Source organism: Paenibacillus periandrae, from assembly GCF_022458865.1.
GTDB lineage: Bacteria > Bacillota > Bacilli > Paenibacillales > NBRC-103111 > Paenibacillus_S > Paenibacillus_S periandrae.
Map to the genome: position 1 here is coordinate 1 of NZ_JAJNMU010000022.1, position 57377 is coordinate 57377.

The 57377-nt window shown below is 45.9% G+C and carries 59 protein-coding genes, 2 tRNA genes, 2 rRNA genes and 2 riboswitches (1 of these 65 running past the window's edge); of the genes, 49 read left to right on the plus strand and 14 right to left on the minus strand.

The window, feature by feature from the left end; genetic code table 11:
• From LRL21_RS31485 to LRL21_RS31530, 10 genes are all read left to right on the plus strand, one after another.
• Nucleotides 1-103: ribosomal RNA gene (locus tag LRL21_RS31485) — 23S ribosomal RNA — on the plus strand; the annotation flags it as partial.
• Between the two features lie 220 nt (nucleotides 104-323).
• A 5S ribosomal RNA gene (rrf, locus tag LRL21_RS31490) occupies nucleotides 324-440 on the plus strand.
• A gap of 249 nt (nucleotides 441-689) precedes the next feature.
• Complete coding sequence (gene guaB, locus LRL21_RS31495) at nucleotides 690-2144, plus strand: IMP dehydrogenase (protein WP_240419744.1); 1455 nt, start codon at nucleotides 690-692, stop codon at nucleotides 2142-2144.
• Between the two features lie 121 nt (nucleotides 2145-2265).
• Nucleotides 2266-3558: a D-alanyl-D-alanine carboxypeptidase family protein gene (locus LRL21_RS31500; protein WP_240419745.1), complete on the plus strand. Its 1293-nt coding sequence runs from the start codon at nucleotides 2266-2268 to the stop codon at nucleotides 3556-3558.
• Between the two features lie 109 nt (nucleotides 3559-3667).
• A complete protein-coding gene (gene pdxS / locus LRL21_RS31505; protein ID WP_240419746.1) occupies nucleotides 3668-4549 on the plus strand; it encodes a pyridoxal 5'-phosphate synthase lyase subunit PdxS in 882 nt (293 codons plus the stop codon).
• A gap of 23 nt (nucleotides 4550-4572) precedes the next feature.
• On the plus strand, nucleotides 4573-5163 hold the full coding sequence (pdxT, locus tag LRL21_RS31510; RefSeq protein ID WP_275901008.1) for a pyridoxal 5'-phosphate synthase glutaminase subunit PdxT: 591 nt from the start codon (nucleotides 4573-4575) through the stop codon (nucleotides 5161-5163).
• Nucleotides 5157-6440 (plus strand): serine--tRNA ligase, encoded by a 1284-nt coding sequence (gene serS, locus LRL21_RS31515; RefSeq protein WP_240419750.1) that lies wholly within the window; start codon nucleotides 5157-5159, stop codon nucleotides 6438-6440. The genes pdxT and serS overlap by 7 nt, the downstream gene beginning before the upstream one ends.
• A gap of 58 nt (nucleotides 6441-6498) precedes the next feature.
• Nucleotides 6499-6588, plus strand: a tRNA-Ser gene (locus LRL21_RS31520).
• Nucleotides 6589-6816: 228 nt separating this feature from the next.
• A complete protein-coding gene (locus tag LRL21_RS31525) occupies nucleotides 6817-7164 on the plus strand; it encodes a hypothetical protein (protein WP_076233596.1) in 348 nt (115 codons plus the stop codon).
• Nucleotides 7165-7179: 15 nt separating this feature from the next.
• Nucleotides 7180-7323 carry a small acid-soluble spore protein P gene (locus tag LRL21_RS31530; protein ID WP_240419751.1) on the plus strand — a complete coding sequence of 48 codons (144 nt, stop codon included), beginning with the start codon at nucleotides 7180-7182 and terminating at the stop codon, nucleotides 7321-7323.
• Between the two features lie 162 nt (nucleotides 7324-7485).
• Here the strand turns inward: LRL21_RS31530 and LRL21_RS31535 are convergent, their stop codons facing one another.
• The 3 genes from LRL21_RS31535 to LRL21_RS31545 form a co-directional block, all read right to left on the minus strand.
• Entirely contained in the window at nucleotides 7486-7671 is a 186-nt protein-coding gene (locus LRL21_RS31535) for a hypothetical protein (protein WP_240419752.1), read from the minus strand.
• A 96-nt stretch (nucleotides 7672-7767) separates the two neighbouring features.
• A complete protein-coding gene (locus LRL21_RS31540) occupies nucleotides 7768-8085 on the minus strand; it encodes an antibiotic biosynthesis monooxygenase family protein (RefSeq protein WP_240419753.1) in 318 nt (105 codons plus the stop codon).
• A 179-nt stretch (nucleotides 8086-8264) separates the two neighbouring features.
• Nucleotides 8265-9128 (minus strand): aldo/keto reductase, encoded by an 864-nt coding sequence (locus LRL21_RS31545; RefSeq protein WP_240419754.1) that lies wholly within the window; start codon nucleotides 9126-9128, stop codon nucleotides 8265-8267.
• A gap of 247 nt (nucleotides 9129-9375) precedes the next feature.
• Between LRL21_RS31545 and LRL21_RS31550 the strand changes: the two genes are divergently transcribed.
• From LRL21_RS31550 to LRL21_RS31565, 4 genes are all read left to right on the plus strand, one after another.
• Nucleotides 9376-9452 (plus strand) — tRNA-Arg (locus LRL21_RS31550).
• A gap of 247 nt (nucleotides 9453-9699) precedes the next feature.
• Complete coding sequence (locus LRL21_RS31555; protein WP_240419755.1) at nucleotides 9700-10269, plus strand: RNA polymerase sigma factor; 570 nt, start codon at nucleotides 9700-9702, stop codon at nucleotides 10267-10269.
• Nucleotides 10250-12490, plus strand: coding sequence for a DUF4179 domain-containing protein (locus LRL21_RS31560; RefSeq protein ID WP_240419756.1), 2241 nt, complete (start codon nucleotides 10250-10252; stop codon nucleotides 12488-12490). The genes LRL21_RS31555 and LRL21_RS31560 overlap by 20 nt, the downstream gene beginning before the upstream one ends.
• A 260-nt stretch (nucleotides 12491-12750) precedes the next feature.
• Complete coding sequence (locus tag LRL21_RS31565) at nucleotides 12751-13008, plus strand: YolD-like family protein (RefSeq protein ID WP_240419757.1); 258 nt, start codon at nucleotides 12751-12753, stop codon at nucleotides 13006-13008.
• Nucleotides 13009-13051: 43 nt separating this feature from the next.
• Here LRL21_RS31565 and LRL21_RS31570 read toward each other — a convergent pair whose 3' ends face one another.
• The 5 genes from LRL21_RS31570 to LRL21_RS31590 form a co-directional block, all read right to left on the minus strand.
• A complete protein-coding gene (locus tag LRL21_RS31570) occupies nucleotides 13052-13879 on the minus strand; it encodes a PRD domain-containing protein (protein ID WP_240419758.1) in 828 nt (275 codons plus the stop codon).
• Nucleotides 13872-15338, minus strand: a complete 1467-nt coding sequence (locus LRL21_RS31575; RefSeq protein ID WP_338044705.1) for a PTS transporter subunit EIIC — start codon at nucleotides 15336-15338, stop codon at nucleotides 13872-13874. The genes LRL21_RS31570 and LRL21_RS31575 overlap by 8 nt, the downstream gene beginning before the upstream one ends.
• Before the next feature lie 161 nt (nucleotides 15339-15499).
• Nucleotides 15500-16345, minus strand: a complete 846-nt coding sequence (locus tag LRL21_RS31580; protein ID WP_240419759.1) for a carbohydrate ABC transporter permease — start codon at nucleotides 16343-16345, stop codon at nucleotides 15500-15502.
• 27 nt (nucleotides 16346-16372) lie between these two features.
• Nucleotides 16373-17278, minus strand: coding sequence for a carbohydrate ABC transporter permease (locus LRL21_RS31585; RefSeq protein ID WP_240419760.1), 906 nt, complete (start codon nucleotides 17276-17278; stop codon nucleotides 16373-16375).
• Between the two features lie 85 nt (nucleotides 17279-17363).
• Nucleotides 17364-18704: an ABC transporter substrate-binding protein gene (locus LRL21_RS31590; protein WP_240419761.1), complete on the minus strand. Its 1341-nt coding sequence runs from the start codon at nucleotides 18702-18704 to the stop codon at nucleotides 17364-17366.
• Between the two features lie 439 nt (nucleotides 18705-19143).
• Between LRL21_RS31590 and LRL21_RS31595 the strand changes: the two genes are divergently transcribed.
• Nucleotides 19144-19812, plus strand: a complete 669-nt coding sequence (locus LRL21_RS31595) for an MgtC/SapB family protein (RefSeq protein ID WP_240419762.1) — start codon at nucleotides 19144-19146, stop codon at nucleotides 19810-19812.
• A gap of 71 nt (nucleotides 19813-19883) precedes the next feature.
• Here the strand turns inward: LRL21_RS31595 and LRL21_RS31600 are convergent, their stop codons facing one another.
• A complete protein-coding gene (locus LRL21_RS31600) occupies nucleotides 19884-20825 on the minus strand; it encodes an NHL repeat-containing protein (protein WP_240419763.1) in 942 nt (313 codons plus the stop codon).
• 38 nt (nucleotides 20826-20863) lie between these two features.
• Nucleotides 20864-21682 carry a phytanoyl-CoA dioxygenase family protein gene (locus LRL21_RS31605; RefSeq protein WP_240419764.1) on the minus strand — a complete coding sequence of 273 codons (819 nt, stop codon included), beginning with the start codon at nucleotides 21680-21682 and terminating at the stop codon, nucleotides 20864-20866.
• A 136-nt stretch (nucleotides 21683-21818) separates the two neighbouring features.
• Between LRL21_RS31605 and LRL21_RS31610 the strand changes: the two genes are divergently transcribed.
• From LRL21_RS31610 to LRL21_RS31655, 10 genes are all read left to right on the plus strand, one after another.
• Nucleotides 21819-22691 carry a helix-turn-helix transcriptional regulator gene (locus LRL21_RS31610; protein ID WP_240419765.1) on the plus strand — a complete coding sequence of 291 codons (873 nt, stop codon included), beginning with the start codon at nucleotides 21819-21821 and terminating at the stop codon, nucleotides 22689-22691.
• 589 nt (nucleotides 22692-23280) lie between these two features.
• The gene (gene gap, locus LRL21_RS31615; RefSeq protein WP_420832516.1) at nucleotides 23281-24291 is read left to right on the plus strand and encodes a type I glyceraldehyde-3-phosphate dehydrogenase; all 1011 of its coding nucleotides are present in this window, start codon (nucleotides 23281-23283) and stop codon (nucleotides 24289-24291) included.
• A 221-nt stretch (nucleotides 24292-24512) separates the two neighbouring features.
• A complete protein-coding gene (locus LRL21_RS31620) occupies nucleotides 24513-26288 on the plus strand; it encodes a sensor histidine kinase (protein WP_240419767.1) in 1776 nt (591 codons plus the stop codon).
• Nucleotides 26266-27780: a response regulator gene (locus LRL21_RS31625; protein ID WP_240419768.1), complete on the plus strand. Its 1515-nt coding sequence runs from the start codon at nucleotides 26266-26268 to the stop codon at nucleotides 27778-27780. Before LRL21_RS31620 ends, LRL21_RS31625 begins: the two co-directional genes overlap by 23 nt.
• Nucleotides 27781-27891: 111 nt before the next feature.
• A complete protein-coding gene (locus LRL21_RS31630) occupies nucleotides 27892-29181 on the plus strand; it encodes an ABC transporter substrate-binding protein (protein ID WP_240419769.1) in 1290 nt (429 codons plus the stop codon).
• 94 nt (nucleotides 29182-29275) lie between these two features.
• Nucleotides 29276-30199, plus strand: coding sequence for a carbohydrate ABC transporter permease (locus LRL21_RS31635; protein WP_240419770.1), 924 nt, complete (start codon nucleotides 29276-29278; stop codon nucleotides 30197-30199).
• Nucleotides 30196-31023 (plus strand): carbohydrate ABC transporter permease, encoded by an 828-nt coding sequence (locus LRL21_RS31640; RefSeq protein WP_240419771.1) that lies wholly within the window; start codon nucleotides 30196-30198, stop codon nucleotides 31021-31023. Before LRL21_RS31635 ends, LRL21_RS31640 begins: the two co-directional genes overlap by 4 nt.
• Nucleotides 31023-31775: a glycerophosphodiester phosphodiesterase gene (locus LRL21_RS31645; protein ID WP_240419772.1), complete on the plus strand. Its 753-nt coding sequence runs from the start codon at nucleotides 31023-31025 to the stop codon at nucleotides 31773-31775. Before LRL21_RS31640 ends, LRL21_RS31645 begins: the two co-directional genes overlap by 1 nt.
• 181 nt (nucleotides 31776-31956) lie before the next feature.
• Entirely contained in the window at nucleotides 31957-32247 is a 291-nt protein-coding gene (locus LRL21_RS31650) for a hypothetical protein (protein WP_076233573.1), read from the plus strand.
• Nucleotides 32248-32472: 225 nt separating this feature from the next.
• The gene (locus LRL21_RS31655; protein WP_240419773.1) at nucleotides 32473-33231 is read left to right on the plus strand and encodes a class I SAM-dependent methyltransferase; all 759 of its coding nucleotides are present in this window, start codon (nucleotides 32473-32475) and stop codon (nucleotides 33229-33231) included.
• Between the two features lie 15 nt (nucleotides 33232-33246).
• Here LRL21_RS31655 and LRL21_RS31660 read toward each other — a convergent pair whose 3' ends face one another.
• Together LRL21_RS31660 and LRL21_RS31665 are read right to left on the minus strand one after the other, a co-directional pair.
• Nucleotides 33247-33891, minus strand: a complete 645-nt coding sequence (locus LRL21_RS31660; RefSeq protein WP_240419774.1) for a response regulator transcription factor — start codon at nucleotides 33889-33891, stop codon at nucleotides 33247-33249.
• Between the two features lie 2 nt (nucleotides 33892-33893).
• Entirely contained in the window at nucleotides 33894-35402 is a 1509-nt protein-coding gene (locus LRL21_RS31665) for a sensor histidine kinase (protein WP_240419775.1), read from the minus strand.
• An 891-nt stretch (nucleotides 35403-36293) separates the two neighbouring features.
• Here LRL21_RS31665 and LRL21_RS31670 point away from each other — a divergent pair.
• The 5 genes from LRL21_RS31670 (at nucleotide 36294) to LRL21_RS31690 (ending at nucleotide 40967) form a co-directional block, all read left to right on the plus strand.
• A complete protein-coding gene (locus LRL21_RS31670; RefSeq protein WP_240419776.1) occupies nucleotides 36294-36506 on the plus strand; it encodes a hypothetical protein in 213 nt (70 codons plus the stop codon).
• 354 nt (nucleotides 36507-36860) lie between these two features.
• Nucleotides 36861-38600: a methyl-accepting chemotaxis protein gene (locus LRL21_RS31675; RefSeq protein WP_240419777.1), complete on the plus strand. Its 1740-nt coding sequence runs from the start codon at nucleotides 36861-36863 to the stop codon at nucleotides 38598-38600.
• A 101-nt stretch (nucleotides 38601-38701) separates the two neighbouring features.
• A complete protein-coding gene (locus LRL21_RS31680) occupies nucleotides 38702-39304 on the plus strand; it encodes an RNA polymerase sigma factor (protein WP_338044706.1) in 603 nt (200 codons plus the stop codon).
• Nucleotides 39301-39840 (plus strand): anti-sigma factor family protein, encoded by a 540-nt coding sequence (locus LRL21_RS31685; protein WP_240419778.1) that lies wholly within the window; start codon nucleotides 39301-39303, stop codon nucleotides 39838-39840. Before LRL21_RS31680 ends, LRL21_RS31685 begins: the two co-directional genes overlap by 4 nt.
• The gene (locus LRL21_RS31690; protein WP_240419779.1) at nucleotides 39840-40967 is read left to right on the plus strand and encodes a hypothetical protein; all 1128 of its coding nucleotides are present in this window, start codon (nucleotides 39840-39842) and stop codon (nucleotides 40965-40967) included. The genes LRL21_RS31685 and LRL21_RS31690 overlap by 1 nt, the downstream gene beginning before the upstream one ends.
• On the opposite strand, the gene tadA is transcribed toward LRL21_RS31690, so the two are convergent.
• On the minus strand, nucleotides 40964-41425 hold the full coding sequence (tadA, locus tag LRL21_RS31695) for a tRNA adenosine(34) deaminase TadA (protein WP_338044707.1): 462 nt from the start codon (nucleotides 41423-41425) through the stop codon (nucleotides 40964-40966). The genes LRL21_RS31690 and tadA overlap by 4 nt on opposite strands.
• A 145-nt stretch (nucleotides 41426-41570) precedes the next feature.
• The gene (locus LRL21_RS31700; RefSeq protein ID WP_240419780.1) at nucleotides 41571-42014 is read right to left on the minus strand and encodes a thiol-disulfide oxidoreductase DCC family protein; all 444 of its coding nucleotides are present in this window, start codon (nucleotides 42012-42014) and stop codon (nucleotides 41571-41573) included.
• 172 nt (nucleotides 42015-42186) lie between these two features.
• Nucleotides 42187-42281, plus strand: a riboswitch (cyclic di-GMP riboswitch).
• Between the two features lie 240 nt (nucleotides 42282-42521).
• Here LRL21_RS31700 and LRL21_RS31705 point away from each other — a divergent pair.
• From LRL21_RS31705 to LRL21_RS31795, 19 genes are all read left to right on the plus strand, one after another.
• Nucleotides 42522-43235, plus strand: coding sequence for a PilZ domain-containing protein (locus LRL21_RS31705; RefSeq protein ID WP_240419781.1), 714 nt, complete (start codon nucleotides 42522-42524; stop codon nucleotides 43233-43235).
• Nucleotides 43236-43368: 133 nt separating this feature from the next.
• Nucleotides 43369-44469, plus strand: coding sequence for a redox-regulated ATPase YchF (ychF, locus tag LRL21_RS31710; protein ID WP_240419782.1), 1101 nt, complete (start codon nucleotides 43369-43371; stop codon nucleotides 44467-44469).
• A 97-nt stretch (nucleotides 44470-44566) separates the two neighbouring features.
• Nucleotides 44567-45640, plus strand: a complete 1074-nt coding sequence (gene prfA, locus LRL21_RS31715; RefSeq protein ID WP_240419783.1) for a peptide chain release factor 1 — start codon at nucleotides 44567-44569, stop codon at nucleotides 45638-45640.
• A gap of 4 nt (nucleotides 45641-45644) precedes the next feature.
• Nucleotides 45645-46679, plus strand: a complete 1035-nt coding sequence (locus LRL21_RS31720; protein ID WP_240419785.1) for a N5-glutamine methyltransferase family protein — start codon at nucleotides 45645-45647, stop codon at nucleotides 46677-46679.
• A 162-nt stretch (nucleotides 46680-46841) separates the two neighbouring features.
• A complete protein-coding gene (gene spoIIR / locus LRL21_RS31725; RefSeq protein WP_240419787.1) occupies nucleotides 46842-47573 on the plus strand; it encodes a stage II sporulation protein R in 732 nt (243 codons plus the stop codon).
• Nucleotides 47574-47684: 111 nt separating this feature from the next.
• Nucleotides 47685-48761 (plus strand): L-threonylcarbamoyladenylate synthase, encoded by a 1077-nt coding sequence (locus tag LRL21_RS31730; RefSeq protein WP_420832513.1) that lies wholly within the window; start codon nucleotides 47685-47687, stop codon nucleotides 48759-48761.
• 83 nt (nucleotides 48762-48844) lie between these two features.
• Nucleotides 48845-49408, plus strand: a complete 564-nt coding sequence (locus LRL21_RS31735; protein WP_240419790.1) for a manganese efflux pump MntP — start codon at nucleotides 48845-48847, stop codon at nucleotides 49406-49408.
• 108 nt (nucleotides 49409-49516) lie between these two features.
• Nucleotides 49517-50095, plus strand: a complete 579-nt coding sequence (locus LRL21_RS31740; RefSeq protein WP_240419791.1) for a low molecular weight protein arginine phosphatase — start codon at nucleotides 49517-49519, stop codon at nucleotides 50093-50095.
• Between the two features lie 86 nt (nucleotides 50096-50181).
• A riboswitch (ZMP/ZTP riboswitch) is annotated at nucleotides 50182-50262 on the plus strand.
• A 161-nt stretch (nucleotides 50263-50423) separates the two neighbouring features.
• Nucleotides 50424-50882, plus strand: coding sequence for a ribose 5-phosphate isomerase B (gene rpiB, locus LRL21_RS31745; protein ID WP_240419792.1), 459 nt, complete (start codon nucleotides 50424-50426; stop codon nucleotides 50880-50882).
• Between the two features lie 35 nt (nucleotides 50883-50917).
• The gene (locus LRL21_RS31750) at nucleotides 50918-51487 is read left to right on the plus strand and encodes a TIGR01440 family protein (RefSeq protein WP_240419793.1); all 570 of its coding nucleotides are present in this window, start codon (nucleotides 50918-50920) and stop codon (nucleotides 51485-51487) included.
• Nucleotides 51488-51563: 76 nt separating this feature from the next.
• Nucleotides 51564-52811, plus strand: a complete 1248-nt coding sequence (gene glyA, locus LRL21_RS31755) for a serine hydroxymethyltransferase (protein WP_240419794.1) — start codon at nucleotides 51564-51566, stop codon at nucleotides 52809-52811.
• Nucleotides 52812-53158: 347 nt separating this feature from the next.
• Complete coding sequence (gene upp / locus LRL21_RS31760) at nucleotides 53159-53788, plus strand: uracil phosphoribosyltransferase (protein ID WP_240419795.1); 630 nt, start codon at nucleotides 53159-53161, stop codon at nucleotides 53786-53788.
• Nucleotides 53789-53844: 56 nt separating this feature from the next.
• Nucleotides 53845-54987, plus strand: coding sequence for a non-hydrolyzing UDP-N-acetylglucosamine 2-epimerase (gene wecB, locus LRL21_RS31765; protein ID WP_240419796.1), 1143 nt, complete (start codon nucleotides 53845-53847; stop codon nucleotides 54985-54987).
• A 174-nt stretch (nucleotides 54988-55161) separates the two neighbouring features.
• Entirely contained in the window at nucleotides 55162-55383 is a 222-nt protein-coding gene (locus LRL21_RS31770; RefSeq protein ID WP_240419797.1) for an AtpZ/AtpI family protein, read from the plus strand.
• Entirely contained in the window at nucleotides 55384-55779 is a 396-nt protein-coding gene (locus tag LRL21_RS31775) for an ATP synthase subunit I (RefSeq protein ID WP_240419798.1), read from the plus strand. It begins immediately after the preceding gene.
• Nucleotides 55780-55812: 33 nt separating this feature from the next.
• Entirely contained in the window at nucleotides 55813-56511 is a 699-nt protein-coding gene (gene atpB, locus LRL21_RS31780) for a F0F1 ATP synthase subunit A (protein WP_240419799.1), read from the plus strand.
• 74 nt (nucleotides 56512-56585) lie between these two features.
• Entirely contained in the window at nucleotides 56586-56810 is a 225-nt protein-coding gene (gene atpE / locus LRL21_RS31785; RefSeq protein ID WP_076233548.1) for a F0F1 ATP synthase subunit C, read from the plus strand.
• 78 nt (nucleotides 56811-56888) lie between these two features.
• Nucleotides 56889-57374: a F0F1 ATP synthase subunit B gene (gene atpF / locus LRL21_RS31790; protein ID WP_076233547.1), complete on the plus strand. Its 486-nt coding sequence runs from the start codon at nucleotides 56889-56891 to the stop codon at nucleotides 57372-57374.
• On the plus strand, nucleotides 57371-57377 hold the start of the coding sequence (locus tag LRL21_RS31795; protein WP_240419800.1) for a F0F1 ATP synthase subunit delta. It continues 545 nt past the right edge of the window; 7 of the gene's 552 nt are visible here — the first part of the coding sequence; its start codon is at nucleotides 57371-57373; its stop codon lies beyond the right edge, outside the window. The genes atpF and LRL21_RS31795 overlap by 4 nt, the downstream gene beginning before the upstream one ends.

Here is a 57377-nt window from a genome sequence, read left to right on the forward strand (position 1 = left end):
CAGTATGTAAGACCCCTTATAGACGATGAGGTAGATAGGTTCGGGGTGGAAGTGCCGCAAGGTATGGAGCTGACGAATACTAATCGGTCGAGGGCTTATCCAAGAAAGAGTCTTGCAAGCGAAAGCGAGTGAGACGCGCTGCTCAAGCGTGAAGTGAAGTTTCGGATCTAGTTTTCAGGGTGCAAACCTTGAATGGAAGTCTGTGAGTAAATTCATGTTGATTGAAGAGTATGGATGGATATTTTCTCGCAGCGATTTCGAAGAAGCAACGCTTCGAAAAAAGCTTAGGCTTACGAAGTCAGCTTTCTGACGAAAGCTCTTAGTTTGGTGATGATGGCGAAGGGGAACCACGCGTTCCCATCTCGAACACGACCGTTAAGCCCTTCAGCGCCAATGGTACTTGAACCGCAGGGTTCTGGGAGAGTAGGACGTCGCCAAGCACAATAAAGGAACCTTTTTGGATGAAAATCTGGAAAGGTTTTTTTATTTAATGATTTCTAAGCATGTTAGGCTATACTAATAAGAAGTTTTGATGACCTTTTCAAATGAGGTAAGTAATGAAGAAGCACTTTAGTGTTGATATTACTTATGGGGACTGTCATAATATATACTTGACATGAAAAAAGCCCATTGATAATATTGCAATCATATATTACGGCAGCTACGAAAATTGAAGGAGGATTATGGTTGTGTGGAATTCGAAATTTGAAAAAGAAGGTTTAACCTTTGATGATGTGTTGCTAGTACCGAGAAAGTCGGAGGTTTTTGGGAAAGAGATCGATATTTCTACAAAATTAACTGACAACATTAAACTGAACATTCCTCTTCTTAGCTCTGCTATGGATACTGTCACGGAGTCCAAATTGGCTATTGCCATAGCGAGAGAGGGTGGAATTGGAATTATTCATAAAAATATGTCCATTACTCAGCAGGCCGAGGAAGTGGACCGCGTTAAACGTTCGGAAAGTGGAGTTATTACGAATCCTTTTTCTTTGACTGCAGCCCACCATGTGTATGATGCTGAAGAGTTGATGGCTAAATACCGAATTTCCGGAGTTCCGGTTGTGGATGAGAACAAAAAATTGGTAGGTATTTTGACCAATCGGGATCTTCGTTTTGTTCATGATTACTCCATTCTGATTGGAGAGGTTATGACTCGTGAGAATCTGGTAACAGCTCCTGTGGGAACTACGCTGAGTCAAGCGGAGGGGATTTTGCAGAAGCATAAAATTGAAAAACTGCCGATCGTCGATGAGCACAATACGCTAAAAGGCCTTATCACAATTAAAGATATTGAGAAAGCTATCCAATTCCCGAATTCTGCGAAGGACAAGCAGGGTCGATTACTTGTAGGCGCAGCAGTTGGAGTATCCAAGGATGTAATGGAGCGCGCTGAAGCGTTGGTTACAGCAGGAATTGATATGATTGTCGTGGATTCTGCACATGGACATCATATTCATATTCTTCAAACGGTAAAAAAACTTCGTGATCAATACCCTAATCTTCCTATATGTGCGGGCAATGTGGCTACTGGTGAAGGAACTAGAGACTTAATTGCAGCTGGAGCTTCGATGGTTAAGGTAGGTATTGGGCCAGGATCTATCTGTACAACCCGAATTATTGCCGGTATCGGTGTCCCGCAAATTACGGCAATCTACGACTGCGCGTCTGTAGCTAGGGAATATAACGTACCTATTATTGCGGATGGCGGAATTAAGTACTCTGGAGACGTTACAAAGGCTATTGCAGCTGGAGCAAGTGCTGTAATGATCGGAAGCCTGTTTGCAGGTACAGACGAAAGTCCTGGTGAATCGGAAATTTATCAAGGCAGAAAGTTTAAGGTTTACAGAGGTATGGGTTCTTTGGGTGCGATGAAGGAAGGCAGCAAGGATCGTTATTTCCAGGAAAATGAAAGTAAACTTGTTCCTGAAGGTATTGAGGGACGCGTTGCTTACAAAGGTCCTTTGGCAGATACAGTGTATCAGCTGATAGGCGGATTACGTTCCGGCATGGGTTATTGCGGGGCAAGCACGATTGATGCCCTGATTAACGAAACCTCTTTTATCAAAATTACAGGTGCGGGCTTGCGGGAAAGTCATCCTCATGATGTGCAGATTACGAAGGAAGCTCCGAACTATTCATAATATGAGTAAGCTATGAGAAGATGGGGCCTTGCTGGCTGCCATCTTCTTGCTTTTGAACAGGCTTGTTGGCTTGTGGTACAATAAGAAATACGTGTTTGTAGAATGAAAATAGGAGTTGATAATGTTGTTATTGTCGGTAAGACGCGTGTCGATGGTGTTGGCTACTGCACTGCTTGTCCAAATAGGTTCGATGTCGGTGATCCAATCCCAGTCTGCGATGGCGGCCGAAGCGGTTGATTTGAAGCTGGATGCGAAATCAGCTATTTTGATGGATGCTGCAACAGGACAAATTTTATATGAGTTTAATTCGGATACAGCGCTCCCACCTGCAAGTATGTCGAAGATGATGACGGAATATTTGGTCATGGAGTCAGTAAAGAGTGGTAAGCATAAATTGGATGATATGGTTCCTACGAGTCAATATGCTGCGGATGTTATCGGCTCTGGGGATTTGTTGGCATTTAAAGAGCAGGTGAGTCTTAAAGATATGTTCTCTGCGATGTCGATCTATTCAGCGAATGATGCATCGGTGGCATTAGCAGAGTTTATCAGTGGTAGTACTGAAGAAGATTTTGCGAAAATGATGAACGCAAAAGCAAAGCAGTTTGGATTATCGGATCAGGCCCACTTTATTAATGCAACAGGATTATCAAGGGCTGATCTCGGCAAATATGCACCCAAGGAATTACAGGGCGAAACCATGCTTACGGCAAAAGATGCGGCACTCATAGCTTATAATCTTATTAAAGATTATCCAGAGATTCTGGAGACGACCAAAATTCCATCGAAGAAATTTCGCGAAAAAGATAAAACGCCAATGATAAATTGGAACTGGATGCTGGAGGGAAATAAGGATAATACGAATTTCAAGAAGTATGCATATCCCGGTCTGGATGGGTTAAAAACAGGTTCTACCGATGATGCAGGGTACTGCTTTACAGGTACGGCAGTGCGCAATGGCGTCCGTTTAATCAGTGTGGTGATGGGAACTCCCAAAGAACCAAAGCGTTTTGAGGAAACACGCAAGGTGCTGGATTACGGATTTAACAATTTTGAAAAGAAACAGGTGCTCGCAGCGAATTCAGAAATAGATTCGTTAAAAGTGGTAAATATTAAAAAAGGCATAGAACTGCAAGTAGGTCTTGCTACTCAAGAGGAAGTTTCGTTGGTTGCCAAAAAGGGAGCGCCTCCTGAAGAGTTCAAGATTACGGCAGCAGCTGTGGACGAAAGCAAGCTGGTTGCTCCTATCACCAAAGGGGATGTACTTGGGACGGTGAAAGTAAACTACCAGGGGTACGAAAAGACGACGAATTTAATTGCTACTTCGGATGTAGTACAGGCGAGCTGGTTCAGATTGATGTTCAGAGCGATTGGCAGCTTCTTTAGTGACATGCTTTCAGGCGCAAAGTCCTAAGAAAAACCTGCTAACGGATTGTATATTCCATGGTATTCCTGTAAAATGATTGTTTAGTGGTTTGTGGATTTATTAAAAATTATCGTATATATGTTTGGAGGAAACGGAAATGGAAACAGGTACATCGCGTGTAAAAAAAGGTATGGCAGAAATGCAAAAGGGCGGCGTCATTATGGACGTCATGAACGCGGAGCAAGCAAAAATTGCTGAAGCAGCTGGAGCTTCCGCTGTTATGGCTTTGGAGCGAGTGCCTTCGGATATTCGTGCTGCCGGTGGCGTAGCTCGTATGGCTGATCCTACCGTTATGGAAGAAGTAATGAAAGTAGTTACGGTTCCGGTTATGGCTAAAGCGCGGATTGGACACTATGTAGAGGCGAAGATCCTTGAATCCATGGGTGTCGATTATATTGACGAAAGTGAAGTATTAACGCCTGCTGATGAGGTTTATCATATTAATAAAAGTGAGTTTACGGTTCCTTTCGTTTGCGGAGCGAGGGATCTTGGAGAAGCTTTACGTAGAATTACTGAGGGTGCGTCGATGCTTCGTACGAAGGGCGAGCCGGGAACGGGTAATATCGTAGAGGCTGTTCGCCATATGCGGATGATCGTCGGTCAAATTAATAAGGTGAAATCGATGTCCAAGGATGAGCTCTTCGCTGAAGCCAAAAACATTGGTGCACCTTATGAACTATTGCTGCAAATTCATGAAACAGGTAAATTGCCAGTCGTTAACTTTGCGGCAGGTGGTGTTTCCACTCCGGCGGATGCAGCTTTGATGATGCATTTGGGGGCAGATGGGATTTTTGTAGGATCTGGTATTTTCAAATCGGAGAATCCTGAGAAATTTGCCAAGGCGATCGTGGAAGCGACTACGCATTACACGAATTACGACTTGATCAGAGAAGTATCCAAGAACCTGGGTGCTCCGATGAAGGGTATCGAAATTTCCAAGCTGGATGCGACACAACGTATGCAAGAACGCGGCTGGTAAGGATCGGTTAAGAGGTGACAATGATGAAGATAGGTGTATTGGCTCTTCAAGGAGCAGTAGCTGAACATATTCGATTAATTGAAAAGGCCGGCGGAGAAGGCATTATTGTGAAAACGATTCAGCAGCTGGATGAATTGGACGGCATCATCATTCCTGGTGGTGAAAGTACTACGATTGGCAAGCTGATGCGGACGTATGATTTTATCGATAGCTTGCGTGCATTCTCAAAACAAAAGAAGCCGATCTTTGGTACTTGTGCTGGATTAATTGTGATCGCCAAGGAAATTGAAGGGCAATCGGAAGCTCATCTTGAGCTTATGGATATGAAGGTAGCCCGAAATGCTTTTGGACGGCAGCGTGAAAGCTTTGAAACGAATCTGGTTATTAAAGGAATCGCGGACGATGTTCGTGCCGTATTTATTCGGGCTCCATTAATTAACGAAGTCGGCCAAGGCGTTGAGGTGTTAGCTACTTATCACGATCAGATCGTTGCTGCGCGTCAAGGGCATCTATTAGCAGCTTCGTTTCATCCTGAGCTGACTGATGATGAACGGATGCATGCTTATTTCCTCGAGATGGTACGTGAAGCGAAGCAGGAGGGGTCTCCTTGTTAGATGTAAAGTTGTTCCGAACCGAAGCCGATTTGCAACGCGTCGTGCAGGCGATGAAGAATCGTGGCAAAACGCTGGACGATATCAGTCGTTTTACTGGCCTTGATTCGAAACGTAGAGAGTTGCTGCAGGAAGTGGAACAGTTAAAGAATCGCCGTAATGTCGTTTCTCAAGAAGTTGCCGCTTTGAAAAAGGCCAAGCAGGATGCAGATGCGCTAATTGAGGAAATGAAGGGTGTCGGTGATCGAATTAAGGTGCTGGACGATGAGATTCGTGTATTGGAAGCGGATCTTAACGTAATCATCATGGCCATGCCGAACATGCCGAACACAAGTGTGCCAGTTGGTAGCTCTGAGGAAGATAATGTGGAAATTCGCCGTGTTGGCGAGCCCGCTGTCTTCTCATTTGAACCTAAGGCTCACTGGGAAATCGGACAGCAGCTCGGAATTCTTGATTTTGAGGCTGCCGCGAAGGTTACCGGCTCCAGGTTTGTTTTTTATAAAGGCCTTGGGGCGCGTCTGGAACGGGCTCTAATCAATTTTATGATGGATCTGCACAGTGATCAGCATGGGTACGAGGAAATGCTGCCACCGTACATTGTAAACCGCGACAGCTTAACCGGAACCGGACAGCTTCCCAAATTTGAGGAAGATGTATTTAAGCTGGGAGGCACGGATTATTTTCTGATTCCGACGGCAGAGGTTCCAGTAACGAATTTTTATCGCGATGATATTGTGACGAGTGAGCATTTGCCGCAAAAATTCGTCGCCTTCAGCGCCTGCTTCCGTTCAGAAGCCGGTTCTGCGGGTAGGGATACCCGCGGCCTGATTCGTCAGCATCAATTCAATAAGGTTGAGCTGGTCAAGCTGACGACACCGGAGCAGTCCTACGATGAGTTGGAAAAGCTGACTGCTGATGCAGAGAAAGTGCTGCAGCTGCTTGACCTTCCATATCGTGTACTCAACTTGTGTACAGCTGATCTGGGCTTCTCTTCGGCGAAAACGTATGATTTGGAAGTATGGCTGCCAAACAGCGGGATGTACCGTGAAATTTCGTCCTGCAGTAATTTTGAGGATTTCCAGGCAAGACGTGCGAATATTCGCTTCCGCCGTGATGCCAAAGCGAAGCCGGAGTTCGTTCATACCTTGAATGGATCGGGTCTCGCATTAGGTCGTACGGTTGCAGCTATACTGGAAAACTATCAGCAAGAGGACGGAAGTGTGATTATTCCGGACGTGCTGAGACCTTATATGAATAATCTTACTAGGATCAGCAAATAATTAATGAGAAAAGCTTGATAATTGATACTGTTCTGTGATACAATGCTTTTTGTCACCTGGAGAGGTGGTCGAGTGGTTTAAGGCAGCGGTCTTGAAAACCGCCGAGGTCGTGAGGTCTCCGTGGGTTCGAATCCCACCCTCTCCGCCATTTAATTTAAATGGTATGGATTTAGTGATAAGAGCCAAACGATAGGCACTAGAGGCCTTGAATGAAAAGAGAATACCCCTTCCCGTTCTACATAGCTGTTCACAGTCGTGTATCCTTTTAAAAAGGGTATGCGGCTTTTTTAATTTTAATGTCTTTTATTGCCTTATGTCTGCGGGTATATAATATTGCGGTCTTTCGCACCTTAAAGGATGTGGAGGTGTTCAATAGATGATAAAAACGGAAAGCTTGGCTATAGACCAAACTCAATTGGTGAAGGCATGGTCAGACGCGATGCCTACTGTATTGAACTTATCGGACCGTGTAGAGGTAAAAGCCGATGAGGCGGACGCAAATGCCCTGTGGGTGAATATTCAGACTGAAGGTCGATCTTTGTACAGTTTTGATTTTAAATGCGTGTACAAGGACTCCAGAGAGGTTAAGGTAGAGTTTATTGATGTAGAGCAGGACGGAGTTCATGTCAATGAGCAGACTGAAATCATTCAAACACTGATTGAGGATTATGTACGTCATATTCATGAATGTGCACAGCAGCTGCATGCTGTAACTCATCATTAAGAAGGAGGCGTAGGTATGCCAAAAAATATTGCACAACCGGTTCAATCGCCCAGCGGTGACCGAGGGGAAAATGTTGACCATCAACCGAACAAGCCATTATCAGGCTCTAAAAAAGTGAAGCAGGCGAACCATTCCCGACATAATCATGGTGAAGGCTAGTTAAGACACATTAACTTAAGTGCTAGGCACACAAAAAAGACTGTTGAGGCAGCTCAACAGTCTATTCCTACATGCTTGTACACAATAAATATGTGTAGTATGTTGATTGTTCGATGAAACCGACAAAAACAAAATGCAACCTAACCCCTTACATATCATTTGTTACATGTTATTTGTAGATAAATGCTGGTAACACTCCATCATCATGCTGTGGGCAACATCTTCATTATCGGTATAACCATAAATGGTACCCCCGACAGCCAGTTCTTCACAAACGTCATCAAAAACCGAACAAATGGTGATCGTGAATTCATTATAAACTACATAGAACCGACAAACATCTGACATGTCGCCACACCTCATTCGTATAGTTTCCTCATTCTACCATGAAGAATTTAAAAAGAAAATATAAATTAACGAGGTCTTTAGGATCGAGGGCACATACTAAATAGCGGTTTTCACTGCCCTTATTTCATACATGCTGTGGTTGGAGCTAATAATATGCTCAGGTTTGGGCTGGCCTCTGCTTTTCCGATGGCCTTCCAGATGAACTTCGCTGGTTTCCCACGCCTTCCAGGCCTCTTCTGATTCCCATCGAATCATGATGATAACTTCTTCGTCGCCACGTCGCACTTTTTTCACCAGAATGCTTAAATCGACGAACCCGGGGGATTTTTCCACGGCTCCGTCTTGACTGAACCGATCGACAACCTTATTGGAGGTACCCTCTTTTACAATGATGGTTATGGTTTCAATTAACAAGCATGACACATCCTTCATAAGTGATATTGAATATCTAATATTTTATTGATAAAGATTATCATTGTCAATTGATGAATGAGAGACTGTACCTTTCCATAAATAAAAAAAGACACGGATTAACGTGTCTTTCTTGTCTCTTGCATGATAATAATAAGCGCTAATATAGTGGAATCTAAGATCTATGCCTGCTGCTGTCCGATCGTATTCAGTTCGGCAATATCGTCTGCGGACAAAATTACTTCAGCAGCTTTGGCGCTATTGGCAATACTGCTGCCACGACTTGCACCCGGTATCGGAATAATCACAGGAGAAAGCTGCAAAAGCCAGGCAAGAGCAACCTGTTGAGCGGACACCTCATATTTATTTGCTATACGAGAAAGGACGGGATTGCTGCCGATCTGACCTGCTTTGCTAATACCATTAAGCGGGCTATAGGGTAAAAATGCGATTTGATTGGCCTCGCAGTATTTGAGAACATCGATTGATGAATGATCAAACAGATTCATTCGGTTTTGCACGCTGGTAACCTCAATGATCCCTTTGGCCTCCTCCAGATGGGCTACAGACACATTGGAAAGCCCAGCGTGAATCAGCTTGCCTTCCTTTTGCAATTCAGCCAACGCGCCAAGAGATTCTGCAAAAGGAACTGCGGGATCGGGACGATGGAATTGATACAATACGATTGAATCCAAACCGAGTGCCAATAGGCTATCCTCGCAAGCTTGACGCAAGTAGTCCGGATGACCGTTTGGTTCCCAGCGTCCATCAGGGCGTGTAAGGCCGCCTTTGGTGGCAACTATCGCTTGGGGATGCTGCTGCAAGGCTTTGGCTAACAATCGTTCATTATGACCAAAATCATCATTATTCAAGCAGTACGCATTGGCTGTATCAAAAAAGGTAATCCCTTGTTCGAGCGCAGTATGTATGGTCTTGATGCCTTCCTCTTCTGAAGGTCTGCCGTTGATCGATAAAGGCATGCCTCCCATACCGATAGCGCTAACAGAAAGGCCAGTCGAGCCTAATTGACGGTGTGGAACTGTCATATTCTAATTCGCCTCCAATGGATCGTGATTTAAGCTGTATTCAATGCAATAGAAGCAAGTAAACATGATTTACAGCTAAATCTATTGTACCAAGTATTTCCATATGATATAAGTAGTTAAGATAAATTGCGTTAGTTACTTTGATGTAATCATAAATTCATTTGTTATAGGTGGCGAAACAGGCTCAAACAAGTTTGGACGGAGACTTTTTTCTGACGATGCTTTGTGGTAAAATATTAGTTACCGCGTGCCCGTAGCTCAGTAGGATAGAGCGATAGTTTCCTAAACTGTAGGTCGGAGGTTCGATCCCTCTCGGGTACGCCATTACTTTAAAAGTTAAAGCCACTCCTCGGAGTGGCTTTTTTGTATTTATATGCCTCTTGAGCAGCTAGTAACGTGTATCAACGTATGCTGCACACGCTGTATGATCAGTCGAGCAGGACCTACAGTATAACTGCACGAAATTTTTTGGGGAATAAGAAAGTTTTTCCTTTTAACTTCGTCATACTTAAGTGTAAGGACAAAAAGGACTCATGCTGCGCAGCATATCTTTTTGGATAGGAGGGCGAAAATGCAGGAAGACCAGGAAACTATAGATCGCATACTTAGCGGAGATAAGCAGGCTTTTGCCCTAATTATCAATAAATACAAGGGACGGGTATTTTCCCTTCTTCGAAAAATGCTCGGCCCATCGCCTGACATACAGGATATTGCCCAAGAGATTTTTATTAAAGCCTACAACCATCTACAGGAATATAAGCCTGAGAACAGCTTTTCTGCCTGGTTATATCGAATCACCGCTAATCGGTCTGTCGACGAGCTTCGTAAACGCAAGCGTACACCCAGCTTAATCGATTTCGACTTGGAAATAACCCATCGTGATACGCCGGAAACCAGTTATCTGGAAAAAGAACGTAAAGCTTCTCTGGAAAAATTAATTGAGGAGCTGGATCCAGATCAACGTGCGGTGTTTGTGCTGCGGCATCAGCAGTTTCTGAGCTATGAGGAAATCGGTGAGCAACTATCGCTCCCAGTGAGCACAGTGCAAATGCGTCTCCATCGCGCACGATTGAAATTGCGTAAAAGCCTGAACGCATCAAGAGAAAGGGGGGAGTCCTTGTATGAAATGTATGGAAACTAACCCTCTGAACGCATATATGGAAGGCCGGCTTCCCCATTCTGAAAGTATTCGGTTTGAAAAACATCTGGAAAGCTGCAAGGATTGTCAGCTGCATTTGGAGCAATGGATAAGTAAACATGACGATTTTGAGGATTCATCGGAGGAAGAGGGACTGGATGAAGCGTTCATGCAAAATATTATGGATCAGCTCACACCATACACGCCTTCGGAAGAAACGGATCTCGCTGAAGTTGTGAAAAAAGCACCCCAACTAATCAATTGGAAAAAAAGGAGCCTCGATATTATGAAAAAAATCACGATAGCCGCCGTCGGATTGGCCGTAGTCATCTCTTTAGGAACCTATGTATCGCCTACTTTTGCGGAATACGTAAAAAGTTTTTTCAATAATGCTGAACAAGTCGATCCAGGGATGAAAAATGCTTATAACGAAGGCTTTGTAAAGCCGTCGGATCTGAAAGTGACAGATCAGGGAATCACCTTGGAGGTAAAGGAAATTTTGGCGGATACGCTGCGGATTGCCATCATCTGCGAAGCCAAGGATCTAGACGGAAACCCGCTTGACTTGGAGAAAGTGAAAGACCTGCAGTTTATTATCAAGGACATTACGGGGAATCAGTTAATTGACCCCAATATGGGGGGATGGGTTACCAGCAAGAAAGGCGATCAACTGATGATAGAACGGGCATTGACAGAGGCGATCACCGGAGAGAAGAAGCTGCCGGATGAAGTGATCGTTGAACTTAGCTGGAAGAAAATTGGCGAGGTTTCCGGGAACTGGGTTTTGAATGTCCCGATTGATATGGTTAAAGCCAAGGCCGTTACGAAGACGATAGAGATCAATAAGCAATACACAGCTCCACAAGGGTTAATAATCGATTTGAAAAGAATGGATCTGGCTCCAAGCTTAACGCTGCTTTCGCTGGCAACCCAATTGACTCCGGAGATAGCTCAGCAGAAAAAAGATATCATCATCGCCAACGGATTGACGGAGGAGCTTAAGAGAGGTGAGCCACTATTGCCATTCATGCTTGCACACGAAATCCAGGACTATAAGGTCGTTTACGAGTTTCTTGACCAAGAAGGCAAGGTGGTAGCAGCATGGGATGAGATAAGCGATAAAAACCTGAGTATTCGAAAAAATAACATCAATAATGGGATGGGCGGTTTGGGAGACGCATCGGGTATGAAATGGTGGCACGCGTTTGCGCCGTTAATCGACAAACCGGAGCAGCTTACGTTCAAGCTTTATGCCATCTATACGAAAGAGCTTGCCGATTTCAGCATTAAGCTGAACCTTGCCGATTTAAATAAAAAACAGATTGAGACAGTAAATAACGGAAGTAAGCTCACTTTTAGCAGCTTTTCTGTCAAAGAGGATGAGAAAGAAACAGACTTTGACGGGCAGCCTGTCATGGGTAAAGGTGGAATTATTAACATTCAGGCAGAGCTTGCCAAAGATATAATCGGATTGAGTGTATGGCAGGCTAAGGACGAGAATGGTAAGGAGTACAATGCAAGATTGGAGAAAAAATCGACCTTAAATGAAGATGGTACTGTCAGCTTTCAAGGTGTACTGGTCATCGATCAACTGCTTCAGCAGCCAAAGGAGCTGACCCTATCCTACCATATTGCGGAAAAGCAAAATAAAGATGTGAATTGGCAAGTGCACATCGATATGAATACAACAGAATCTACATCAATCGTTGGAGATATAGTCAAAGAGAAGGCTCCTGAGGAGCTGCAGCCGGAGCCACAGCAGCCAGCGAAGCCACAGCCGGAGCCACAGCAGCCAGCGAAGCCGCAGCCGGAGCCACAGCAGCCAACGAAGCCGCAACCGGAACCGCAGCAGCCAGTGAATCCACAACCGGAACCGCAGCAGCCGGAGCCACGGCAGCCGGTGAAGTACGTTAATGCTGAGGATGAAGCAGCTATAAAAGGCTGGCATCTCACTGATACTATTGACTTGCTGTTTATATCACCGAAGGAATTAAAGAGGATTTATAATATTGACTTCATCGTTCATAATGCTGCGAAAGATAAGTATGGGGTTTATGAGATGGCTTTCTATGACCTAAAGAGCCAAAAAGTACTGAGTGTCATCAAATTCAACGATGTTGAAATCGGAACGAAGATAGGAGTTGAAGGCTTCGAATTCTTACAACTAAGTGACGGTCCTTACATCAGAATAGAAGATTTAAAGAAAGCGGGTTTTATCAAATAGATATATTTAACTTGAGTTGGTATTTTTCTTGAAAAAATAAAAACGACCACAAGATCTCTCTCAAGTACGCCATTACTTTAAAAACGAACTGACTCAAGTTCGGAAGATTAAAACAGTAACTGAAGGACGTTCTCTTACGGGAAACTGTAGGTGAACGTCCTCTTTACGTTCTGACGAAGAATCCTTATTTTCCACTTGACTAATCTGTGTATCAATCGGTTATAATAAGAACAAATGTTCCTATTTTGGAGGTTATACATATGAATTTGAGTAAGCACTATCGATCGAAATTAACAGAAAATGAACAATCAGAATTATTCGGACGCTTGTTGTCTTCGCAATTTAACAATTTGAGCGTGAATATTACATTATTCGGAGAGTATGAGGACCGACGAATAACCGGAATCGTAACTGGAATAGACCCGCGGCATCAACTTATTAAAATCGAGACAACGGGTACAAAATGGGATTGGCATCTTATCGACTTGGCGAATGTAGTTGAGGTTGAGTTTGAGTAAAAGCGGCTGTTGCATACGTAATTGACGTGTTTCGTTTACTTTGTTACGTCCGCTGAATCATACGTTCAAGATGCATCGCCAAAAAACCTATTTCATCCTCAGGTACTGTCTTGCCAAGTGAATCATTCAAGTACATAGACAAAACAACCGCTTTCAGGTATGTGTCTCCGTACTCCACTTTGATTTTATCGAGCAGGGGATTCTGAATGGTCTTCCCTTGTTTGACCCGTTCAATTAAACTTTTCAAATGGCTGATGAAACGGACCGTAGAGAAGGAGTCGTCAAAGCTGTACCCAAGCTCCCTCGCTTCTTCAATGATCTTGGACACCAGCTTGACCACGGTCAATGATTCCGAGCCTTTTTCTTTATTACGTGCTCCGTTAAAATGCATCGCGAGGAAAGCCACCTCATCCTCAGGAAGTGTAGCATCCAAATGATCGTTCAAAAAATCGACAGAACGTTTGGCTACCCGATATTCCTCAGGGTACATATATTGGATCTCATAGGCAAACGGATTCGTAATATAAATCCCGCGTTTTTGCCGTTCTACGGCAAAGTTGATATGATCGACAAGCGAGGCATGGATCGTTTCGGAGAATTCGCCCTCGAGCATTCCTTGTGCATATGCAATGACCTCTTCGGTAATTCCGATAATTTTTACATCAACGGCGTTCAGAATTTGCTCATAGCTTTTCATAACTTCCGATGTGTGGAGCAGGAACTCCTGGGTAATATAAATATCGTCAATAATCATACCGGGTTCCTTTTTAAATCCGATCCCTTTGCCAAAGGCAATCGAGTTTTTTCCGGTGGACAGGTGCGCCAAGACTACATTATGAGAAAGAACATGAATAATCGTGCGCTCAATCATAGGTTACCTCCGCACTATTGGGATTCCGCGTTGCCAGGGACGGCAATAGTTTCTTCATGGACTCTCTGATCTGCTCCGATTCTGTTCCAAATACAAGATGAACATTCCCTTTTCCGAGTCGAATCACCCCAATGGCTCCCAGCTCTTTGAGCTCGGGCTCTTTGATCAAGCTCTCGTCCTTAACCAAGAGTCTTAGCCTGGTTATGCATGCATCTACGGAAACAATATTTGAAACGCCCCCGATGTTAAGCAGGATGCTTGTGGTTCGGTCTTTTTTGGTCCCGGGAATAACAAGCGTTTCATCTGCGGTAACTTCATGAGCTCCTTCTTTCGCCAATTCACTTCCAGGTGTTTCAAAGTGGAAAAATCGTATGAAAGTGCGGAAGGTGAAGTAATACACCACAAAATAGATCAATCCGACAATCAAGATCCAGTACAGCTTGGAAGAAAAATTCAAATTCATCGCCATATCAATAAATCCGGCCGAAAAGCCAAATCCGAGCTTCGCTTGCAGCATATTCATAATCATCATGGAGCATCCGGTAAGCAGTGCGTGAATCACATAGAGACCTGGAGCGACGAACATAAAGGCAAACTCGATCGGTTCCGTTACCCCGGTAAGAATGCTTGTTAGCCCTGCACTGTATAATACCGGCACGATTGTAGAGCGATTGGAAGGATGCACCCCTTTAATCATGGCAAGCACTGCGGCCGGAAGGCCGAACATCATAACAGGATAGAAGCCCGTCATAAACATTCCGGCTGTAGGATCTCCGGCAAAATAGCGCGTCATATCCCCTGTAACCGCTCTCCCTGCGGGCGTCACGTAATTCCCGATTTGAAACCAGGCAATATTGTTAAGGATATGATGCAATCCTGTTGGGATTAATAGTCGATTCAGAAACCCGTAGACGAATACTCCCGGACTTCCCGCATCTACGATCCATATGCCGAATTGATTAATGGCAATCTGCACAGGGGGCCAAATAAACCCCATGATGACACCAAAAACAACCATGGCAAGAGAGGTGATTAAAGGGATGAACCGCCTTCCGCCAAAGAAGCCGAGCGCTTTCGGCAGCTTAATATTGTGAAATTTCTCGAAAAAGGTTGCTGAAATGACGCCGCAGAAAATACCTCCAAGAATGCCCATATCCAATTTCTCCACAACACCTGGAGCGCCTGTTTCGAAGTGCTTCAAGACATTATTGAAAACCAGATAACCTGCCGTTGCCGCCAAAGCTGCGATGCCTTCACCTGATGTTAGGCCTATCGCAATGCCGATAGCAAACAGCAGCGAGAGGTTATCGAATATGGCGCTTCCACCCGATCCGCATATTTGCGCAAAGTGCAGCAGAATCGGATTGTCGAACTTAATCGATCCAATGCGCAGCAGTATCGCCGCGACAGGAAGGACGGCAATGGGGATCATTAACGAGCGTCCTATTTGCTGCAGCATATACATGAGCCTCATTCCAGCCACCCACTTTTTTCTTAGTATAAAAAATCTTATATGATTTATAAATACCTGTACAATAAGAAATTACACCTCCCTAAATCGAATTTTTTCGATGTAGAGTAGGTGCTTCTTATGGGGGAAATCATGCGATTACAATCGTTTCATTTCACGGCTCCAGCAGTAATTCCACTTGCGATCTGTTTCTGGAAAAAGACGTACATAATGAGAACCGGGACAATCGTGATCAGCAAAGCTGCAAATAACGGTCCCCATTCTGTGCGGTACTGCATCTCGGCCTGCATGACGGCAATTCCGATTGGCAATGTGTATTTCTCCGGATCATTCGTCAGAATGGTACCGACAATATATTCGTTCCATGTAGTCAGTACGGTCATGATCCCTACCGTAATGAGACCTGGCTGCGACAGCGGCAGCATGATTCTGAAGAAGATTCCGAAATCCGAGCATCCGTCAATGGATGCGGCCTCTGCAAGCTCCTTCGGTAGCGATTTATAAAATCCTACGAGGACAAAAATCCCAAAAGGCAGCGCGCTCGCCGCATATACCAGTATAAGTCCGGTCCATGTATTGATCAAATGAAGGTCATTTATTAAGAAAAATAAAGGGATAAGCGCCAGGTTAAACGGTACCATCATGGATGCGATGTAAATTACGTATAAGAGGCTGCTGCCCTTAAACACATATCTGGCCAATATATAAGCCGTAGTAGCCGCTAAAAGCAGAGACAGCAGCGTACCGCCCAACGTAACTACAATCGAATTGATGAAGTACGTACCAAAATGATATTTGCTCCACACATAGGAGAAATTCGACCATAATAAAGGCGCTGCTGGCAAGGCCCAAGGCTTATTTAAGAAAAATTGCTCATTATTTTTCAATGCGTCCAATAACGTCCAAAGCAGCGGATAAAGAACGCTTATACTCCAAATAAGGAGAACAGATCTGGATAAAAATTTGAGCAGCGGGTTATTGATTTGCTGATTCATGATCGCCCTCCTTCGGAACTGTAATCATCATTGGCCCATCTCAATCGTATCGCGTTTCATTAACCGCTGCAGCACTAGAGTCGTAATAAGCGACATCACCAGAATGACGACTCCGATGGCTGCTCCGTAACCAAAGTGATATTGCCTGAAGGCCATTTGATATAAATAAGATCCCATAACCTGAGTGGTGTTGTCGGGCCCTCCGACTGTCATAATCCATACAATAACGAAAGAGCCGTTTAACGTCGTAAACACGATATTCAGAATGGAAACCTTCATTTGCTCCCAAATAAGCGGTACGGTGATGTTAATAAATTGTCTCCATTGATTGGCGCCGTCTATATTGGCCGATTCATAATACGAAGCGGGAATATTCACTATTGCAGCAATCATGAGAATCATATAGAAGCCGATACCGGCCCAAATGGTCGGGGGTAACAGCATCCAGATCGTATGTTGAGGAAAGCCTAACCAAGTGATATCCACCTTATTTTCTGTAAATAAAGATAGGAACGCGTTTAGGAAGCCAATTTGAGGATTGTATATAAAATTCCACAAAACCCCAATGACAACGACCGAAATAACATTCGGAATAAAAAAGATAGCACGGAAAAAGCCAGAGCCTTTGATCTTGAAGCGTGTAAGTGCAACCGCAAAAAAGGTGGCAATTATCATAATGCCAATTACTTTACCTACGACCAAGAAATAATCGTTGCCGATAGCAATATGCATAATAGGATCGGAAAGAAGCTCCTTGAAGTTGCCCAATCCTACGAATTCTTTGGTTTCCGAACCTCCCGACCAATCAAACAAGGAGTTATATAATGCCTGCACAACCGGATATACCGTGAACAGGCAGAAGAACAGAAAAGTCGGAATTATGAAAACAGCGATAAATAGCTTCCGTCCCCACTGAGCTGATCTTGTTCTCACTCGTTATTCACCTTCCCTCTTGGCAACTGTAGCGGAGAAATCGAAAGAAGATTCCTCCGCACAATCTTATCTCACTTGTTAAAGCCTACTTTTTCGCCTTTTTGGCAGCCTCGCTTACGCGTTTTACCCACTCATCCGGCGTAATCGTGCCGATCGTTAATGCAACGGTTGCATCCTCCATCGCTTTGTCTACATCAGCGTTAAACTTAAAGTCCGGAACTACAACCGTATTAGGGGAAGTTAGGGCAGCCGCGGCATCTTTAACAAAGTTAGGCGCTTTGGAGCTGCTGATATCTCCTTTAATATTGGAAGGAGCACCGCTTAACTCCGCCCATTGCGAGGCTTGTTCTTTAGAGAAAATGAAGGCCAGGAAAGCTTTTGCCGCTTCCTTGTTTTTCGCTTTTTTCGCAATGGCTACGGTAGCGGTTGAAGTGTATGCAACCACTTTTCCGCCTTTTTCTTGTGTAATGGAAGGGGTGAATCCGAAATCAAAGCCTTTAGGTATGTCTTTTGACATTTCATTAGGCAGCCACAATCCGTTCGGAATGAAAGCGTCTTTGTGCTGGAGGAACAACGATTGGGAATCCGTATGGTTAATTTGAACTGATGCTTTGTCGATGAATCCTTTGTCACGCAGCTGCACGATTTTGTTCAAGCCTGCCAATACCGCAGGGGACGAGAAAGCTTCAGCCTTGGATTCGCTCATATTTTCAAGGATCTTGTAATCGTTGTTGTTGGCAGATACAATCGCCGGGTACAGGAACGCACGGTTAATATAATATGGGTACTTGCCTGTATGAATGAAAGGATTAGTACCGCTTGCTTTAATTTTGTCGCTAACCTCCAGGAATGAAGGGAAATCATTGGGAGCATCCCAGCCCTTCTCTTTGAATAAAGCTTTATCCCAGAAAATGCCCCAAGAGTTCAGTACAAGCGGAACCGTGTAAAGCTTACCATCGTACTGATTCGGTTTTTGGGCAAGCAAATCGAGGATCTTGTCACCGTTTACATTTTTGGCATCCTTCAGGTATTCGGTTAAATCCTCCAGCTGTCCGTCGGTTACCATCTGCCGGTCGTTCAGCTCCGGTCCGTCAATATAGACGAAATCGGGCGGCGTGCCGCCAATCCAACGTGGTTTGTTTTGTTCATTGATTTTGGGTCCGGCGCTCTCTTTAACTTTCAATTCAGGGTTTGCTGCTTGAAAGTCTGCGATTACTTTCTTCCACCATTTGTCGCCGTAGCCGCCGACGAAATATTGGATTTCGAAATCGCCTGTCAGTTTTGCTGCACCTGCTTTTTTGGTGTCTGCACCTGCATTGGGGGTGGAAGGTACCGGTTTCGTGACTTCTGTTGAGCTGCCGCAGCCGGCAGCCGTTACTGCCAGCATTGCTGTTATTACTGACAAGGAAAGTTTACGTAATTTCATGAGATCGTTCTCCTTCTTTTTATGGTTTGGTGGACTCAGAATGCTCGAAAACAAAATAAAAAAGGGCATAGTTATAGAAGAAGACTTGCACTCTTCAATAACTAATGCCCTTTTGGTAACATGTTATTAAAATTAATGTATGAAATTGGGTTTTTAACTAATATTTGTTCAGTTAATTAGATATTACTATAAGCTGTGATGAACGTCAATACTAAAATGTAAGCGCTAAACTTCGGAGTCATATATGAAATCAGCTTTAAGAGGGAATTTCCCATGAGCTGCTCTATCCCATTTTATATAGAACTTTATTTACTGCCACCACAGGTGTAATATGAAACACATTAAATCAGTAAATATGAAAGACAGATCACCTTATTCGTGCTAACTCCTGATAGGGAAGCGCACTCATTAATAGATATTAAAAGTGTGGAGGCTGGTCATGATGCAATATGAGTATTTGCTGCGGGTTATTTTAGCAGGAATTTGTGGCGCATTGGTTGGGTATGAACGAAAAAATCGCATGAAGGAAGCGGGGATTCGTACCCATTTTGTTGTTGCACTTGGTGCTTCTCTGATGATGATTATTTCTAAATATGGTTTTCAGGATCAGAACGGGTGGGAGAATGTAGCTTTCGATCCATCGCGTATAGCTGCTCAGGTGGTGAGCGGGGTAGGGTTTCTGGGAGCAGGGATGATTTTTATGCAGCGATTGACCATAAAAGGACTTACCACTGCAGCTGGGATATGGGCTACTGCAGGGGTAGGTATGGCTATTGGAGCCGGTTTGTACGTTCTGGGGGCAGGTGTGGCTATTATTATTTTTGTCGCTCAAAAGCTGTTACATGGCCGCTTCAATTGGTTATCCTCCCCCAAAACGGAACAGCTGGTTATTCGAATTACGAATGAGCCAGGGGCGACCTCCCAAATTCAACAGCTGCTGGAAGAGAAGCATATTTCCATTCTAAGCTTTCAGGCCGAAAGTAGCGGTATGAGCTCGGAAGACATTACATTGGAGATGATTGTAAGATTTCCAGGCTCTTATAGAGTGGAGCAATTGCTGCCAATCGTGCAGGAGGCTTCGTTCGTAAGAGCCGTTGAACTCAAGTAACAACTCATGTAAGTGAGTACCAATCCATTCTATGGCGTAAAGGATACTACAATTGGGTTTGTCACCATTGTCTACTCCCTTTGTCGGATCAGCTTCGTTAGGCGACCCTGAGCAGTCCATTCAACCACATAGACATCTCCGCGGGAGTCTACGCATACTCCGTGCGGGGAGCTAAACTTGTCAGGTCGCAAGTATGCTTTGGGCAGGTTTGGCCATCCTTGCTGTTTGTATGCCTGCTGATCCTCTCCAAGATGGGTGATCAAGCGATCGTTCTTATCCAGAATCGTCACGCGGCTGTCCAGATCGGGAATATAAACCTCATCGCCGAAAAAATAAAAGCTGCACGGTAAGTCGAGATTATGCTCCATAAAACGTTTGTGTTGTCCCTCCAGTGTGAATACCTGAATGCGATGGTTTCTACGATCAGCCACATACAGCTCGGGTTCCTTGCCGCGCAAATTGACAGAAATCCCGTGCGGCTCCAGCAGCTGGCCCGGCTCGGAGCCGCGGCCTCCCCATGAACGGATATAGCTGCCTTCCGCATTGTACTGGTGAATATAATATTGTCCATATCCGTCAGCCACATAGATGTCTCCATTCGGAGCGACACATACATCTGTGGGAACATAGCGCCGCGAGGCATCATAAAGGTCTGGACGGTCAGGCTGACCTTGCTCCCATATTAGCGTCCCGTCTGTAGTGGTTTTAACCAGGAGCGCGCGCAGCCTGTCTGTAAAATACAAATATTCCTTGCCGTCCTGATCCTGATGCAGGTAGAAGCCGTGGGCTCCACCCTCAAATTCCTTGCCCCATGATGTAAGAAAGCGGCCATCCCTGTCAAACACAATAACGGGATCCTTACCTGTATGATGCACATAGACGTTATCCTGCGAATCGACGCATACGCCGTGGGTATAGCCATAAGCCATGTTGGCAGGCAGTTTACCCCATTCCTCCGCTATTACATAGGCATGTGAAGCACAACCGATCACGTGTGTGTTCAATATTCTCATCAATCTCCTCTCCATTGGGATTTATCCTAATCATATCATTATTTTTGATATACAACTGGAAAATGCTCTCCAGCCAAAATATCTCCCTGTTTAATATCGACATAGGGCAGCATCGGATGTTTTCCGGACGGCTCGTAGCGGGTATGACCCGGCATATAATGGACAGCAATGGCTCGGCGTTTCATATGTGATCGATTATTCGGGCTTCCGTGCCAGGTCAGGGAATGATGATAGCCAACCTGGCCTTTCTTGATCTCAAAGGGAACTGCTGTCAGATCCGCACCTTCCGGGAGTAATTCGGGCTTGCGGTGATAAGGCATAAACTGCTCGTTGCTGGCCAAATATTTTTGGTGATCTCCCCATTTATGACTCCCCGGAACCATCCACATGCAGCCATTGTCGATAACAGCATCATCAAGGGCAACCCAGGCGCTGACAAGATCGGCAGGCTGAATGATCGGCCACAACGGATGATCCTGATGCCATGCCGTCGGTCCACCTGTTACTGGCGGCTTGTATTGAATCTGATCATGCCATATGCGAAGCGTATCGGTCTGGCATAGCTGAGCGATCTCTTCACAAATCCGGGAATGACCTGCGTGCTGTAGAAAGGCTTCACTTACCATCCAGATATTGACGATTTGAATGACCTTCTCGTTGGCGACCATTTTCATCCCGTCATAGGGAGATTGACCTTCCTTCATATTACGGTTTAGAACCGGCTGCTTGACCGTTTTTCCGTCCATAACGAGATCCAGCTCCTCGCGCAGCCGTTCAACCTCGCTGTCATCCAGCATAACCCCGCCTTTTAAAAATCCGTTCCGTTCAAATTCCTCGATCTGCGCCGCGTTCAGCATATAGCATTCCCCTCTCATTGAAACCAGCTTATTTGTGGTGATATAGTGAAGTATAAGAGCTTGTGAACGGTACGTATTTAGACAAAACCAAGAGGCATTTACGCTTTTCCAATATCCTAGTAGGAGTGGCTTACAAATGAACGTAGGTTCCCTTCTGACGCTGACGCCAACGATTAATTTTGCTCACCGCAGCCGAGTGGACGCACATGTAACCTGGGGTCCCAGAACGATTCCCGACTGGCAGTTTTTTTATGTTATCGAGGGAGAAGCAGAGCTTCTGTATAACCAAAAGCAGCAGCGGATCAGGACGGGGCAGTGTGTGCTCTTTGGTCCTGACAGCCCAAATCAGCTAAACACCCTTACTGAGGCATTATTTTACAGCGTCCACTTCCTTTGGTCCCATCCTTCACCGGTACCCATCCATCCGGCTTACCGCATTCGGGAAAGCTCCTTCGAGGACCTTTCATGTCAGGCTCCGATATATCATATGGATATTCCCGAGTATGGAAATATTTCCATTCCTCCCTGGTTTGATCTTCCTGAGCTGGAACAGCTATTCTTAAGAATCGTGAAGGAATATCAGCTGGAGCAGCCAGGATACGCCTTCGTGCTGCGAGCCCTGCTGATGGAGCTGATCGCAAGCCTCATGCGTCATGTACTGGATCAATCCTTTACGCGAAAAGCCAGTAAAATAGAGTCGGCGCTTGAAATGATGCGCATCCATCCCGAGCAGCCATGGACGGTCGAGCAGCTTGCCCATCTGTGCGGGTACCATCCAATCCATTTTACGAAGCTCTTTAAGGCAGAGATGGGACGAACACCCAAGCATTATTTAATCTCGGAGCGGATGAAGCGAGCGAAGCAGATGCTTCTTGGTGAACAGACGCTCAGTGATATTGCCGAACAGCTGAATTACACCAGCATTCACTATTTCAGCAATCAATTCAAGAAGGAAACAGGACTAAGTCCAAGCGAATTCCGACAGCAGGGCAGTCGTACTTTTCATTGATCCCTTTCCATTTGCGATGGCCAGTAAGGTTATGCTGGTGGATGATGTATTTTTTGTAAGTAAGAACAGACTATGGTTGACAAGGAGACGAAGCCCGTGCTGGATATGGGTTTCGTTTTTTTTGTTGAGTAGGAGCCTTCGTTCACGGCTCGACAACCACCATGTATTATAAAATGTAAATTGATGTAAAAATAATTTAACGTTTTGTGTGAAAAACCGCTCGCTCGAACGGCACCTAGGTCGACATCCTGATTGATACTGCCAAGCGTACAAGGAAACTGCTTGCGGTGTATCAGCAATCGCGGTATGCACCTGCGTATCGTAATCCAGCTTGGTCAGGATAACAACCCGCTCGTAGATTAAATTGAAGCATACACTTGCTAAGCAGGCCACTCGTCAGAGTGGCTTTTTGCGAAAATAGTACACAATATATAGACATAATTAGCTTAATAAATTTTAATATGTGTATTATATAATTTTATTGTGTACATTATACCTTAAATAGTATACAATAAACATCAAATAAAGCGTATTATATATAATCGTATAAGGGGGCTTTAACTTGGGACTTGGTGTAGGTATTAGTGGAATGGGGAGAATCGGAAGGCTGTTGGTCAGGAAAATTTGCTCAGATCAGCAGCCAACGGTTCAGTTAAAAGCGCTGAATTGCGTTTATCCGGTTGAGACGATTGCTCACCTTTTGAAATATGACACCGTACATGGAAGATGGGACGCCAATATCTCGGTACATGATGGACATTTAATCATTAATGAACAGCAGATTGAAATGATTTCGGAACGGAATCCTGAACGTATCCCATGGGGACGTTTTGATGTACAGCTAGCTGTTGATGCAACAGGCAAGTTTAATAACAGGGAAGGAGCCAGCAAGCATATCGCAGCAGGTGCATCCCATGTCTTGATCACGGCTCCAGGCAAACAGATGGATCTGACAATTGTGATGGGGGTCAATGATCATGAATATGATCCCGGTAAGCATCGGCTTTTGTCCGCAGCTTCTTGTACAACCAACTGCTTGTCCCCGGTCTTATTAATCCTGGATCAAGCGTTTGGGGTTCAATCAGGTTGGATGACGACTATTCATTCCTACACAGCTGACCAGAATCATTTGGACAATCCTCACAAGGACCTGCGGAGAGCAAGGGCTTGTACCGAGTCTATTGTTCCTACAACAACAGGGGTGGGTGAGGCACTTGCAGACGTGCTTCCCCATTTGGCCTCTCATATTCAGGGAATTTCTCTCCGTGTTCCGACACAAGATGTGTCATTGATAGATTTGACGGTAAAGGTTTCTCAACCCTATAGCCTGGAGCACGTCAAGGCCGTGTTGAAAAAGGCATCTAAGCAACGCTTATCACCTTATGTTGGTTATACAGATGAACCTCTCGTATCTGCCGATTATATCGGTTGCTCTAAATCCGCCGTTATCGATGGCTCTTCCATTATGGTCATGCATGATCAAATTAAGGTATTAGCTTGGTATGACAATGAATGGGCCTATGCGAGTCGTGTTGTTGAACTGATGCAGCTCATATCGGACAGAGTAGATCAGGTAAGGAAGGCTCCACAGCTGACTTAGAGGGGGAGTTATGGTGGTTTAATGAGGGTGAGCTATTACGCGGAGTGGTTGGAGCTTGAAAAGTTAAGCCATTCCTCAGAATGGCTTTTTGGCATGTCATTGACAACTCCGGCAGTTAAGGTTTATTTTTTAGATGGCTGTTGTTCTCAAGAAGGGAGCCGTCTATGAGGAAATTGTCTATCCGATTGTTGAAGCCGGGATCATTCCAAAATAAGCTCTTAATGTCTTACATTATGATTATTATGATTTCCGTGTTGGCAGCTCTGCTGATTTATGGAGTCAATCTATACAATCAAACCAAAGGCTATTATGAGGATTTGCTGAACGAGCTGAGCAATCGAACCAATGTCATCTTTAGTGATTTTATTTCCAACGCTTCGCTGAACTCATTTTTTTATTTAACAGATCCCAAGCTGCAATCAATTTTGACCAAAAGGTACCAGCTGGAAAGCAGGGAGCATATAGAGGATACCCTCTACGTTCAGAGAGCGATGGATCAATTGGTGTTGATGAACGGGAATATGGCATCCATCTCTGTCATGGCGCCTAATGGACTTGTTTACTCTAGCATGTCCGCCTCTGAGCCCTTAATGAAGCCGACGATTGAGAAAATGAGCAGGCAGGAGCTGCTGAATGGCAACCTGGTCATCTCCTCCCCCTACGAGAACAACACGAGAGGCAACAAGGATAAAATCATATCGATTGTCCGATATTTGACGGATATCAATATGAATAAAACGTTTGAAAGCTATGTGAAAATCGATATTCGCTTCAAAGCCTTGCAAAATATTTTTGGCGGTATTGCCAATACCAACAATGAGCTGGGTACGATTGTCATCGTAGATGGCAAGGTCATTTACCATTCCAACCTTCCGTCTGAAGCTTTGGACAATAAGGAAACTCAGGCAATTGCAGCCCTGTTTAATGATCAAATGAACAATGGGAAAAAATTTCTGAAGCTCAATATGAACCAGGAATCGTATTTGTTTAGCGCACGGGTTAACGATATGACTCAATGGAAGGTTATTCATTACATTCCGACAAGGCTTATTGACCAAGCATTCCTCAATAACACCAGGAACTATATGCTGTTAAGTCTGGTTTCTCTAATCGCGGCCATCGTGCTCGCCTTGTTTTTTTCCAAACGTTTTATCAAACCGATCCACAAATTGAACAGCGAAATGAAGCTGGTTGACTCTGGATATTTGGACAGGGTGCCGATGCATGAGAACCGAATTGATGAAATCAGTCGATTGGTCACCAGCTACAACGATATGATTAACCGTCTGCGGGAAAGCAGAGAGCTTGAGATTGTTTCCGGGCAGCTGCAGAAGCGGGCGGAAATGAACATGCTTCAAGCCCAAATCAATCCGCATTTTTTGTACAATACGTTAAATGCTATACATTCCGTTGCCGAGCTGAACAGAGTCAGCGATATTTCGACGATGGCAAGATCCTTATCCGATATGTACCGTTATAATATCAAAACCGGTGACGAAGCAACCCTGCACAATGAACTGGAGCAAATCAAAAATTATATCAGGATTCAGCAAATCCGGTTTCTCGGCAAATTTCAAGTTGTATACGAAATTGATCAGGCGCTGCTTCCCTACAAAATATTAAAATTTTTGCTGCAGCCGTTGGTCGAAAACTCGTTCTATCATGGGCTGGAGCCCAAGGGCGGTAAAGGTACGCTGATCCTGTCTATCACCCAAAAGGGGCATTTGCTTCATATTTGCGTCGAGGATGATGGGGTGGGGATGGATGAGCACAAGCTGGGCGAGCTAAACGAGATCTTTTCAAATCCGTTTCAGGCTGCGAGCTTGGATTCCAAGGATAACTTTGCTTTGCGCAATGTGCATGCCCGTATCAAAAACTTTTATGGCGAGGATTATTGGATCAAGCTAAGCAGCCAACAGCAGGCAGGGACCTCTATTGAAATGACCATACCGGTAGTAAAGGAGTTGGATGCAAATGAGAATACTCGTGGTCGATGATGAATATTTCTCCAGGAAAGCACTGGTTCAGATCGTCCAGGACTGGAACCCGCAGGCTCATGTCTATGAAGCCGAGGATGGGCAAGAAGCGATAGAACAGCTGCACAACGTGAACCCTCACCTGGTCTTGTCCGATATCCGCATGCCTATTCTTGACGGTATTGGACTGGCGGCCTACATTCATGAGCATCATGCGGACACCATCAATATCATTATTAGCGGCTATGATGATTTTAAATATGCGCAGCAGGCGATTCGTTACAAGGTGGAGCACTATTTACTTAAGCCTGTAGATAAGGAGCATATATGGTCATTGCTGGAGCAATATAGACAGCAAACGGAGCTTTCCTCGGAAAAAAGAATGGGAGAGGGCTTCGCCGCTTTATTGTATGAAGGTACGACTAGCAAGCTTGACCCGGTGGATATGGATGATATCGGCGGTTATGCTATTGCGATTGTGCGGGTGAATGCGGATTATAAAGAGCCAGTCAAACAGCTCATAAAAAAGACGCTGTCAGCCTGCAGCTTGCGATTTGTTACGATTGTTGACAGGCGGTATTCCGATATGTTCCTCGTATGGATGTACGGGCTGAATCCAGACTCAGCAGCAGCTGTGAATCAGGAAGGTTTGAATCGCATCCTTCGAGATGCACCGCATTTGGGCGAATGTCATATATGCGTCGGAATAAGTGGAGTACATACGGATATCAAGGAGCTTACGGCTTGTTATAAAGAAGCCAAGAGTGCGCTGCTATACAGGCTGATCTCAGGTGATAACCGCATGTATGACGCGGAATATGCAGCTATGAACCGGTCCTTTAACTATGGAGCTATCGATGAATGGATTTCGGGCTTATACCACAAGCTGGTGAAGTATCAGACCAAGGAGGCTGTCGAAGCTCTAAGCCTTTTTTTCGCAAATGTTGTTGGGCCCACGTTATCTGTCAATGTGCTTCATGATATGTGCGCCAAAGTAACCACGATGCTCAATTCGGTCATTGAACTGACGAATGCACGAAGCGATACGGCCGAAGCTTATCTGGAGCAGATAGACCTGCATGAAGTTGATGCTATACAGGACATTATCGATGAATTTACGCAGGTGATGATCACGCTTGGCGACAGACTGGCACAAAGCCGAGCCAAAACGGATATGATCGATGATATTCAATACTATGTGCAGCACCATTATCAACAGGACATAGTGCTTGAGGAGCTGGCAAAAACGATGTATTATACGGACCCGACTTATTTAAGCCGCCTGTTCAAGAAAAAAACCGGAATGCGATTTTCTCAGTTTCTGCTCTCGGTACGGATGCACAACGCCAAAGCGATGCTCGAAAACGATACTTCCCTGAGCATATCCGAAGTATCAAGCGCAGTGGGCTTTAACGATTATTCCTATTTTATCCAAATGTACAAGAAATGCTTCGGGGAAACACCAGGGAAATATAAAAGCAGCAATCACAGTAATAAGCCTACAGATTCTTGAGCGGACTGTAATAGTCATTTTTATCATATTCAAAAAGTCAGCTATCTCCTATTTTACGTGGAAGCCCTTAAGTATACTTGAATGGTCAGACAACGAAAGGGGTCAATAGAAATGAATACAGCAGGAAAATGGACTTCTGTGCTATTAGCTTCAACTTTAGCAATTGTAACCGCTTGCTCGAATGAAAATGTGGGCGGAGCCGGTGCAGGTAAGGATGGAAAAGTCGAAAGTCCGAGCACAACACCCGCAGGACAAAAGGCGAAAATCGAATATTTTCAGATGAAATCCGAAATGGTCGATGTGGTTAATGAGCTGATCAAAGATTTTCAAAGCAAAAATCCTAACATTACCGTAGAGCAGAACAATGTCCCTAATCCCGAAAATGTATGGACCATGCGTGTTTCTACGGATGATGCTCCCGCAGTATTCACCCACTTCCCTCACAACGCGGTGTTTCAGCAAATGTCCAAGGAGGGCAGAGTCGTTGATTTGACTGGCGGCCCCTTGATGACTAACGTTTCTCCGGCGCTCGCTGATTTAAGTAAAATTGACGGTAAAAACTATTTGGTGCCTATAGCTGTAGCTACTTTGGGCGTACATTACAATGTCGATATGTTTAATGAGTTAGGTCTGAAAATTCCACAAACCTATGATGAGCTGATTGCAACTGCTGAGAAAATCAAAGCAGCTGGCAAAACGCCTTTCTACTTCCATGATAAGGATTGGAATGGAATCCGTCAGGAAGTGGTGTCCCGGATGGGGCTGCAAATTCCAGATGTTCAAAACTTCCTGGATAGCGTAATGAAGGGCAAGGCTCATATTACAGATAACGCTGCCTTCAAGCCTTTTGCCCAGAAATTATACGACCTTCGCAAATATTCGCAAAAGGATGCTTTAGGTACAGGATACGATGACGCGCTTCGTGAGTTTGCCAACGGTAAATCCGCGATGTGGTACACAGGCATCTGGGCGATTCAACCGATCAAAAAGTCCAACCCTAATTTAAAATTCTCGATGTTCCCGATGCCAGCGGCGGATGCAGCCAATACGAAGGTTCAAGTATCTGTTGACACAGCTATTGGGATTCCGACCAAAGGGAAAAACCAGGCAGAGGCCAAAAAATTCATTGAATACATGTCTTCCAAGGAAGTTGTTCAAAAGTACGTCGATTTGAGCGGTTATCCTGCAGCGATTAATGGAGTTACCAATAATAACAAAGAAATTACCAGCTTGAGCGATCTGATTAGTGCGGGCAAGGTGTATCCGACAATTGAAAGGGTATGGCCGCCGGGAGTTAATGGAGATGTAGGCAAGGCCACTCAGGAAATGTTGGCAACAGGTGATATTGATGGTTATCTGAAAGCTTTGGATAAAATCTTTTACAATAAGCTGAATCAATAACAATAAGGGTACAAACGATGACCCCGCGGCGATACATTTACAGTCGTGGGGTTTTCTATCCCTATCACTCAATTAGAAAGCTTGGAGGTGGACTATGGAGATTGTCAATCATACAGGACTCGCTGTAAAAAAGAAAAAGTCGCTAACCGCTAATAAAGCCAGTCTCATTTTCTTTTTGCTTACATTGCCCACCCTGTTGTTATATATCGTTTTCTTTTTATTTCCGGTAGGTATGGGTTTTTACTACAGCATGACGAACTGGGACGGCTTCTCTTTGACTTACCGCTTCATCGGTATGAAAAACTACATCAATATCATGAAGGACGACCGGTTCCTCGATTCCATGCAATTTACGTTCATTTATACGGCACTGGTCGTGGTCATTAAGCTGTCGATAGCTTTATTGCTGGCTATTCTGCTAAGCGGCAGTCTAAGGCTGCGTGGTTTTTTTCGATCTGTATTTTTCTTTCCTGCCGTTTTGAGTATGCTGACGGTAGGGCTCATCTTTAATCAAGTCTTTTATGCGGTGCTTCCGCATGTGGGAGAGGCACTATCACTGGATTGGTTGTCCAAAAATATCCTTGGGAGCAAAAATACGGCGATGTACGGAATCGCTCTCACCAATATCTGGCATGGCATTGCAACGCCGATGGTTATTTTTATTGCAGGGCTGTCCAGCGTGCCCAAGGATTTAAAGGAGGCTGCTGTCATTGACGGAGCGAGCCCGCTGCAGCGCTTTTTCTCGGTAACGATCCCATTCCTGATTCCCATGTTAACCGTTAACTTGGTTATTTCCATCAAAGGCGCTCTCACTGTGTTTGATTATATCGTAGCGATGACAGATGGAGGTCCGGCACATGCGACAGAGTCGATGGGCTTTCTGATCTATAAGCATGGGATGACGGAGATGAAATTCGGTTACGGTACCGCTGAGGCCATTTACGTATTTCTAATGATAGCTATAATTTCGTTTATCCAAATCAAGCTGCTTAATCGGAAGGAGGCTGGACAGCTGTGAGAATAAGCGGAGTCTCTCGAACGGTTTCCTATTTCGTTTTGGCAATAGGAATGTGCCTGGTACTTGCACCGATGTATTTGACCTTGACCATTGCCATGAAAACACCGGCCGAAACTGCCAAAAACTTTTTTGCACTGCCTTCTGGATTTTATATGGGAAATTTTATAGAGGTCATTCAAAAGGCTAATTTCTTTAAATTTCTTGGCAATTCCGTCTATGTAACAGTTGTTTCTATTCTGCTCATGCTGCTGCTGATTCCCATGGTCTCGTATGCGATATCGCGTAATTTTTCCAAGCGGTACTATAAGCTGCTGTATCTGCTTGTGATGTCGGGTATATTCGTCCCCTTTCAAGCGGTCATGCTGCCAATCTATAGACATATGAGCAACCTGAAGATGCTGGATCAGAATGGTCTGATCGTGATGTATGTGACATTGGCTTTTGCGCAAGGGCTCTTCCTGTGTGTCGGTTTTTTGAAAAACATTCCGATGGAGCTGGATGAAGCGTCGAAAATAGATGGAAGTGGTGTATGGACCACGTTCACACGAATTATTTATCCATTGATGCTGCCGATTATAGCTACGGTCATTATTTTAAACAGCCTATGGATCTGGAACGATTTTCAGCTGCCTTTAATTATTTTGAACCGCCATCCCGATTTTTGGACGCTGCCGCTTTTTATTTATAATTTCAAAAGCGAATATTCGTCCAATTTTAATTTGGCGTTCGCCGGGTTCTTTATTTCCATGCTCCCGATTATTATTTTATATGGGTTTACGCAAAAATATATTATTGGTGGACTTACGGAAGGAGCGCTTAAATAATGGTATCATCCATTAGGGTGAAAACAAATCGTGTTCTGAACATCGCACATCGGGGAGCTTCCGGTTATGCGCCCGAGAATACGCTGGCAGCCTTTGCACGTGCCATTGCCATGAATGCTGATTATTTGGAGCTGGATGTTCAGCTTAGCCGGGATGGCCGACTCGTTGTCATTCATGACCAAACCGTTGATCGTACAAGTGACGGGACCGGGCGTGTGGTTGACTTGACCTTGGAGCAGCTCCGTGAAGTTGATGCTGGCAGGTGGTTTAATGAAAAGTTCACCGGTGAGCGTATTCCAACACTGGATGAGGTGCTGAACTTAAGCCGTGGCAAAGCAGGTCTGCTGATCGAAATCAAGTGGGCTTCGATGCACCCGGGCATTGAGCACAAGCTCGCAGATGCACTTATCGCACATGGTTTGGTTCAATCGAATGCGAGCGCGGTTATCGTTCAATCGTTTGATCAGCAATCACTGAAACGGTTCCATGCAATTCTACCGTACGTTCCCATCGGAGTGCTCGTTGAAAATCAGTCCGATTTGGTCACAAATAAGCTTGCGGAGCTGGCAGCTTTTGCCGACTATATCAATCCTTACATGGATCTGGCAACCAAAGAAATCGTTGAGGCGATCCACAGCCAAGGGATGAAGGTATGCTTATGGACGGTCCGTTCACCAGGTGTAGTTAAACCCCTATTAGAGCTGGGAGTTGACGGACTCATATCGGACTATCCTGATTATATTCGCGGCTAACCTTCCAAGCACATTTATTTCCCGCGCAATATCGGAGGTGAACAAAGGGTCGGAGGGTGTAGCAGGAATAAGTTGCAAATCCCATTCATATATACTAATAATGGCATCTATGTTGAGCCGGAGATCACCTATACCCATAGGGGAACGAATGTAATCATTTAATGAATGGGAGTGGTAATGGATGAAACTGCTTAAAACGAAAGTGGCTGTGCTCGCGATATGCACAGCGGTGATGCTTCCGAATGTGGTGGGTGCTGCGACGGCAGCCGATCCGCTGAATACCCCTAATGTAAGCACAACCCCATCCAAGATTCCCCCTATAACAGGTGAAACGAATGTAAACGGTGTCTATGTTCCGGGATATTATGCGATTAATAAAGACTCGAGAGTGGCTTTCATTTACGGAGGCATCGGTGTTGTGGTTGTAAATAAAGGAACAGCGTTACCGAAAGGCTCTTATTACATCAATTAAAATCAAATTCTTCATTGGCTAGCATCATGAGAATCTAGCTTTTTATCAGCAGCTAAGACGCATAGTTACGGTTTTGAACCCGTAGCCCTGCGTCTTTTTTGTGCTGAATCGATATCTAACCCATCTTGTCACCAATACTTCGCGTAAGGTAATATATAAACAGAGAAAGCTGGGATTTTATACCATTCATATCGTTAATAAGGCATTTTCGAAGGAGTCAAAGCTATGGAAAAAGGACAAACAAACGGGGATTTTCAGGGATTTGTGGCAAGACATTACGATATATGGTTTAACGATACATCCAATGTCAGGGATTACCTTTTTTATAAAGGGTATGTGCTCGATAATCAGGGACCGGCTTTGGAAGTCGGCTGCGGTACCGGACGGATGCTGCTGCCCTTTGTGCAAGAAGGTCTGGATGTAGAGGGCGTCGATTACTCAGAGGATATGTTAAAGGTATGTAGAAGTAAAGCAGATCAGCTTGGAATCGTGCCCACCTTGTATCATCAGCCTATGCAGAATCTAGATTTGCCACGGCATTATCACACCATCTATATACCTGGGAATACGTTCAACCTGCTGACGAAGCATGAGGAGGCTTTGGAGGCGTTGCGACGGCTGAATGCGCATTTAGTTGAAGGGGGCCAGCTAATTTTAACGCTTACCGTACCGAGAGAGCAGATAATGAACGAGCAGCCTGATATATGGAACCGGATTGCAGAGGTTCAACGTGAAGACGGGGCCATAATCAGGTTGAGCGAACGGGTTATGTTGGATTATTGGGAACAGCTCAAAACGAATTACAATAAATATGAAGTGTTTATCGAACGTACGCTCGTCGAGGTGCATGAGGACACCATTCAAATGCGTTGGTTTTATCAATTTGAATTTGAGCTGCTGCTGAAGGCTGCTGGGTTTAATAGTATCGAGATCACCTACACACAAGGGAATAGATCCTACATGATGATAAGTGCACGTAAGTAAGGGTGTGATCTCCGATTATCCATTTTTGTCCGAGTCGGTGTAATAGCTGCTTTGAATAAATTTTTCCATAGCCTGAACCCGCGATTTGACTCCTAATTTTGCATAGATTTTTTTTAAATAATTGTCTACAGATCGCTTGCTTACGAAGATTTCATTGGCAACCTGCTCCTGGGTAGCTCCCTTTACGACCAAAGTCATAATTTGGATTTCATCTTTGGTCAGCAGTACTTCTTGAGTAGGCAAGCTTTTCATCAGCCGCATTCCGCGATATATGGACAAGGGGATCATCGTACAATCATCCATAATACACCGGATCATATTCTGGATCACACGCTCACTCGATTCCTTGGAAATAATGCCGCTAACGCCAAGTTCGATCAAATGATTATAAAGGTCAGATACATCGATACCCGTAAAAATAACAATGTGCGTATCCGGAGAAAGCTCCTTAATTTGCTTGGCTACACTGCTGCCGAATTGATCGGGAAGGTTGTAATCAAGCATAATCATGTCCGGCTTGTGAAGCGTAGTCATCTCCAGACATGTCTTGCCGCTAGCTGCGATGCCTATTACCCGGATATGTTCAATTTGCTCCAATATCATTTGCGTTGCCTTGGCCATAACGGGATGGTCATCGACAATGAGTATACTTCTTTGCATCTTCAGGCTACCTTTCTCATCGGTATGGTCACAGATAGGTAGACTCCGCTTTCCATATCCTTTCTAATGTTCAAGTGTCCGTTTAAAGATAGAATCCTGCTTCTCATTTGTTCAAGACCTGTTCCGGAGGACCCAATCTCTTTGCTTGTTTCTGACTGGGTGTGAAACCCGATACCGTCATCCTTATAAACGAGCAGGAAATTATTTCCTTCTGATGTTAGGGTGATGCTGACTATAGAGGCAAGTGAGTGTTTTTTGGCATTATTCAATAGCTCCTGAACAATCCGGAATACGTGTCTCTTGGCATCCAGATCCCGATCTTCAATCCTTTCGGCTCCTAGTGCCATGAATTCAAGCTGGAATGGACATACGGGAGTCTCGTGCTCTACCAGCTTGCGCAGCGTGCCAATCAGTCCGATTTCATGAAGCAAATGCGGGTGCAGCTCAAAGCAGTTTTGGCGCAAGTTCGTATTAATAATTTCCACATAATCGAGAATGCCCTTCATTTGCTCGATGTCTTGTTGAGGAAATTCAGGTTTTTCGATCAAGGAAGCAAATCGCTTTTTGAGAAAAAACAAATCCTGCATGGTCGTATCGTGAAGGTCTGTTGCAATCCGCCTGCGCTCGTCCTCTTGAAGCTCAAACATCAGCTTACGGAACCAGACCAATTCCTGCGCACTCTGTTCACTGGGCATTTGTGAAGCTAGCTGCTGCAACTTCATGTTTAGTTTATGAATCAAATGCATATTTTCCAAACTGACGGCAAGATAAGAAATAATAAAATTCAACCACTGCATGTCTTCCTTGCTTAGGGCTGTATTCGTCTTTTTATCGGTCATGATCAGATAACTGGTGTACTCCTCATGACGATTAATTTCAAACCGCAGTAAGGAGGGATAATTCCACGCTTCCACATCGGCCGAGCCCTCGATAACAGGCAAAGAGATTTGGCCTTCAGTAACCGTTTCAATCCTGTCTTGATATTTGTAGACGATAGCGGCGCCAAATACTTGCAGCGTATTGACGATATCGACCAGAACCATTTCTTTAAGCTCCCGAAAGCTGGAGATCGAACATAGGTTGTTGGCAATCTTTTTCATGGCACGATTCAAGTAATATTTGCGGGGAAATATAATAAACTCCAGCTTAGTTGTAAAATATTCAAACGAATACAAAATAAAGGCTATAGTCATAACTGTGGTAATGAAGCTAAGTGCGATGTGCTGTGAAGTTACCCTGTACTGAAAAATAAGAGTGTGAACAGCCACCAAGCAGAGGCTCGGGATGATTGAAAGCATGACTGTAAACAGCACACGACGAAGAACGAGATCAATATCGTAAAGCTTCTTGGCCAGTATTAGATAGGCAAAGGATAAAGGGAAAAACAAGACGAAAATAGAAGTGTACAATGAACTTACCCAATCATAACTAAAAAGCAATTGGGGAATAAAGGAAAGCAGGGCAAATGGAGAAAACGAGATGACGAGTGACCACCATACCGTCTTAATCATCGTAGCGAGAGGGGAAGATTCCCTGCCATGTTTCCGATAAATAAATAAAAGAAAAATAAAATTCAGAAAAAGTCCAATCAAGAAAAATAGAATTACAATTTTTTCATTTATGGAATAAAAGTTATTAGCTATGTATTCAGAAAAAAAGGTTTGTCTTATTACAAATATTGAACACAGGATGACATATAAAGGTTTCATAAATTTCGGAGAAAAATTTCTTTTTCCTTTTTCATTGAAAAAAACGATTAAAAAATGAAGAAAGACAACAGGGAGAGCCATCATTAAGCTGCTTATGAGAATCTTCCCCAATGTATCTCCCCTCTGCGATGCACCTAAACTCGCATATATAAGGCCAATATTTAAAAAAACAAGTGAGAGAAAACGCGCTGATATGGAATGACGTACCTTTACATATAGTAAAGCAGCAAAAAAAAGAGTCATGATTGCCTCAACTTGCGGAAGGACCTGCATGAGTGAGCTTGCTTTTGAATTCCCTAAACTTTCCTCAAAAATTCTCCCTTCACGGGATATGAGGATACTGTCTGCTTGATCAATAGATCTCCACCTCCGTATGGAAAAATAAGTGTCTGGTTCTTGAGCATTTACTTTTTTTATAATATCTCCGACTTGTAAATTTAGTTTTAAACTGGCGCTATCTGTTTCTAATTTACGTATGGACCATTCATTTTGTTGGTTTTGTGATAACATAATTCCGAGATACGGATATGTAAGCGTAATATAAGTACACCAACCGTAAACTAAAACAAGAAGGATTATCGTCATTCGAAAAAAAATTTTTTGTCTCATCCCAATCCCCCCCCTTGCTTTTTTATAATTTCTGATATAATAAAAATGTAACATTTGTAAAAAAATGTCGTAAGGGGTGTTCATATGTCGAGTTTGGTGTATTCGTCTGAATTGCAGCATGTTGTTCGTACATTAAAGCAATATGATTCACAAAAAGTAATGAACTTCTTCAAGGATGGAAAATGGTTCGAAGCTTGGTCTATTTCAGCAGTAGAAGCTCAGATTGTTATGCAGACGTTTTCCAGAACCGCGAATGATCGTATCAAAAAAGCGGTAAACGAAGATTTTTGGCAATAATTTATTACTTAATTTTACCAAAACAATAAGAGATTGTATATTGGGACTTCCCTATTATGCAGTCTTTTTTTGTGTTTTGTCTTGGGTCTAAAGATGCAAATATCCTTGTATATTTTTGCAAACATTTGGTTTTCTTGTCGAATACGACTTGGTAATACAGGATCTATTAACAATAAACAGTAAATTTTGTAAGTATATATATCTATGAGTCTTTAGAACTATAAAGGATCGTGTAACGATTGTCGAAGTAGAAAAGAAGGTAAAATACCCAGTGAAAGAAAGACTCAGTTTCATATAGGGAAATCGATCACAGATCGGACCTTACAAGAAAGAGAGAGAATCGGAGGATGCGGGATGAAACTTACACTGTTTAAGAAATTGTTATTTAGTTTTTTGCTTGTGCTATTACTTCTGTCCATTATTAGCATAACAGCGATTACCAACATGGGCAGCATGGGAAACACCTCGAAAAAGACAACTCAGGTGGGACTGCCTAATGTTATTTTGCTTAGCAATCTGAATCACGATCTGATGGAGCTTGACGATCTCATTCTGCGTATTCAATTGAATATTGAGGATCGAAGCGCTGATCAGGAGATGGAGAGCATTAATTCCAAGGATTCGGCTCTATCCCAGCCGGATAAGGCAAAAGCGAAGTTTGATGAGATTCAGGGGAAAGTAAAGTCCCTCGAGCACATCGGCTCCGAAACAGCGGATAAGGGCCTTATACAATATTTCAATGAAAATTGGGCCAAGTATGCGGCTGCGTTCCCCTCGCTTTTGACAGAGGTACAGAAACACGGTCAGCAAGGGCTGGATTTGATTCAACAAACGAATCAGCAGGTATCGATATGTACAGTAGTCATCAATGAGCTTACCAAAAATAACCAGAAATATGCGAATGAATGGGGCGAGGAGATGATCACCTCCTATTATTCGGGCGTCATCTGGGTTATCGTACTAAGTATACTTGCCATTTTGGTAGGCTTGACCGTATCCTTTTTAATAGCCCGTCATGTTTCCATACCGATAAGAGCAATGAGCTCGGTTGCCACAAAGGTATCTGAAGGCGATTTATCTGTCACGCAACTCACTTTAAATCGTCAGGATGAGATTGGCGAGCTAAGTGCGGCATTTGAACAAATGACACAGCATACACGTACGATGATACTCAAAATTAATGAGCACGCCAATCTGGTAACCGTCTCAGCCGAACAGCTCAAAGCAAGCTCAGGTGAGATGCAGGCGGCATCCCGTCACATCGCTCAAACCGTCAAAGAAGTGGCTACAGGAGCAGGTGAACAAACGCTTAGCATGGAGGAAACCTCACGCTCTATGGAAGAGGTTGGAGCGGGGATTGGACGACTGGCGGAGAACGCATCCTCGATTGCGGAGACGGTTGAATCATCCAGGCAGCAGGCTGAGCATGGTGGTGCTTCCATTCAAAATGCCGTGGAACAGATGGGCTCAATCAATGAATCGGTCGTTCAAACCGATCATATTATTCAGCAATTGGGAGATAAATCGCAGCAAATCGGCGAAATTCTCCATGCCATTCAGGACATTGCCCAGCAAACTAATCTATTAGCGCTTAATGCGGCTATTGAGGCAGCACGGGCAGGTGATCACGGGTTAGGGTTTGCCGTGGTTGCGACCGAGGTTCGCAAGCTGGCCGAGCAATCCAGCCAGTCATCCGGAGAAATCGCTGCGCTGTTAGGCGAAATTCAATACGGAATCGGGGATTCCGCCAATGCCATGACCAAGGTAAAAGAAGAAGTCTTAACGGGGATTGATCGGGTGCGGGAGACGGAAATTAATTTTGATCATATTTTGCAATCGACAACCCATATTGCCTCGCAGGTTCAGGAAATGGCTGCGACCTCGGAGCAAATGTCAGCAGGAGCTCAACAAATTACCGCTTCCGTCTTTCAGGTTGCAGAGATTGCGCGGAGATCGGCTTCAGCTTCACAAGGAGTGGCCTCTTCAGCCGAGCAGCAGCTGCAAGCTACGGACGGTGTAAAATCGTCGGCTCAATCCTTATCTGAAATGACGGAAGAGCTGCACCTTTTGTTGTCCCAGTTCAAGGTATCTTAATCGTCCAGAAGCATATGTTATGCGTGTATTTAGAGCCTTGTTTCAGCCATTGCTGAAGCGGGCTTTTTGTTATGGAAAAAAATAATTAGGCGCATAGTGCAGTGTATTTGCGGAAACATGCGTCTATGGATATGGAGAGGAGGGGGAGAACGATCACAGAAGAAACCCGATGGATCGAACGGATTGTGGATGGCGACCACGAAGCTTTTCGCTTATTGATGGATAAATACAATACGTATCTGTTTCACGTTGTTTATTCGGTGCTGCGATCGACTGCGGACGCTGAAGATGTAACCCAGGAAGTGCTGCTCAAAATTTATGCTTCTCTCCCTCGGTACGAGCATAAAGGTTTGAAAACATGGATGACCCGGATCGCCGTGAACAAAGCGATTGATTACAAAAGGTCGCTGGAACGCAAACGGGAGCAGCTGACGGACCAGCTGGAAGAATTGATACCGAACGAGGCCAACGAAACAACAGTTGAGGATGAAGTGCTGCATACACAGCTTCAGCAGCGGGTACGGGACTATTTGCACGAGATGCCGGATAATTACCGCCAAGTGGTGGTTGCCTTCTATATTGAGGATAAAAGCTATCAGGAAATTGCCGCAGAGCAAGGCATTGCATTGAAAACGGTAGAGTCCAAGCTGTATCGGGCCAAGCAATGGATTCGCAAGCATTGGAAGGAGGATGAGCTGATATGAAGCATTATACCGGGGAACAGTGGATGAACTACGTAGAGCAGAGATTAATTGATGAGGATAATCAACAGATGGAAATGCATCTCGGTACCTGCGATTCGTGTATGGAGCTGTATATGCAAAGCCTTGAACGGGTGGTTAGCTCGTATCCTTCGCTGCCTGATGAAGCAGCTTTGGCAGACCGGGTCATGTTGGCTATTGAAGCGGCGGATTCCATAAGTCCAAGCTCTGCGGATTCAAGACCAGCTCCATCGGAAGAAGCTGGATTCGGCAGCCAGAAGCTAAGAAACCCGATCCTATGGATGAAAGCGCCGCTGTTCCACTATGCTGTTGCTGCGGTAATTACGCTTGTCCTGATGACCTCAGGTGTATTTCAATCCATAGTCGATCACCCGGTTGGGATAGACAGGACTTCCAATGGGGATGCGCAGTCGGAAGCAGCGCAGGAGCCTGTATCGGTTTCTAAAAAGCTGATGGACAAAACCATCGTCGTGCTGGACTCCATCCAGCCTAAACAAGAAAAAGGGGGAAATCGTTAATGCCATCCAAACATCCGATAACCGCACTGCTGTTATCTTTAATTCCCGGGCTTGGGCATCTGTATATCAACAGGATTATCAGGGCGTTTTTCTATGCAGCCAGTTTTTTTGGGCCGTTGCTGTTAGCGTTTCTGATAGTGGTTGCAAAAGGATTACATCGTTATGAAGGGCCGTTGATCATTCTGATCGGTATCGCTCTTCTGGCAGCGGCAATCAACCTGCTGGATATGTTCATCACGGTCGTGGGGGGCAGGGGGCCATTCGCAGAGAGGGCCAGGCAGAGCTCGTATGGAGGCGATGCTCAGGAATCTTATTATGCAGATCCCGCCCAGGCATCTTATGGTGATAATGAACGTGTAAATACGATACTGCTGTCCTTTATCCCGGGGCTTGGTCATTTGCAGCTGGGGATGATGCAGCGCGGACTGGCTTTTTTGATTGCATTTTTTGGTGCGTTGACGATGATCGTATTCGTTGCTTCTGTCACCAATAGTGATCGATTTATCGTGTTTCTAGGGGTTTTACCGATTATTTGGCTGTACAGTCTATTTGATTGCATCCAACAGCTGCAGCGCAAGAGGCAGGGAGAAGTGCTGCTGGATCGAACATTTCTGGAGGATTTTCAAGCAAGTCGTGAGGACGGCAAGAGGAGTAAAGTACTTGCTACCTTCTTATCCATTGTTCCTGGTGCGGGACACCTGTATCTGGGATTACAAAAACGCGGATTGCAGCTGATGATCGCTTTCTTTTTGAGCATTTATATTCTTGATGTGCTGAGGCTTTCCATCTTTTTATTTCTGATTCCGATTCTTTGGTTTTACAGCTTTTTCGATGCGCTTCAGCACATCTCTAAGCAGGGGCAGGAGCCGTTAAAAGATGTTCCCATCGTCGATTGGCTCGTCAATCATCAAAAATGGGTAGGTGTAGTGCTGCTCGGTCTCGGGCTCTATTACCTGACCGATGAGATGCTGCTCACTGCGTTGGATCGCTGGTTTCCTAAAGAGCAGATTTCGATATTGTTCCACCGTTATTTTCAAACCGTAGTCGTCTCGATCCTGCTTATTGGCGGTGGCCTGCGGCTGCTCGCTGGGGGTAGCCGCAGGCCGATGGATCCGAAGAAACGTTAACCGCGTTTTGCTCGCAGCTTGCGGAAAAATTGTGTCAGCAGCAGACTGCATTCTTCCTGCAGGACGCCACTAATAACATCGACCTGATGGTTGAAGCGATCCTCCTGAAGCAAATTCATCAAGGTTCCGGCGCAGCCGGCTTTGGGGTCCACCGTACCGTAGATGACCTGTGGAATACGTGCCTGGACAATCGCCCCGGCACACATGGGGCATGGCTCCAGGGTAACGTAGAGCTTACAATCGAGCAAGCGCCAAGCTTGCAAATACTCACTGGCCTGCTTGATCGCAATCAATTCTGCGTGCGCGAGCGGGTCCAGCGTGGATTCTCGCAGATTATAGCCGCGGCCGATAATCTGATTTTGCCATACGACAACAGCCCCGATAGGCACCTCAAGCAGCTCTTCCGCCTTGCGTGCTTCTTCAATTGCGGCTTTCATATATTCAATGTGCTCTTGCACGAAAAAACACCTCTTCCAGCAGCTGGGATGTTAATAAATAGGGAACAAACATTCGGTTGTGAACATGCTGTGGATAAATCTGTGGATAACCCGGTGGTTATGCACAAATCGCTTTAAATCACTGTGGAAAATGTGAAAAACACGATCATTCGATAAACTTGCTGCGAATCTCTGCACTGGGAATCATGCAGCTGTCGTACTTGCCGAACCAGCGATACCTGCGCTTGGCAATGAAACGGTAGACGATGTCTCTAATCGGTCTGGGTACAGCCTTGAACACGGTTAGCAGGCGCCAGGCGCCCCCTAATCGCTTGCAAATTTGCAGCACAGCCGAAGAATGGGTGTAAACGGAACGTCCTTCACAGAGTATAACCGAATCCAGTGAATCGTTCTCGTCTTTCCATGAACCGGAGGCTAACAGATGTATGGCGTAATCGGATTGAAGTGGAGCAAATCGGAACGTATCATGCTGGTCATGACGTAGAATGAATTGTACCCATCCATTACAAAATCGGCAAACGCCATCAAACAAGATGATTGAATGCGTTTCCAGCGATTGTTCGGGTTTTGGATCATTTTGGGCTGTCATGGCATCACCTTCCCCTTAATTTGGAGCATTATATCACATTTTCCTCAAATACAAATGAATTTATTGTAAATTCCGTGAAAAAAGCTTGCAGAGATAAAATCGAGAACGTATAATAACAGCATACCTCATATAGGTATTATGTCCTAAAATGCAGTGATTTTCATCACTAAATGATACCCGTAGGCAAACTTGCTGAAAAGCAAGGACGCAAAGCTCAGGGTCTAAGGTTTCTTGCTAAAAAGAGACTATGACAGCCTAGCCGCGACGAATCTTTTCTAGCGGTGTGCAACGGCTGTTTTCCAGACTTGATGTCGGAGAGCGGCCTTTATTCTTATAACACGCCAGAATTTATAAGTTTTCAGCGGAGCTGAAGGATTCTTATGTTTCAAGAAAACCTACCTCTGAACCGCGGTCGCTCATCTTTGAAAGGCCTCGATAGAGGTTTTCTTATATAGGCATGGATCAGGATGCAATAACAGAGATATACAACGTGAGGAGTGGGAGACGATGCTATCCAGATCTGTAACCGCAGGCATAAGTTACGAATACACAGATGAGATATTCAAAAACCCGTCCACTGTCTTGATTCATAGCCGTACCGTTGTGGAGAAAAATGATTTTGTATCAACAGGTCTGCTATCTTATGCAGAAGGTGACATTTTGGAAATCGAAATTCCCGAATACAAGGTATTTGAGCTGGGAGATTCGGTGAAACTGACCGTATATTCCGCGGGAGGTATTTTTACATTCCAATCAACTGTCGTGGCCAAGGATGAAGGCTCGCTTATCGTGATTAACCCTCCGCAAAATCGGCAGCGGTTTGTAGAAAAGCGCAGCAATCCCCGGATTGAAGTCAGTGAAAAGGGCACGATCCATAAGCTGACCCGTCAGGATACGAAAGAAAAGCAAACCTTAAACAAGGCTGTAGGGCTGACCGTTCAAAATATAAGTGTAAGTGGACTTGGATTTACCGTCCGGGATGAGTTCGATCTTGGGCACGATTCAATCGTAGATGCGGAATTGGATCTCGGCTTTTCATTTCCTTGCGTATGCGAGGTCATCAGACGTGAAAAGATCGAGGGCGGTTATTACTATGGAGCCCAATACGTGCAGTTGGCTTCAGACAAAGCCATTTCATTACGGGCTTACGTATTGAAAAAACAGGTGGAAGCGCACTTTAGCAAAAAGAATTTGGAAATGATAAAGCGTACATTCAAGTAAATCAATAACGGCATAGGCTTGTTGCTTCCGCCCCTCAGGCGGATTTTTTTGCATAGTGACAATAGTTCTTGAAATGCGATATAATAAGTTTTTAGGGATACGGAAAACATTTAATTAAGGAGTTGTCCTATACATGGCTTTAAAAGCTGGAATCGTGGGTCTGCCGAACGTAGGAAAATCCACTTTATTTAATGCGATAACACAGGCAGGCGCCGAAATGGCGAACTACCCTTTTTGTACAATTGATCCGAATGTCGGTGTGGTAGAGGTTCCCGATGAGCGTCTGATTAAGCTGACTGAAATTGTCATACCTAAGAGCGTAGTGCCTACAGCTTTTGAATTTGTTGATATTGCCGGTCTGGTTAAGGGCGCGAGCAAGGGAGAAGGACTTGGCAACAAGTTTCTGGCCCATATCCGCGAGGTGGATGCAATTGTTCACGTAGTGCGCTGTTTTGAGGATGAGAACATTACACATGTATCCGGTGGCATTAATCCGGTTAGCGATATTGAGACGATTAATTTGGAGCTTGTATTGGCGGATATCGAATCGGTTGAAAAACGGATCGAGCGTTCGCGTAAAAATATTAAGGGCGGCGACAAAAAGTATGCGGCTGAGGTCGAATGCCTGGAGCGTGTGAAGGAAGCCTTGTATAACGATCAGCCTGCACGCAGTGTGGAATTAAGCGCTGAAGAGAAGCTGCTGATTCGTGATCTGCATTTGTTGACAATGAAGCCGATGCTGTATGCAGCCAATGTAAGCGAGGATGAAGTGGCAACTGCTGACGATAATCCTTATGTGCAAAAGGTTCGCGATTTTGCCGCGGCAGAAGGTGCGGAAGTGGTGCCGATCAGTGCCAAGGTAGAATCGGAAATTGCGGAGCTGGAAGGCGAAGACAAGGCGATGTTCCTGGAAGAGCTTGGTTTGCAGGAATCGGGCTTGAACCGTCTGATTAAAGCCGCTTATCGACTGCTCGGTTTATATACGTATTTTACAGCTGGCGTACAAGAGGTTCGTGCATGGACGATAGTCGAGGGGACTAAAGCACCGCAAGCGGCGGGTGTGATTCATACCGATTTTGAACGCGGCTTTATTCGAGCTGAGGTCGTTGCCTATCAGGATCTGGTCAATGCCGGTTCGATGAATGGTGCCAAGGAAAAAGGCCAAGTACGTCTGGAAGGAAAAGAATACGTCGTGAAGGACGGAGATGTTATGCATTTCCGCTTCAACGTATAGCGAGGCATCGGACGCGGGAACGATGTAAGCATAATGGTTGGTCATTTGAACCTATACGGATGATGTGGTCTTAACTAACGGATAAGGAGTGATTGGTATGATTGACAAGTTACAGTCGTTGGCAGGTCGCTATGAAAAGCTGAGCGAGCTGCTGTGTGATCCTGACGTAACGAGCGATACAAAGAAGCTGCGCGAATATTCCAAGGAGCAGTCGGATCTGCAGGAAGCCTATGACGCTTATATTGAATATAAAGGCGTTGTCGAGCAATATGATGCCGCACGGGCCATGCAGAACGAGAAGCTGGATGAGGACATGCGCGAGCTTGTAAAAATGGAGCTGGAGGAGCTTTCGGAGCGTAAGACAGAGCTTGAAGAGCGGATTAATATTCTGATGATGCCCAAGGATCCGAATGATGACAAGAACGTCATTGTGGAAATCCGCGGCGCGGCTGGCGGAGACGAGGCGGCATTGTTTGCCTCCGATTTGTACCGGATGTATACGAAGTTTGCCGATGTTCAAGGCTGGCGGACTGAGGTTATGGATGTCAGCATGAACGATCTGGGTGGCTTTAAGGAAATTATTTTTTCCATTAATGGCAAGGGTGCCTACAGCAAGCTGAAGTATGAGAGCGGAGCACACCGTGTGCAGCGGATTCCGACGACGGAATCGGGCGGACGGATTCATACATCAACTTCTACTGTAGCAGTAATGCCGGAGATGGAAGAATTCGATATTGAAATTCATGACAGTGACATCCGTGTCGATACGTTCTGCTCCAGCGGTGCGGGTGGACAGTCGGTTAATACAACCAAATCAGCAGTTCGTGTGCTTCACGTTCCGACAGGGATTATGGCTACTTGCCAGGATGGCAAATCGCAAAACTCGAATAAGGAAAAGGCGCTACAGGTGCTGCGTGCACGGATTTTTGATAAATTCCAGCAGGAAGAAATGAACAAGTATGCGGGCGACCGGAAAAGCAAGGTCGGCACTGGTGACCGCAGCGAACGAATTCGGACTTATAATTATCCGCAAAGCCGTGTGACTGATCATCGTATCGGTCTGACGCTGCATCGTCTGGATGCGGTTTTGAATGGAGATATGGATGAGCTGATTTCCACGCTGACGATTGCTGCGCAATCGGAATTGATGGATCGGGGAGAGCAAGCGTAAACAGATGTCCTTCGAGCATAAGTTGACTATTCGTGAAGCCTATGTGGAGGCTTCTTCTTTTTTGTTGCAGCATGGGGCGAGTGAGGCTGCCAGCAGTGCAGAGCTGCTGCTGCAGGAGCTGCTCGGGTTAACGCGCAGCGAGATGCTGCTCGGCTGGCAGGAGCCGTTCCCGCAGGAGCTTGAAGCTCGATGGAGAGAGCTTCTGGCCCGCAGGGCGGCAGGCGAGCCTGTGCAGTATATCATCGGGGAGCAGGAGTTCTACGGGCTCCCCTTCACGGTGACGCCAGCGGTGCTGATCCCGCGGCCGGAGACGGAGCTGCTGGTTGAGCAGATCGTGCTGATCGGTAAGCAGCTATGGCCGGAGATGGCTGTTGGAGTGGAAGTAAGCCGCGTGAAATCCGGAGCTGATCGAGATCCGGCCTCCTTGGATGAGCAGCCTGCTCAAGGCGAGGCTACTGGTGAAGGCCTAGAGGCGAGGCTGGGGGCTGATACCAAATGTGGAGCAGACAGGCGTCTGCTGGTCGCAGACATTGGTGCCGGGAGCGGGGCGATCGCGGTGAGCCTCGCTGTGCAGTGCCCGCAGTGGCGCGTCATGAGCTCCGACATATCGCCGGCTGCGCTGGCGGTGGCTCAGGGGAATGCGGAGCGCCATGGGGTTGGCGAGCAAGTCACCTTCCTTGAAGGTGATTTGCTCGTGCCTTACATCGAGCGCGGCTTGCAGCTCGATGTGGTCGTATCCAATCCACCGTACATACCGGAGGCGGATGAGGTTGGACTGCAGCCCGAGGTGAGGCTGCATGAGCCGCGATCTGCGCTGTACGGAGGCGCAGATGGGCTTGATCTGTATCGCCGGCTGACGGCGCAGCTGGCTGAGCTGGAACGGCTGCCTGCACTGGTTGGTCTTGAGGTAGGTATGGGCCAGGCAGACGAGGTGGCGAAATTACTGAGCCAGGCGGGAGAATGGGATGAAATGCGGATCATCCCGGACTTGGCAGGAATTGCACGTCATGTGATTGCGATCCGCTATCCCGTGCGATGATCGTCTTTACATTTGTTTGGTCGACGTTAACAACAGAGTGAATCTATCTATGAGAGATAGATTGCTAGAATCATAGAATGATAGGTTTAACCTCTCTCGTATCGGTGCATACTGTTACTAGAAAACAAGACGCAGCGAAACGCGAGAGGGAAGGTATCATTCATGAGAAAAACCAACGGTTACCGCCATCATATCTATGTTATATTTGCACTCATCATTCTGATTTGCAGCTGGGAAGCCAATCTTCAGTCCTCTATCATTTTCGCATCAGGAATAGGTTCTGAGGCAGACCGTGCGAATGGAGCGGGTAGTATTCCTCAGGAATCGATCCGTCTGCGGATTTTGGCCAATTCCGATTCACCGGCTGACCAATGGATCAAACGCGAGGTGCGTGATGCCATTATCGAGGAAATGCAGCAGTGGGTTGCTGAGCCCCAGGGCATGGAAGCTGCTCGTGCTGCCGTTCGCGCCCATTTACCAGAGCTGGATCGCATCGTTGGCAAAACATTGAGCCAATATGGCTTTACCACTCCTTATCAGGTGGAGCTGGGCATTGTGCCTTTTCCTGCCAAAATGTACGGGAGTCAAATTTACCCTGCTGGCGACTATGAAGCGCTTCGTGTATCGATTGGGGCGGCAGAAGGGCAAAATTGGTGGTGTGTGCTGTTCCCGCCATTATGCTTTGTAGATTCCGAGGTTATTGCCAAACCATCCAAGGAGCTCGCTGCAGACGTTGGATCACCCGCTGCCAAGGTGGGACAAAAGACATCGACAGACGTAAAATCAGAAGGAAAAAGCAGTCCGTCGGACAAGCTTGTTCAGGCTCAGACTGAAGCCGTGCAGCCGGAAATTCATTTCTTTCTGTGGGATTTACTGAAGAAGTTATTTGCGTAAGAGATCAACTGCAGGGCAAGTCCCTGAGACCCAATAGATATCATGACGAATACATGCAGGATTCTTGAACCATGAACCATTAAAGATGGACCCTGCACAGCTGGGAGGCCTATGCGAATGACAAAATTATGGAAGGCCGCCATGGACAATCTGGGGCCTGAGGAGCTGGCAGAGTCCGCGCGAATGCTTCGCGAAGGCGGGGTGATCGCGTTCCCTACGGAAACGGTTTATGGCCTCGGTGCCGATGCCCGGCAGACAGAGGCGGTCAATAAGATTTTCTTGGCAAAAGGACGGCCCTCGGATAATCCGCTTATTGTTCATATTGCAAATCGGTCTCAAATGGCAGAGCTGGCGGCTCCTCCGGATGAGACTGTTTCGCGTTTGCTGGATCTTTTTTGGCCTGGACCTTTGACGGTCATTCTTCCTATCAAACCAGACGTTCTTTCACCGCTGGTCACAGCAGGCTTGTCTACGGTTGGGCTGCGTATGCCGGACCATCCGGTCGCCTTGCAGCTGCTTAAGGCTGCTGGCTGTCCGGTAGCTGCCCCTAGTGCGAACAGTTCAGGGCGGCCAAGCCCTACAACAGCCGCACATGTGTACGATGATCTGGCCGGTCGCATTGACGGTATTGTGGATGGGGGGGCTACAGGCGTTGGTCTGGAATCTACAGTCGTCGAATACACAGCGCCGAACGGGGAGGTGGGAGGCGTGCTTCATATATTGCGGCCGGGTGGTGTATCGGCTGAGCAATTGATTGCGGCGCTGCCTGGTATCGAGGTGCGCGAAGCCTCTATACTCCAGGATTCATCTTCAGCGCCGCGCGCGCCTGGGATGAAGTACGCGCACTACGCGCCTCGCGGTGCGATGACCCTTGTTCAGGGCTCCGCTCCTGAACAGGTGCTCGCTCGCCTCCAGCGCGAGCTCGACCAAGCCCGCGCACGCGGAGAGCGCACAGGCGTACTCACTTATCGTGAGCACGCCGATGCGCTGCGCGCGGATACCGTTGTCGCCTGCGGAAGTCTAGGCGACCTTGAAACCGTCGCGCACGGGCTGTACGCCGCGCTGCGCCAATTCGATGAAGCCGGCGCGGACTTCATCGTAGCCGAAGCCTGCCCCGAAGCGGGTATCGGGGCGGCTATCATGAACCGGCTGCGCAAAGCGGCAGCCAACCGCATTATCTACGTGTAGCAGTAGCCACTAGTCCCATCCCAGTCATGTTTCTCTACTTGTCCGCATATGTTGATGAAGAACAGGACAGGGGGGCGACTGAGATGGACTGGGCATCACCACTGATGGTGGGGCAATTCATAACCATACTGGTCATGGCGGTAGCCTTAGGTCTTGATGCGTTATCGCTGGGTATCGGGATCGGGATGAAGGGCATTCGAAAGTGGGATATTCTCAAGCTGAGCCTGATGATTGCGATATTCCATATGGTTATGCCGCTTGCGGGTATGTTTATGGGCAGTTACATGGGATCATTATTAGGTGGAGTAGCGACGATAGCAGGAGGCATTCTGCTTGTAATTCTTGGTATACATATGATCTACAACTCCTTGAGGGGAGAAGCGGCCAAATCGGTTGACCATAAAACCTTTCTGGGCATGCTGCTGTTTGCGCTTAGTGTCAGCATCGATTCATTTTCCGTCGGCGTTTCGCTGGGCATGTTTGCCGGTGACCGTGCGCTGACGGTACTGATGTTCGGTACGGTAGGAGGAATCATGTCCATTACCGGTTTGATGCTCGGCCGTAAAGCGGGACGATGGGTCGGGGAGTACGGGGAAGCCGTAGGTGGAGTCATATTGTTGGCATTTGGAGCACGATTTTTATTATGAATCGGAAACTGGACTACAGCTATATATCCATTTTTACGTCGTTTTGAGGTACAATAGGAATAGGGCTCAACAGCCAATCATCATAGAGGAGAAAGGTGGGGATTTCTAATGAACCGAATATTGTTTGTGTGTACCGGGAATACGTGCCGCAGTCCGATGGCAGAAGGTATGCTTCGCGCGATGCTGAAAGAGCAGGGGATGAATCACATAGAAGTCCGTTCGGCCGGGACCTCAGCGGGTGATGGCTATCCTGTTTCCAACAATGCGGCAGTTATATTGCGCGAAAAAGATGCTTTGCAGGCGATTAGCTCTTCCTCATTAACAGGGTCATTGCTGGATTGGGCAGATGTGGTGCTTACCATGACTACGAGTCACAAGCAGCAAGCGATCCAGCGTTTTCCGGCATTCGTTGACAAAATGCACACACTCAAAGAATTTGTGAGTGAAGATCAATCAGCCAAAGCGCGTATGGACGAGCTGGCGGCGTTGATTGCCGAGCTGCAGCTTAAGCAGTCTTTATCCCAGCAGGTGACCATGGAGGAACTCGCGCGAGTGAGGCAGTTGGAGCAGTCTTTACCTGACTACGATATTGCTGACCCGTTCGGCGGATCTTTATCGGTATACAGACAGTGTGCAGCAGAAATCGAGGCATGCCTGCAGCAGTTGATTCGTCTTCTTAAATGCTAAGATTTATGGAATGAAAAGTTCAAGGGAATAGGTCTTTTTACGGCTTTACAGCCTTGAATATTTCCGTTATGATAAGAATAAGAAGCAGGACCTGATGTAACTGGCGACGAGTGGGGCTTACCACAATGGAGCATCGGGGCATACGGCCGGTCGCCTGGGCAAAGAGCATTGCAGTGCTGATAGTGGCACGCAGTATGCTCTTTTTTCGTTTAGGATTTACCATATTTGATTTCATTTTTCTGTACGCATTACGGTATAATGGACAAATTGGATGACAATCAAATTCGTCTACGATAGTGTCCAGAAAACTTGTCAGGAGGCGCATCAAATGAAATTAGTCATAGGTTCTGATCATGCAGGCGTGCAGTTGAAGGATGGAATTATTAAGCTTGTGCAATCTTTGGGTCATGAAGTAACAGACGTAGGCTGTCATAGCACGGATTCCGTGGATTATTCGGATTATGCGATCGAGGTTTGCAATAAGGTTGCCGCAGGAACGGCCGACAGAGGGATCTTGCTGTGTGGGACGGGAATTGGAATGACGATTGCAGCTAACAAAATCGCCGGCATTCGCTGTGCGCTTGTACACGATTTATTTTCAGCCCAAATGACCCGTCAGCACAATGATTCCAACGTTCTGGCAATGGGGGAACGTATTGTTGGACCGGGTTTGGCGGAGTCTATTGTGAAGGTTTGGCTCGAAACCGAATTTTCCAACGGTGAGCGTCATGTGAATCGCATTCAAAAAGTAATGGAATTGGAAGACAAAGTCACTCCTCAATCGTAATCAGTCGTACAGCTTGACGAAGGAGGCAACGGGGTATGGACATTCAGTCACAGGTAGAACAAGTACTGCGTGAGCTGGTACAGGCAGGCAATATCCAGACAGGACAACTGCTTGTCATTGGGACGAGTACGAGCGAAGTGTTGGGTCATCACATTGGTACTTCAGGCACAGAAACGGCTGCCCAGCCTATCTTCGCTGCGGTTGAAGCCGTGCGTGCCGAGGCTGGCTTTTACCCGGTATTTCAATGCTGCGAGCATTTGAATCGGGCGCTTGTACTGGAGCGAGAAGCAATGCTGGCTTATCGGCTAGAGCCTGTGTCGGCGATACCTGTTCCGCGTGCAGGCGGCTCGATGGCTTCGTATGCCTACAAGCATTTGAAGCAGGCCTGTCTCGTTGAGGCCGTTTCGGCCCATGCGGGCATTGATATCGGCGGAACGCTGATCGGGATGCATTTGAAACCTGTGGCGATTCCGCTGCGTCCTTCGATTCGGATCATTGGTCATGCCTCGGTTCAGATGGCCTACACCCGTCCGAAGCTCATTGGTGGCGCTCGGGCTGTATATGTGGTAGAAGAGTATTCTGCTGACAACGGATTTTGTGAATAAACCCAACTAACTATCATGTGGAGGCTTACGAAATAAGAAGTAAGTTATCTGCGGAAAACTAAAGGAGGATTTTATTATGGAGCAATTACGTAAGCAGGACCCCAAAATCGTGGAGGCCATGAATCTTGAAATCGGTCGTCAACGCGACAAAATCGAATTGATCGCATCCGAAAATTTCGTCAGCGAGGCGGTACTGCAAGCAATGGGTACAGTTCTGACTAACAAATATGCTGAAGGCTACCCTGGCCGACGTTATTATGGCGGCTGCGAGTATGTGGACATTGTAGAAGACATCGCTCGTGACCGTGCCAAGGAATTGTTTGGAGCTGAGCATGCCAACGTACAACCGCATTCTGGCGCTCAAGCGAACATGGCTGTTTACTTGGCAGCCCTGCAGCCTGGAGATACGGTATTGGGCATGAGCTTGGCTCATGGTGGTCACTTGACCCACGGCAGCCCGGTTAATGCATCCGGTATTTTATATAATTTCGTTTCTTACGGTGTAAGCGAAAGCGACTCCCGTATTGATTATAATGATGTGCGCAAAGCGGCGTTCAAACATAAGCCTCGTATGATCGTGGCAGGTGCCAGCGCGTATCCGCGTACGATTGATTTTGAAGCTCTGGCTTCGATCGCTAATGATGTAGGCGCATTGCTCTTTGTTGATATGGCACATATCGCTGGTCTGGTAGCGGCTGGTCTGCATCCTAACCCGGTTCCGCATGCACACTTTGTAACGACGACTACACATAAAACACTTCGTGGTCCTCGCGGCGGTATGATCTTGTGCCGTAAGCCATGGGCTGCTGCCATCGATAAAGCTGTATTCCCTGGTACCCAAGGTGGTCCTTTGATGCATATTATTGCAGCTAAAGCCGTGTCCTTCGGAGAAGCTTTGCAGCCGGAATTCAAAACTTACGCACAAAAGGTTGTCAACAATGCCAGAGCATTATCGGAAGCTTTACTTTCCGAAGGTATTGATCTGGTATCCGGTGGTACCGATAACCATTTGATGCTGATCGACCTGCGCAACACGGGCATCAGCGGTAAAGAAGCGGAGCACTTGCTGGATGAAGTTGGCGTAACGGTTAATAAAAATGCGATTCCTTTTGATCCGGCGAAGCCGATGGTAACCAGTGGTGTGCGCGTAGGTACTCCTGCTGCAACTTCCCGCGGTATGGATGAAGAAGCCATGAAAACTATTGCCAAGATCATTGCCTTGACTTTGAAAAACCCAACGGATGCTGCTGTTCATGACAAAGTCCGCGGTATGGTTAAAGATTTGACTGCCCAGTTCCCGTTGTATCCGGGCTTGTCCTACTAATTCCCGTTTATGAGGATCGGATCCTCAATTCCCAAGTGTACGATATATAGACGATAGCAAGAGGCTGGAGATTTTGTAGAGATCTCCGGCCTCTTCATGATTTTAGGAAGCGCTCTGAGATCAATCCGTAACTGTACAGCATAGGGGCAATTGTGAATGCTCCTCGTCCTTGCTGCTATGATCCGTGCATGTAGTAGGAAGGAACGGTACATTCATCACGTGGAGCCCGCATTTGTACACTGGAGCCTCTAAGCGGTTGAGCCTGTCGTCTATGCGCGAAACTTGTTGGGATAACATCGGACAGGTGTGGTATAATAGACGAGATTTGGCGTAAAGGGGAATTGTTTATGGGAAAATTATTTGTGTGTGACCATCCGTTGATCCAGCACAAGCTTACGTACATACGGGATGAATCCACACTTACCAAAGATTTTCGTGAATTGGTTGATGAAGTATCAACACTGATGGCGTATGAAATTACAAGAGACATCCCGCTTGAAACCGTGCAGGTCAAAACGCCAGTGACTACGACGGATTGTAAAGTGATTTCGGGCAGAATGCTGGGACTTATCCCGATTTTGCGTGCAGGACTTGGCATGGTAGACGGTATTCTGAGATTAGTACCCGCAGCCAAGGTAGGTCATATCGGCTTGTACCGGGATCCGGAGACACTTGAGCCGGTTGAGTATTATGTAAAGCTGCCTACTGATGTTATTGAGCGGGAATTGATCGTGATAGACCCGATGCTGGCAACCGGAGGTTCTGCCAATGCGGCAATAACGGCGCTGAAGAGCAGAGGCTGTACGCAGATCAAGCTGATGTGCCTCATTGCTGCACCCGAAGGTATTCACGCTGTACAGCAGGCGCATCCTGACGTGGATATCTATGTGGCAGCTATTGACGACTATTTGAATGACCACGGTTACATCGTTCCTGGACTCGGAGATGCGGGAGACCGCCTGTTCGGTACAAAATAAAATCAGCAAGCAGATGAGCTACACCACAGAAAATGTACATAGGGGGACAACCGTCCATGGGTAAAACCAAAGTAATTACGATTTTCGGAACCCGGCCGGAAGCCATCAAGATGGCGCCGCTGGTACTGGAGCTTCAAAAGCATTCTGAATTTATCGATTCACGCGTATGCGTTACCGCACAGCATAGGGAATTGCTGGATCAGGTTCTGGAAACGTTCCATATTACACCTGACCACGATCTGGATGTCATGAAGGATCGTCAAACCTTGAACGAAGTGACCGTACGGGTGCTTCAAGGGCTGGACCCGGTATTCCGCGAAGAAAAGCCGGACCTGGTGCTCGTACACGGAGACACGTTAACGACATTCCTGGCTAGCTATGCGGCGTTCTTGCAGCAGATCCAGGTGGGTCATGTGGAAGCAGGCTTGCGTACCTGGAACAAAATGTCGCCGTATCCGGAGGAAATGAATCGCCAGCTGACCGGTGTATTATCCGATCTGCATTTTGCGCCTACTCAATTGTCTGCCGACAACCTGCGCAAAGAGAATAAGTCAGAGGCAACCATTTTCGTAACAGGAAACACGGTGACAGATGTGTTCCAGTATACGGTGCAAAATGACTTCACCCACAGTGTTCTGGATTGGGCAGCAGGTAAGCGTCTGATCCTGATGACCGCGCATCGCCGCGAAGCACAAGGTGAGCCGCATCGGCAAATTTTCCGTGCCGTGCGTCGGATTGCTGATGAGTTCGACGATATCGCCATCGTGTATCCGGTTCATCCGAGTCCAGCAGTGAGAGAGCCGGCCTATGAAATGCTGGGTGATCACCCCCGCATTAAGCTCGTAGATCCGCTTGATGTACTGGAGTTGCATAATTTATATCCGCATACCCATATGATTTTGACTGATTCCGGCGGGTTGCAGGAGGAAGCACCTTCGTATGGAGTGCCCGTTTTAGTTCTACGTGAAACAACGGAGCGGCCCGAAGGTATTGATGCAGGTACGCTGGAGCTTGTCGGAACCGATGAAGAGCATGTGTACAATCGGACCCGTGCACTGCTGACAGATCCGGCATTGTATGAAAAGATGAGTCAGGCTGCCAACCCTTACGGCGATGGAAAAGCGTCGGAACGGATCGTGCAAGCCATCCTTTACCATTTTGGACATGCTGCAGCAAGACCGGAGTCATTCCAACCGTGACAATCCTATGACAAACGTCAGAGCGTGCAGTAGTACTGTTTGGTTTGGAATTGCCAAAAACGTTGATATAACAGCATTTTTAAGAATTTCATCCACAGTTATTTAGAGAGAAAGACAATTGACAAACCCGACGTTGCTTCGTTACAATAAGTGAGGATTCTCAGGAGGGTGTATATGAAACAGCCAAACCGTAATGATAATCCATGGCGTGCAGCTGCTTTAACGACGGCTATCGGAATTGATCTTGTTGTCTGTTTACTGGCAGGGTATTGGTTTGGAGATTGGTTAAGCCAAACGCTTGGCGGGCAGTTGTGGTTATTGGGTGGTTTTTTGCTGGGGCTTGCGGCTGGAATCATTAGCATTTATTTTATGATTAAGCAGTACGGAGGGCTTTAAATGAACGAGTTTACGGCCCATCTGAAAACGTTTCAAAACGTCTTTCTATTTTTCTTATCCTTTTGTCTGGTTGCTTGGGCGCTTTTCGTGGAATACCGACCCTATTCAGCAGGTTTGATGCTGGGTTCTGCCGTTAGTATGATTAACGCAAGGTATCTGGCCTGGAAAATTCGCAAGCTATCGGATAAGGTTATCGCCGCTCCACCGGGGCAAGGGATTCCGAGCAAGGCTAACATAGGCTTTCTGACTAGAGCGGCCGTAGGAGGTTTGGCGGGTCTTATCGCAGTCCGGTTTCCGGAGCATTTCGCGTTAAGCACAACCGTCGCTGGATACCTTATCGCTCAATTGGTAACACTTGTATTGGGTATTATTTCTGTCAAAAGATCCAAGAAGTAAATCCATCTGTGGAAAGGGGTGAAATTGGAAAACATGGAGCATCAAGTACCGGGAGTAGAATGGTTTGGATTTCACTTTGATCTGTCAGCGCTTCTTATGATTGGAGTGACCAGTGTTCTGGTATTAATACTCGCGATTGCCGGAACGAGTAAAATTTCGGTAACGAATCCTTCGAAGCTGCAAAACTTTATGGAATGGGTTGTAGAGTTTGTTGAAGGAATCATCGGCAGTACTATTGGTTCTAAACATGGGAAGCCGTTTATAGCACTTGGTTTAACCCTAATTATGTACATTTTCATTGGAAACATGCTGGGGCTGCCTTTCTCGGTCGTAACCTCAGATCACGTGTCATGGTGGAAATCTCCGACGGCAGATATTGCTGTCACAGCTGCACTTACGGTTATCGTCATTGCGCTTAGCCACTTCCTGGGTATCACACGCAATACGAAGCACTATTTTGCTCATTATTTTGAGTATAAAGGGGTTATGCTTCCGCTGCATTTGATTGAGGTGGTATCCAAGCCGCTGACGCTTGCTTTCCGTCTATACGGAAATATTTATGCAGGTGAAATTATGATTGGTGTCATTTTGGGAGCGGGTTGGTTTGGAGTATTCCCTCTAGCCATATGGCAAGGTTTTAGTGTGTTCGTTGGCGCCATTCAGGCATTCGTATTTACAATGTTGACAATGGTTTATATCTCACAAACGTTGATTCACGAAGAATCTCACTAAGGTACAAGACTTACCTCGGGAAAGTCTCGAGTTATTTATAAAAAAACTTTACAATTTAAGGGAGGATTTTCTTAATGGGAGCTTTAGCATTAGTAGCAGCAGCAATCGTATTTGGTTTAGGGGCACTTGGTGCAGGTATTGGTAATGGTTTGATCGTAGGTCGCGCTTTGGAAGGTATTTCTCGTCAACCTGAACTTCGTGGTACTTTGCAAACAACGATGTTTATCGGGGTAGGTCTGGTAGAGGCAATGCCGGTTGTTGCATTGGTTCTTGCATTCATCTTGATGGGTCGTGCTTAAGAAATCGTTTGGCGGGGATGGTTGCAAAAGCCTCCACGCCTTCGTTTTGCCTACGCTATGAGAAGGGAGTGACGTTACTTGCATATTGAATGGTCCACGTTTTTTATTCAAATCGTAGCCTTCTTGCTTCTATATTTACTGCTGCAAAAGCTGGCGTTCGGTCCTTTGTTTGGCATGATGGAAAAACGCAGACAGCTTGTTAAGGATCAAATTCAAACGGCTGAAAATAACCGGAAGCAGGCTGAGCAACTGTTAGAGGAGCAAAAGCTGGCTCTACAGCAAACTCGCAAAGAAGCACAAGACATTATTGAACAAGCTAAACAAATCAGTTCCAAACAAGCAGACGAAATTACAGCTGCTGCACGTGCGGAAGCGACTCGCGTGAAAGACGAAGCGATTCGTGATATCGAGAATGAGAAACATAAGGCGGTTGCCGCCCTTCGCAGCCAGGTTGGCGCGATGTCTGTTCTCATTGCTTCCAAAATTATCGAAAAACAAATTGATGAGAAATCTCAAGAGCAATTGGTAGAGCATTACCTGAAAGAGGTAGGAGGCAACCAATGAGCC

What these genes read in the sequence shown, in the direction of transcription:
- LRL21_RS31500 (WP_240419745.1), top strand. Translation starts at nt 2,266, where the DNA reads ATGTTGTTATTGTCGGTAAGACGCGTGTCGATGGTGTTGGCTACTGCA.
- pdxS (WP_240419746.1), top strand. Translation starts at nt 3,668, where the DNA reads ATGGAAACAGGTACATCGCGTGTAAAAAAAGGTATGGCAGAAATGCAA.
- pdxT (WP_275901008.1), top strand. Translation starts at nt 4,573, where the DNA reads ATGAAGATAGGTGTATTGGCTCTTCAAGGAGCAGTAGCTGAACATATT.
- LRL21_RS31525 (WP_076233596.1), top strand. Translation starts at nt 6,817, where the DNA reads ATGATAAAAACGGAAAGCTTGGCTATAGACCAAACTCAATTGGTGAAG.
- LRL21_RS31530 (WP_240419751.1), top strand. Translation starts at nt 7,180, where the DNA reads ATGCCAAAAAATATTGCACAACCGGTTCAATCGCCCAGCGGTGACCGA.
- LRL21_RS31535 (WP_240419752.1), bottom strand. Translation starts at nt 7,671, where the DNA reads ATGTCAGATGTTTGTCGGTTCTATGTAGTTTATAATGAATTCACGATC.
- LRL21_RS31545 (WP_240419754.1), bottom strand. Translation starts at nt 9,128, where the DNA reads ATGACAGTTCCACACCGTCAATTAGGCTCGACTGGCCTTTCTGTTAGC.
- LRL21_RS31555 (WP_240419755.1), top strand. Translation starts at nt 9,700, where the DNA reads ATGCAGGAAGACCAGGAAACTATAGATCGCATACTTAGCGGAGATAAG.
- LRL21_RS31560 (WP_240419756.1), top strand. Translation starts at nt 10,250, where the DNA reads ATGAAATGTATGGAAACTAACCCTCTGAACGCATATATGGAAGGCCGG.
- LRL21_RS31565 (WP_240419757.1), top strand. Translation starts at nt 12,751, where the DNA reads ATGAATTTGAGTAAGCACTATCGATCGAAATTAACAGAAAATGAACAA.
- LRL21_RS31570 (WP_240419758.1), bottom strand. Translation starts at nt 13,879, where the DNA reads ATGATTGAGCGCACGATTATTCATGTTCTTTCTCATAATGTAGTCTTG.
- LRL21_RS31575 (WP_338044705.1), bottom strand. Translation starts at nt 15,338, where the DNA reads ATGCTGCAGCAAATAGGACGCTCGTTAATGATCCCCATTGCCGTCCTT.
- LRL21_RS31580 (WP_240419759.1), bottom strand. Translation starts at nt 16,345, where the DNA reads ATGAATCAGCAAATCAATAACCCGCTGCTCAAATTTTTATCCAGATCT.
- LRL21_RS31590 (WP_240419761.1), bottom strand. Translation starts at nt 18,704, where the DNA reads ATGAAATTACGTAAACTTTCCTTGTCAGTAATAACAGCAATGCTGGCA.
- LRL21_RS31595 (WP_240419762.1), top strand. Translation starts at nt 19,144, where the DNA reads ATGATGCAATATGAGTATTTGCTGCGGGTTATTTTAGCAGGAATTTGT.
- LRL21_RS31600 (WP_240419763.1), bottom strand. Translation starts at nt 20,825, where the DNA reads ATGAGAATATTGAACACACACGTGATCGGTTGTGCTTCACATGCCTAT.
- LRL21_RS31605 (WP_240419764.1), bottom strand. Translation starts at nt 21,682, where the DNA reads ATGCTGAACGCGGCGCAGATCGAGGAATTTGAACGGAACGGATTTTTA.
- LRL21_RS31610 (WP_240419765.1), top strand. Translation starts at nt 21,819, where the DNA reads ATGAACGTAGGTTCCCTTCTGACGCTGACGCCAACGATTAATTTTGCT.
- gap (WP_420832516.1), top strand. Translation starts at nt 23,281, where the DNA reads ATGGGGAGAATCGGAAGGCTGTTGGTCAGGAAAATTTGCTCAGATCAG.
- LRL21_RS31620 (WP_240419767.1), top strand. Translation starts at nt 24,513, where the DNA reads ATGTCTTACATTATGATTATTATGATTTCCGTGTTGGCAGCTCTGCTG.
- LRL21_RS31625 (WP_240419768.1), top strand. Translation starts at nt 26,266, where the DNA reads ATGAGAATACTCGTGGTCGATGATGAATATTTCTCCAGGAAAGCACTG.
- LRL21_RS31630 (WP_240419769.1), top strand. Translation starts at nt 27,892, where the DNA reads ATGAATACAGCAGGAAAATGGACTTCTGTGCTATTAGCTTCAACTTTA.
- LRL21_RS31635 (WP_240419770.1), top strand. Translation starts at nt 29,276, where the DNA reads ATGGAGATTGTCAATCATACAGGACTCGCTGTAAAAAAGAAAAAGTCG.
- LRL21_RS31645 (WP_240419772.1), top strand. Translation starts at nt 31,023, where the DNA reads ATGGTATCATCCATTAGGGTGAAAACAAATCGTGTTCTGAACATCGCA.
- LRL21_RS31650 (WP_076233573.1), top strand. Translation starts at nt 31,957, where the DNA reads ATGAAACTGCTTAAAACGAAAGTGGCTGTGCTCGCGATATGCACAGCG.
- LRL21_RS31655 (WP_240419773.1), top strand. Translation starts at nt 32,473, where the DNA reads ATGGAAAAAGGACAAACAAACGGGGATTTTCAGGGATTTGTGGCAAGA.
- LRL21_RS31660 (WP_240419774.1), bottom strand. Translation starts at nt 33,891, where the DNA reads ATGCAAAGAAGTATACTCATTGTCGATGACCATCCCGTTATGGCCAAG.
- LRL21_RS31665 (WP_240419775.1), bottom strand. Translation starts at nt 35,402, where the DNA reads ATGATTAAGACGGTATGGTGGTCACTCGTCATCTCGTTTTCTCCATTT.
- LRL21_RS31670 (WP_240419776.1), top strand. Translation starts at nt 36,294, where the DNA reads ATGTCGAGTTTGGTGTATTCGTCTGAATTGCAGCATGTTGTTCGTACA.
- LRL21_RS31675 (WP_240419777.1), top strand. Translation starts at nt 36,861, where the DNA reads ATGAAACTTACACTGTTTAAGAAATTGTTATTTAGTTTTTTGCTTGTG.
- LRL21_RS31685 (WP_240419778.1), top strand. Translation starts at nt 39,301, where the DNA reads ATGAAGCATTATACCGGGGAACAGTGGATGAACTACGTAGAGCAGAGA.
- LRL21_RS31690 (WP_240419779.1), top strand. Translation starts at nt 39,840, where the DNA reads ATGCCATCCAAACATCCGATAACCGCACTGCTGTTATCTTTAATTCCC.
- LRL21_RS31700 (WP_240419780.1), bottom strand. Translation starts at nt 42,014, where the DNA reads ATGACAGCCCAAAATGATCCAAAACCCGAACAATCGCTGGAAACGCAT.
- LRL21_RS31705 (WP_240419781.1), top strand. Translation starts at nt 42,522, where the DNA reads ATGCTATCCAGATCTGTAACCGCAGGCATAAGTTACGAATACACAGAT.
- ychF (WP_240419782.1), top strand. Translation starts at nt 43,369, where the DNA reads ATGGCTTTAAAAGCTGGAATCGTGGGTCTGCCGAACGTAGGAAAATCC.
- prfA (WP_240419783.1), top strand. Translation starts at nt 44,567, where the DNA reads ATGATTGACAAGTTACAGTCGTTGGCAGGTCGCTATGAAAAGCTGAGC.
- LRL21_RS31720 (WP_240419785.1), top strand. Translation starts at nt 45,645, where the DNA reads ATGTCCTTCGAGCATAAGTTGACTATTCGTGAAGCCTATGTGGAGGCT.
- spoIIR (WP_240419787.1), top strand. Translation starts at nt 46,842, where the DNA reads ATGAGAAAAACCAACGGTTACCGCCATCATATCTATGTTATATTTGCA.
- LRL21_RS31730 (WP_420832513.1), top strand. Translation starts at nt 47,685, where the DNA reads ATGCGAATGACAAAATTATGGAAGGCCGCCATGGACAATCTGGGGCCT.
- LRL21_RS31735 (WP_240419790.1), top strand. Translation starts at nt 48,845, where the DNA reads ATGGACTGGGCATCACCACTGATGGTGGGGCAATTCATAACCATACTG.
- LRL21_RS31740 (WP_240419791.1), top strand. Translation starts at nt 49,517, where the DNA reads ATGAACCGAATATTGTTTGTGTGTACCGGGAATACGTGCCGCAGTCCG.
- rpiB (WP_240419792.1), top strand. Translation starts at nt 50,424, where the DNA reads ATGAAATTAGTCATAGGTTCTGATCATGCAGGCGTGCAGTTGAAGGAT.
- LRL21_RS31750 (WP_240419793.1), top strand. Translation starts at nt 50,918, where the DNA reads ATGGACATTCAGTCACAGGTAGAACAAGTACTGCGTGAGCTGGTACAG.
- glyA (WP_240419794.1), top strand. Translation starts at nt 51,564, where the DNA reads ATGGAGCAATTACGTAAGCAGGACCCCAAAATCGTGGAGGCCATGAAT.
- upp (WP_240419795.1), top strand. Translation starts at nt 53,159, where the DNA reads ATGGGAAAATTATTTGTGTGTGACCATCCGTTGATCCAGCACAAGCTT.
- wecB (WP_240419796.1), top strand. Translation starts at nt 53,845, where the DNA reads ATGGGTAAAACCAAAGTAATTACGATTTTCGGAACCCGGCCGGAAGCC.
- LRL21_RS31770 (WP_240419797.1), top strand. Translation starts at nt 55,162, where the DNA reads ATGAAACAGCCAAACCGTAATGATAATCCATGGCGTGCAGCTGCTTTA.
- LRL21_RS31775 (WP_240419798.1), top strand. Translation starts at nt 55,384, where the DNA reads ATGAACGAGTTTACGGCCCATCTGAAAACGTTTCAAAACGTCTTTCTA.
- atpB (WP_240419799.1), top strand. Translation starts at nt 55,813, where the DNA reads ATGGAGCATCAAGTACCGGGAGTAGAATGGTTTGGATTTCACTTTGAT.
- atpE (WP_076233548.1), top strand. Translation starts at nt 56,586, where the DNA reads ATGGGAGCTTTAGCATTAGTAGCAGCAGCAATCGTATTTGGTTTAGGG.